Source organism: Aeromonas sp. 96A (genome assembly GCF_051919165.1).
In the GTDB taxonomy this organism is placed as follows: Bacteria; Pseudomonadota; Gammaproteobacteria; order Enterobacterales; family Aeromonadaceae; genus Aeromonas; species Aeromonas veronii.
This window is the reverse complement of the sequence record NZ_JBQBFE010000001.1, coordinates 1,374,369-1,432,039: the sequence shown is the minus strand read 5'-3', so window position 1 is coordinate 1,432,039 and position 57,671 is coordinate 1,374,369. Positions and strand designations below refer to the sequence as shown.

Genomic DNA, 57,671 nt, shown 5'->3' with positions numbered 1-57,671 from the left:
AACGTGGTGGGATTCATAACTCCGTTACTCGTGTCTGCCCTAAACCAACTCATATGATTGGCGGATATGCACATCAGGCTTATGGGTTCAACTATTATGGCACAGTGGGCTCTAACCGTGATGAGTTTGTTGTCGTCCGCCGCATGAATCAGGTTAAATGGCTTGATGACGAAAATAATGACTATACACAGGCTGACAATATGTACAGTAACAAGGCAGGGGAGAAGTAAAAATGAAAATTCGTGCGCAAATTGGAATGGTGCTAAACCTCGATAAATGCATCGGATGTCATACTTGCTCTGTTACTTGTAAGAACGTATGGACAAGTCGCGAGGGAATGGAATACGCCTGGTTTAATAACGTAGAAAGCAAGCCAGGCGTGGGCTATCCAAACGATTGGGAAAACCAGGATAAATGGAAGGGTGGCTGGGTTCGAAATATCAATGGAAAAATCGTTCCAAGAATGGGTAACCGGATTGGCGTTTTAGCCAAGATTTTTAACAACCCTGACATGCCGACTATTGATGACTATTATGAGCCTTTCACCTTTGACTATGAGCATTTACATAATGCTAAACAAGGTGCGCATCAGCCAATAGCACGTCCACGTTCACTGATCACTGGTCAACGTATGGACAAGATCAACAATGGCCCAAACTGGGAAGAAATCTTGGGCGGGGAATTCACTAAGCGTTCACAAGACTACAATTTCAACCACATCCAAAAGGAGATGTATGGACAGTTTGAAAATACGTTCATGATGTATCTCCCTCGGCTTTGTGAGCATTGCTTGAATCCTGCATGTGTGGCTACTTGCCCTAGTGGGGCAATATATAAACGTGAAGAAGATGGCATTGTCCTTATTGACCAAGACAAATGTCGTGGTTGGCGTATGTGTCTTACTGGTTGCCCCTACAAGAAGATTTACTTTAACTGGAAAAGTGGTAAATCTGAAAAATGTATCTTCTGCTACCCCAGAATTGAGTCTGGTCAACCAACCGTCTGCTCTGAAACATGTGTAGGACGAATTAGATATCTGGGAGTAATCCTTTATGATGCAGATCGTATTGAGCAAGCAGCATCAACTGAAAATGACAAGGATTTATACAACAAGCAGTTGGAGATTTTCTTAAATCCACATGATCCTGCTATCATTGAAGAAGCCTTAAAGCAAGGCATCACTCAAAATGTTCTAGATGCTGCTCAGAAGTCACCTGTGTACAAGATGGCGATGGAATGGAAGCTTGCACTCCCATTACACCCAGAGTATCGCACGTTACCGATGGTATGGTATGTACCACCTCTTTCCCCTATCCAATCAGCCAAAGATGCAGGCTATTTAGGTGATGATGGTGTTCTACCAGATATTTCTAGCTTGCGAATTCCTTTACAGTATTTGGCGAATCTGTTGACCGCTGGCGATATAGCACCTGTTAAGAGTGCACTGAATCGTATGTTGGCAATGCGTCATTATAAGCGAGCTGAAACTGTAGATAAAAAGGTGGATACCAGCGCATTAGAGCAGGTTGGTTTAACTGAACACCAAGCGCAGGAAATGTATCGTTATTTGGCTATAGCTAACTATGAAGACCGCTTTGTAGTTCCTTCCAGTCATCGCGAGCTAGCACGAGAAGCATTTCCTGAAGCTAAAGGGTGTGGCTTTAGCTTTGGTGATGGTTGTAAAGGTAGCGACACTAAGTACAACCTGTTTAATAGCCAGAGAATTAATGCCATTAATGTATCTACAAATCCAAGTGAGGATAAAAAATGAAATCTTTAAAGATCATATCAATCCTCTTGGACTACCCAGATATTGATCTGTGGGAAAACAAGGATGAAATCTTTGATTGCATAGCTGAATGTAATGAGCTGACATCGGCACAAAAATCATCAATATGTGATTTTGTAACATATGCGTTTGATCGTTCTCTACTTTCATTCCAAGAAATATATTGTGATATCTTCGACCGTGGCCGTTCCACCTCTCTGCTTCTTTTTGAGCATGTTCATGGTGAGTCGCGTGATCGCGGACAAGCAATGGTAGACCTGCTTAAGCAATATGAAGATGCAGGATTTTCTCTTAACAAAAGAGAATTACCGGATTTTCTTCCTGTTTACTTGGAATACCTTTCAACAAGAGATAACGCTGAAATTATAGAGGGATTGTGTTTTATCACTCCGATCTTGGGGTTGCTTAAAGAGAGGCTACTCAAAAGAGAAAGCAAATATCATGTTCTATTTGGGGTTCTAATTGATCTATCCATGACAGAGTACGATAGCGCTCTTATAAGCACACAAGTTATGAAAGAGGCTGATGATGCAACACCCGCTGCGTTAGATGCTGTTTGGGAGGAAGAGCAGGTGAAGTTTTTAGGAGGAGAATCATGTCCCAGTTCAATTCAATCGATTCATAGCAACCGATTTAAGAATGCAGTCGTACCACAGTACCTTGAAATTGGTGAGGCAAACAAATGAACTATATTCATAGCTTCTTCTTTGATATATACCCATATATTGCAGTTACCATTTTTCTACTTGGTAGTTGGGTTCGTTACGATTATGGGCAGTACACTTGGCGAGCAGGATCAAGCCAGTTACTTGATAACTCGAATATGAGGCTGGCATCTGGACTGTTCCACATTGGCATTCTTGGTATCATCTTCGGCCACTTTTTTGGCTTGCTGACACCTCACTGGGTATATGAGTCATTCTTATCATTGCAAGCAAAACAACTCATAGCGATGTGTGCTGGCGGTATCTTTGGTGCAATGACGTTGTACGGTGGTTATCTGCTCTTAAAGCGGCGTCTGACAAACGTAAGGATCAGAGCAACATCATCGACTGCGGATATTTTGATTTTAGTGCTATTAGTTTCCCAGGCAGCGCTTGGTCTTCTGACAATTCCATTTTCTGCTTTCCATCTTGATGGAAGTGTCATGATGAAGCTCGTAAGTTGGGCACAAGATGTTGTAACGTTCCAAACAGGGGCATCTAAAAATTTAGAAGGGGTATCGTTTATCTACAAAATTCATATGATTTTAGGTATGACTTTGTTTGTTGTCTTTCCATTCTGTCGATTGGTACACGTTTGGAGTGTACCGCTCGAATATTTAACTAGACGCATCCAGATCGTAAGGTCTCGTCGGTAACATGATTAGGGTAGTAGTCGCAGTGTAAACTGCGACTACTATTTATCAGGTGTAGTATGGTATATCACGTATCAAATAAGCAGTTTGTGACTAAGTTAGTCGAACCTTTCTTTGTCGCAATTTTCTGGCCAACTCTGCTGTTGTTGGCATCTGAAGTTACTGGTTTACCAATAACCGAAGAGTTATATCGCAATACAATTTTATTCTCATTGCTAATATTCATTATTACGGCGGCAATAGATATAAGATACATTTATATCGCAAGAAAAGTAAAATTAGAATTGAGTTTCAGTGGCATTGAGTTTCATTGCCATAAAAAACACCTTTTTTTCTCATGGCGCCAAATATCTTTAATTAAGTTAATTGAAAGCAAGCCTGGCTCTAGAGTGCTACATATACTTCCTGATAACGAAACTATTGACTTAATTCTTTTTGAAGACCACGAAAATATATATTCACAAGTCATATTTTATTGTAAACAGTTCAATGTGAATTATGACTAGAGTATTCTGACCATTAAGTATGAGCAATTCACTTGCTCATACTTTTAGTAAATAAGGTTTTTATTGGTCAGCATCATAGTTTTCATTCAGTGCTGTAATACGTGCCACTTGGAAAGTATTTTGAAGCGATTGCAATTCTGTTTTATGCTGCTGTGCCAATTGCTGTAAATATTCTCTCCCTTTATCTGTTAGATGCACATCTACTTTGCGCTTGTCATTTTCATTTTTCCGCCGTTCAACGAGATCCAACTCCTCACATCGCGTAAGTAAAGCTACGGTAGCGTGATGACTCATTTGTAACCTTTCCGCTAGTTCACCCACGCTTGCCCAGTTGCGCCCTGGGTATCCTTGAATGTGCAGGAGGGATAAATACTGTAATGGTGTGAGCCCGAGCTCCTTGGCCGCAGTTTCACTGAAGTGAAGAAAACGCTTTAACTGATAGCGAAACTCAGAAAGTGCCTCAAATTGAGCTTTTGTTAACATAGCTTACTCGGTTGTTGACTTCTTAGGTGAAATACAATAAGTTCAATTATATCACATTGTGATATATAATTTGTAGTGTTTCTGTTACAAAGGAGATGGCAATGCATAAGCAAGTTCACCCAAAATCACTTTATTGGGGAAACACCGTAATTCTACTGAGTACCATCGATGATACTGATACAACTAACATTACACCAATATCATCGAGTTGGTCTCTTTCGAATAATATTGTCATCGGCCTCAGTCTAAATTCAAAGGCTATCGAAAACATTGAGAATTGTCCAGAAGTCGTATTGAATGTTGCATCAGACAACCTTTCGGATAGAATTGAATCTATTGCCAAATTGACCGGAAAGGATCCTGTCCCATCTGAAAAGATAGGTTTCAGTTATTGTGGTAATAAATTTGCTCTTGGTGGATTTACAGAGCTGGCGTCCTGTACCGTTAAACCATCTCGTATCCAAGAATGTTTAATTCAGGTCGAGTGTGTAGTTGAACATATAACAAAGCGCAATAATTTTGCTATCGTTGAATTGCGAGCCACTCATGTGCATGCAGATGCATCTTTACTTAAAAAAGATGACGTTATTGACGCGGATTTGTGGAGCCCTCTGATTTATAATTTCAGGAGTTACCACGGAATTACCAGCGCTATTGGTAGAAACTTTAAATTTGATAATTGATTTCGCAGATGCCCTATTTATTAAGGGCATCTTCATGGGACTATGATTTTTAAAGGATGTTTTATGAGTGAATGTTTACGTTCTTTACCATTGGTTTATTCATGCTCTGGTTGTTCAAGTGCAGCGCAGATGGCAAACTATATGGCTATTCAGCTAGATAAACGAGGTGATGCAGAAATGTCCTGCATTGCAGGTGTTGGTGGAAACGTAAAGCATTTAGTCCGTATAGCAAAGTCTGGTAGATCGATCATTGCTATCGATGGATGTCCTTTACAATGTGTCAAAAGTTGTTTGGCTATTCACAATCTCACTCCTACAAATCATGTCTTATTGAATGAGCATGGAGTCAAAAAACTTCAGAAAACAGATTTTGATTCTGATGAAGCGGATAGGCTTGTTTTTGAAATCGCACAGTTATTAACTCTTCTATAAGAGGTTGCTCCTCAAATTTATCGGTATGTATTATTCATACGTGGCTATAGATATGGGGTACCACCTATCCGATTACCCATGATCTTCCCGATATGGTATCAGATGGATTTCCTCTATCGTGTGGTTCAATTCAACCAGCATGCTCTTGATGCCAAAACGATGCTTAAATCGGAAGCATCATTCCGTCAGATGATTTGGTAGAGGCTTGGTTCCAAGCGTATGGCAACTGCTCCGCAGCGAGTTCTGCACATTCCCTATTATCGTGCTTACCCAGTTGAACGCAAGATGCTCCAGTAAATCCAGGTTGCCTCCAGTGACGACACTCAGGTACTCACAGTTGGCTTCCTTGACTGCCCTGAAACGGGATAACTCATCAGATATCACGGCACTCCCGTTAGCAAGATGTCGTTTAGCCCACTTGCCAATGGTCTTAGTTTTGAACCCATCAACCACCGTCATCCACATTTTGATTGGATTTCTTTCCTTCTTCAGGGACACTGCCGCCACAAAGGTGTCTTGCAAACGGTACCACAACCCCGCTTGCCACCACGGCGTTCACTGCCCCAGTAGACATCATCGAGTTGAATGATACCGCTGATGGGATGCTTGTCGTCAGACTCCTTCATCGCTTGCAGCAGCTTGTGCTTGAGCATCCAGGCGAGATCTCCGTCGCTCGTTGGTAGAGACGGCGATGTCCCGGTTCAAACAGCTGATGGTGGGAAGAATCAGTCAACGAAACTACAACGACCAAGTGGGGGAAGTGATGGCGTATGTGAGTGTGATAAACAAACTGACGACCTTGGCCTGCCGGTCAGAAAGCCCAAGTGTAACGGTCACTTGGGGCTGGGGAAGCTACGTTTTTACGACTGATTTGGGAAGCAACGCCGTTCGGAGTGACTGCTAATCATGGGTAATCAGGAATCGTTGTTAGAGTTATAATTTTAGAAAATGGCTCATACCCTTCATGACCGTTATATTTGCCTGCTCCATTGCAGCTAAAGCAGAAAGTGCCCCATCGTAATCGCCACTATGGAAACGAGCTACCGCATTTCTGGCATTGTCATGTACAGCTTGATGTGGTTTTTCCATCTCGCGATAACCTGATGATTTAGAGAAACTGGCTTTACCTTCACCAGCGTAATACCACTGGCCGAGTCGACACTCAGTGTAATCAGGAAGCTGCTCCGCAGTTAGGTTGGATAATCCCATTAATACTTTATACACTTCTAATTTAAGACTGAGTTCTTCCAGATTGGCTAATTCCGCATTGGAAAGCAGCGAAGCTCCTGTAATTGATTGCTCTAAATTTTGCGAAAGCTCCGTTAATTGCGACATGCCATTAGTTGCAGAAAGACTATCTGCACTGTAACGACGAGCATTGATGGCGCCTTGTTCCATAACGTTTTTGGCCTGTTGGGTATCGGACTGGATTTCGCTCACCAACCCAGCAATTTCTGTTGTCGCTTTGCCGGTCCGCTCCGCCAGACTTCTAACCTCATCAGCCACTACAGCAAATCCGCGCCCTTGTTCGCCAGCGCGGGCGGCTTCAATTGCTGCATTTAACGCTAATAAATTTGTTTGATCGGCAATACCTTTTATTAATTGAACAATACCATTGATTTGACTAGCGCGCTCATGTAGCGAGGCCACATTTTCTGAGGCTGCCGTAATTTGTTCAAACATCGTGTGCAGATTGTTAGCCATTTGCTGAAAAGCAAGACGATTTGTTTCTGATTCCCGAGAGGATGAAATAGCAGTTATTTTTTGTTGATTCAGCTGTACAGCTAGGCCCAAAAAAGAATCACCGAGCCCATGTAGTGATTGCCCAAAATTTGCAATATTGGTAAACATTCCAAGGAAAAATCGCTCTCTAGATTGTGTATTCCTTAGCCTTATCTGAATTTCTTGACTTTCTTCGCATGCTATCTTATAGCTGGATTGTAACTGCTCTATCTCTTCTTTTAGCATCTGATTTTCATCAGATAAGATCTGATATTGTTGTTTAAGCTTTAAGCCAAACATAAGTTACCTCGAAAAAAATAATGCGCATTTAAAAACATTCACGTTGCCAATTAAACTATGGAACGTAGATAAAATGAAGTGATTTATGCGCGTTCTAAACAATAAAAATGGGTTCCAGCCTATCCAGAAGCCGCCCAGGTAGGGTGATTTTTAATACAGCACGGATTCAAATGTGATAAACATATTAGTTGATTAGATATATATTTTTGTTGACAATATAAGCAAGTGTGTTTATGAGCGATACTGATAGATAAAAAAGATGGATCGTAAACATTACCTACTTTATGAACAATAACTACCACAAGAGACCACAAGAGATTCTTGCTGCCAACCTTAATTCTCGTTTCCGATTAAACCTATTTTTAAGTTCGATATTATGGATGAACATGCATTGAACAAATGCTTTCTCTTATTTTCTCACAAAGTCAACATAACCAAAATACGCGACTACCAAATCCACGGGGATATGCAGATATCCCCGAGAATAATAGATGACTGGTCATTAATTGGTGGTGGCGTTTGCGAATAAAATATTATTTTCCAAATGAATATGTTGCATCAGGTCTTCTCGCAATTGTGTCAGGCCGGTATAGAGTGCACGCCATGTCACGCAAGCGTCTACCGGAGGCGTAATGTCATTGGTCAGGTGCATTATTTCGTCCAAACATTCACCATGCTGTTCATGTTCAATACGCATCATAGCAATTGGGCCTTGTACTGAGTTGTTAAGACCCTTTTTCAGCATAGGGAATAGGATCTGCTCTTCTTTCTGCATGTGACCTTCCAGCTCCCGCAGCATATCAACCAGATGAGCCCCCAGACCTAACGGACAGCCTATTTTATCCGCATGGACATGTTCCACTCGATTTGTAAGGCGGATCAGTTCTGGTAATTGAATTCGATGCTGAGCATGGAAGCGTTCCAGGATAAAATCAATTAGCGCAGAAGGTGTTGCAGTACGCCAATCAATTTCGTGGCTTGGTAACTGTTGTACTTGCTCTAATTCAGTAATAACCAGCGTGGCATCGAGGTTACGGTGAGCGATGGCATCTTTTAACGGTTGTTGACCACCGCAGCAAAAATCTAGTTTAAATTTGTGGAATACTCGTGTTGCACCAGGAATTTCACAAGCAATATTGGCAATAGTTTGTTCGAGTAAGACCATGAAAGCGCTCCTTGATAAATAATAGAGTAATTTTATCTCGATAAGTAAAAGCATAAATCATGCCATATCTAACACATTGAAATATATGGATTATATATTTTTGTGGTGTTTTTTACCATCTCCTGATAGGGTTAAAAAAACCATTTCTGGTAATAAATACCATGTTTGAAACATCATTGTTACTTGATCTCACTACTGAACTACCGCGTTCCGTTCGACAGGAGCGGCTGGTTTCCGCGATTCGAACTAATTTTGGTTGTAGTGCAGTTGGTTTATTGAAATTGGATGGTGATTGCCTTTGTCCTGTGGCAGTGGATGGCTTAGTGCATGAAACATTGGGGCGCCGTTTTGTCGTGGCACAGCACCCTCGTCTGGCCACTATTTTATCCAGTCGTTCAGCAGTGCGATTTGAACCGGAAAGTCTGTTACCTGATCCATATGATGGTTTACTGGACTCACAACGTGGGCTGCCATTACCCGTACATGATTGCATGGGGATCAGCCTCTATCTAGGAGGGCAATTGTGGGGCGCATTAACGCTAGATGCTTTTGAGGGTTTTGTTTTTGACGATGAAGCAGTTGATAAATTAACGCACAGTGCTTCTCTGACTGAAGTGGTGATACGTATGAGCCGTTTAGAAGAAGAGATTCTAGCGTTACGAGTTGGTAATCGAGCATCAGAAGCGTTATTGCTGGGTGAACAAAATACTAGTGATGGTGAAATCATTGGGCAAAGTGCGATTATGCTGAAGTTATTGCATGAGCTGGATGTGGTAGCAGATTCCGAACTTCCCGTGTTGTTGCTGGGCGAGACTGGTGTAGGAAAAGAGCTATTTGCTCGCCGCTTACACAGTAAATCACCACGACATATTGCACCGCTGATCCATGTCAATTGTGCGGCATTACCAGAGTCACTCGCGGAAAGTGAACTGTTTGGTCATGTTAAAGGTGCATTTTCTGGTGCGATAAGCGATCGCCCCGGTCGATTTGAAGCAGCACATGGCGGTACGCTTTTTCTCGATGAGGTTGGTGAATTACCACTGACTGTGCAGGCTAAATTGCTACGCACGTTACAGAATGGCGAGATCCAACGACTCGGTACAGATCAGCAGCAGAAAGTCGATGTTCGGATCATTGCGGCAACCAATCGACAGTTGCATGAGCAGGTAAGAGAAGGGCAATTCCGGGCTGATTTGTACCATCGGTTGTCGGTTTATCCAGTGCCGATCCCTCCACTGCGGAAGCGTGATAACGATGTGTTATTACTGGCAGGGAATTTTCTAGAGCTAAACCGTGCCCGTCTTGGTTTTCGTAGCCTGCGATTATCACGCGAAGCAGAACAGGCTTTGTTTACTTATGACTGGCCGGGCAATGTACGCGAACTAGAGCATGTGATCAGCCGGGCTGCTTTGCGTGCACTCAGTCGGGGAGCTGTCAGAACAGAAATTGTCACATTGGAACCAGAGCATCTGGCATTGGATGCCAACGCGATTTGTTCGACAAAAACCGAACATATACTGTTGTCACAGGTTTCGCATGATGAACAGACTGTATCGCTAAAGATTGCCGTGGATGGTTATCAGCGTAAGGTTATAAGTCAGACTTTGGATGCCTGTCAGGGCAATTGGGCTAATGTGGCTCGTCGGTTAGTTCTTGACCCAAGTAATTTGCATAAACTGGCTAAACGGTTAGGCTTAAAATAACGTTGATACCGTTAAATCTGTTCACGCGGCTTTCCCAGAAACCACTTGGTCAGAGACAGTTTGACATTGGCAAAATCGTATATATGACCGTTGTCATCAAAAGTACGAGTCATCAGGATTCTTGCCATCTCTATCCTACCCACAAATGGATCTATGTATAAAAGCACATCAGTTTATTCAGTTAAATTGGATGCTTTAACTACATCAGTAGTTACAACACTTTCATGAAAAATCATACACTTACATTTGATTGTTTTGAACTTCGTCAAGTTCCAATTGGATTTAGATGTATGACCACTCCCCAGGTGAGCTCATTGAGCTTTAGAGGGTGCGTAGGAGCGGGCTGGTAATCAGGGAGGGGGGATGGATGCAGTACGGTGGAAGGCTCTGATATTGATACCAAAGGAAGGGCGCACGAAAGTAGCGTAAACAAGACACCGATTTTAGGTCGGTGTCAGGTGATAACTAGAACTGTATAAATATTCTCTACTGCTTATTATAACGTAAATGAGAAGTCCAGCGTTTCATTGTCAGATACTCTGCGCATCGCTTTAGCTCTATCCTTATCACCGTAGGTCTTAATTATTTGCTCCACGTCATCATTGAGCTTCGCTGCTGCACCAATAAAATCACCAGGATGTTCCTCGAGATGCGTTTCTGCAACAAGGTGTCTTAACGCATGAATGTTGATACCATGTTGTTTATCATGAGGCATCGTCATCAGATAGGCCTGATATGTCAGTGATATGAAATTATCTGACAGTTTTGATGATATTTCTATATATTTACTTCTTATTTTAAGGTTTTCCTCGTTGTTTACTTGGCTTTGTCGAATGCTACGCCAAGGGAAAAAGATATCAATATCGTCAATTGACTGAACGCCCGCAAAGGTCATGAGATCAAACTCAATATAGCTGCGCCTTATGTTCAAATACTCTTTGATCAGCGGGGTAAGCTGTTCTGGTAACTCAACATCAACATCCACGCTATTTTTTGCATTTGCGTTTTTAAGATATCTGTACTTTGTGTTATCGTCACTAACCATCGATGTACCAAAACATGGGATATATAGTTGGAATCGGTTACGCTGACGATGATATGTTATACTTGCATAGTTTTTGTTCTGTGATGTCGCATTAGGGTAAAATTTCAATTCAGTCCAGTTTGCGCTGCGTGGAGATTGATAAAAACTGATTGTTTGTATCAGTCCTGCTCTAAAATACTGCAACGCACGGCCAATCTGAGATGCTGCACTTTTTCTATGCGCCAGCTCTAGTTTTTTATCGTCTGTGTTATTCGAAAGTAAATTTTTTTGCTCAGCATTGGTCTTGTATACTTTTGCTTTATCGAATAACCACTGGCTGGCCCTATAAACCGCATTTCGGCGATCTGACGCAGGTATGTTGAGTAAGAATTGAATGTTCAGTTTCCCTTTCTTGCCCGCTTGGCCGCGACTGTTGATGCCTTTCTCTGCCATCTTAAACCAATTAGGATATTCCTCGATAATAAAATCTAGGTCTTTAAAAAACTCCTCGATTGTTCTGTTACCACGATCGGCACAAAACCTTAGGTAGCCCTTCGAATCCGACCCTCGTTTTACAAAATTTAGCACTCTAGAGAATTGGCTTGTACCCGTTTGCAGTCCTTCCGAATATTCAGCCATAGCCTGCATAATCTCAGGTATTGTCAAGTGATAACTGCTAACAGACATGTAATCAATAGCTAATTCAGTATGACAAAAATGTTGAAATGAAAGTAGCTGACTTTTAAATGCGATAGCAGAGCCGCATTCGCCCTTCGCGTTGATTGTCCATTCATTGTTTCTTCTGTTTTTTTCATTGACTTTTGCTCGTATCTCATAGCGTCGATCTGACCTAAGCTCGTCAGAAATGTTTACTATCGCTGGTTGTTTTTTATTTATTTTATACTCACAATACTCATCATAAACCTTCTGTAGATTTGGATTCAGTGACGAGCTAATGAATGTGCTGCGATTGATAGCCGACAGATCAAGATCTGACCGATTTTTTCCTCTGCGTTGATGGTCAACTTTTCTATGAATTTTATCTAACAACAAGTTTTTTGGTAAATTGAAATAACTTTCAATGAAATTGATGCGAACGTCAGGTACTCGCTCGGCAGGGTGTGATGTACCCATCATATAATCGCGCAAAACTTTTGTTGCGCTGCCAATCGCTTGTGGGCTACTTTTCAGAATTGGCCATGCCTCTGGGCAGTTAGATAATGACGCGTTGATAATTTCACGTGCTACTTCTCTGTATGTAATGAAGCTTTTCTTAATATTATTCTGCGTCTTAGGAGTGACCTCATCGAGCCAGAGACGCTCACCGTATTTCCTCTGAACTGCTGCTGCCAGAGCCTCACAAAAAGTCATTTTGCTGAAATCTATGTTGTTTATTTGAGCGTAGAACTCTGCCAACCGACGCACTCGTGTCAGTGGGCCTCGCGTATCACTCCTGCTCTGACGTGCCAAGGTCATTTTCAGCTTTTCTATTGTTTCACTGAGATTTTCTAACAGTGCAGTTTCCAGCTCATCCTCGGACTGCACAATTGATGTTTTCAGTAACATGTTGAGTGCTGTCTGATGGTGCCTATAACGCGCACTTTCAGTTTTGTCGCTACTCTCAATGCCTTGAATGATCCGTTCTCTCAACTGCCTAATGCTCATAATTGCCACTCCATAAAAATACAACAACTGGTCTTTTTGTTCATTATAGTGCTGCAAACATCAATCGCCACACCAAAACGAAAATTATCGCAAAATAGCTTTTGACTTATTTGAAATTTCTTATATATCAATGTCTTTTTTGGTTTTTTGTGAGTTTTACGAGGGATTTCATGATTTTTAAAATTGGCAATGAAGCAAAGATTGATTAGGTTGCAATCAGCATTAAACAACAATACATGAAGTTTACAACAGTGATGAATAATCAATTAAAATTAGACACTTAGCTATATTCTTTAATTCCTGAATCGGAAAAACCATGACGGTATTTCTCTGATTTGTTGTAATTATGGTGTAAGGGGCTAAGTTGGAAGGACATTTTGTTGTAAAAACAAAAGCATCATAAAAACATATGGTTAGCTAAAAAAATGTCAACAAATCATATAGTAATAAGTTATTGATTTGCATGTGACTTTCTATTTTTACAACAAAATCTCTTAGATTATAGAGAATCACAACGCCTGCTTGCTTGAACCCTCTTTATATCAAGCAAAAAGTGGGCTGTCTGCCCGCGTTGTAAATGGTAAAACGAAGGTGACCGCACAATGTCTCTACCTATGATTGTATCTGACATGAAAATATGTGACCTAGGATGCAAGAGTGCTCCAACGCCGTTTGGCTCTGCGTTGCAGTCCTATCTATTTCAGCCGGTAGGATCGTTCCCCATAGTTATTTGTCGCTGTACTGGTGGCAGAGTAGAAATGAGAACTACGGGGTTGTGTATATGATTAAAACGAAATGTTAGTCAGCCCAGCTTGGCTGCACACTCAGAACTGGCTAACTATGAGCCAGAATACATTTTTTGGTGATATGGATAGGGCTTGAGATGGCAGATTGGATGATGCTGTACGATGCGGTGTAGCGATTCATACCGGTCGAGCTAAATTAATTTCAGCGCTCGATACGCTGTGTAATGCCTGTGCAGTCGAGTCTGAGTACACCAACCTCAGTATCATCGATATTTTCAGAATGCCCCCAAGCTCAGGGTTATTGTTTTCAATGGTTTTGTTGTGGTCAACAATGAGGGGATTGAGAAACCTGCCGGTTTCTAGTTGGCCATCTGGACGATGCTTCTGATGACAACGAATGTGGTTTCGCCTGGCACTGGCTGAAACTGTACCAGACCAGACCAGACCAGACCAGACCAGACCAGACCAGACCAGACCAGACCAGACCAGACTTGGGTGGTTTGTATGCAGTTATAAGGTTAGGTGTTTGGCATGTTCGAGTTTATTGGCAGGCCATTTGGTTAGAGCAACAGCTATGGTTATGGCAGCAATGATGCAGGCGAGACCCCTAGGGCCTTGGCGATCTGATAAACTTTTTCCAGGGTTACCCTAGTTTCCCCACGTTCGATTTTTCCCATATGACCACGGTCTATACCAGCAATTAGTGCTAGTTTTTCCTGTTGCATACCTCGTGCAGACCGCAGCTCTCGTACATTTTTACCGAATGCAGTTGCGAGCATCGCCAGCTCAAACTCGTCAGAATCCATTTTATCTCCTCACTAGAGGATCTATGGTCTACGTTATACGGCGTGCTGTACACGGCTGTGAGTACACGCATATAATGACACTGCATATAAGCATCATTTCGAGGTGGAAAATGTCCAATCAGCAGATCGTTCTGAGCCAGAATCAAAAAAGTGGCACAGTGACACTAACCTTTCAAGATGCGGATTTCCTAGCCGCAGTAGGAGATTCTTTGAGAGTGGAGTCATTCGTACATGTCACTATCAATCAATCCGTATATGATGAATTTGTTAAGAGCATTATGGTTTCGTTTGTTGCCGAATTTATGGATTTTAAGCAGCAATGGCCGATACCTCAGGAGCTAAGAAAGTGAACAAGTCTCTGACATGATGGAGGGCATTCGGGTCTTTCTCGCGGTTTGCTGTATTGGTGGACTTATTTGTAGCTCATCCTCGTAAAGTAATGCCAACGTAGCCTCAGCTTCTTTGGATTATAACCGGCGCCAATTAGCGTTTTTATCGCCTTATGAGTCTCCATAGAGACGGACGTCATTAAGCACCTCTTTAATATCGGTAAACCCAACATAACATCCTAGCCTAGGCGTTCAGTCAGGATCCCATGCTCGATGCGGCTGAGGAGGTCGAGCACAGCCTGAGCGAGTTCGGGCGTATCCTGATGGTTGAACGGACGAACACATCCTAGGTAACGGAATATATGATCCTGTGTTGAGCAACATGTCAGTACTACAGCTTGCAACTCCGGCACCGGTACAGTGATGGGAGCCCGCCAGCACAAGCCTTACTGACAGTATTAGCCATGGATTGGTCTTGTTGCTTTGGGTCAACCCAAGGAGACGAATCCTACTTTGGGGGCCTGTTTTGTGTTGGACATCGCTCAATCACTCTTAGGTGGCTCTTCTTTAAGGGCGCGGATTTTACCGGAATGGTTAACCAAAAACTATACAGCCAGCATGGCAGAACCGAACAATATCTCAGACCAGGCAAGATTGGGCCGCACGAGCAGCCGGTGATGGCGCGCCCTTGGTAGGGCTATTGCCTCTGCCATGCGGGTTGGTTGTGGGGATGCTGCTTTGTTGATTTTTCTGTCAATTTTGACGCTGTGGCGGGGAGAGCGTCAAAGGGAGTCACTATACTTCCATCACGGGGTCCCGTTGGAGAAGGCGATGGAAAGTTCATTTGGCGAAAAAATGCAGAGCGTACATGCCACGCTCAGGCAGCGCTTTGACAAGCTGAGTCGGGTGGCCATCGCGATTTACGATCCCCATACTGATCAGCTCAAGACCTTTGCCCACAGCACCGAGGGGCCCTCGCCACTGGTGCAGTATGAGGTGAAGCTGAGCGATGTCCCCTCCCTGAGTTATCTGGCGGAGCACAAGCAGCCCCGGGTGCTCGGCAATCTGGATGCCCTGCGTGGCTCGGCGTCAGAGCACAGCCGCAAGGTACTGGAGGCGGGTTATGCCTCCAGCTATACCGAGCCGCTGCTGTTCAACAGCAAGCTGTTTGGTTTTCTGTTTTGCGATGCTATGGAGCCGGGATACTTCGAGGAGCCGATCCGAAGCGAGCTGTCGGCCTATGCCCAGGCGCTCTCGGCCATCATTGCGGTAGAGTTTTTCTCCATCCAGACCCTTGGCGGCGCGCTGACCACGGCGCGGGAGTTCAGCCGTTATCGGGATGAGGAGACCGCCAACCATCTGCACCGGATGTCGGCCTACTCCCGGCTGATTGCCAAGACGCTGGCCCCGACTTGCGGGCTGAGCGATGAGGAGGTGGAGTTTATCTACCTCTTCTCCGAGCTGCACGACATCGGCAAGATCGCGGTGCCGGACGCCATTTTACTCAAGCCGGGCAAGCTGACGCCGGAAGAGTTCGAGATCATGAAGATCCACCCCGGCAAGGGGCGGGAGATGATCAGCCTGATGATCAACGAGTTTGGTCTCGATGGCATTCATCATACCGACATGCTGACCAATATCATCGCCAGCCATCACGAACGCTTCGACGGAACCGGCTATCCGCTGGGGCTGGCGGGGGAGGCGATCCCGCTGGCAGCGCGCATCGTTACGGTGGCGGATGTGTTTGATGCCCTGACCAGCGAGCGCCCCTACAAGAAGGCCTGGCCGTTCGAGACGGCGTTTGCTTATCTGGAGGAGCATGCCGGCAGCCAGTTTGATCCCGCCTGTGTCGCCGCAGCCCTGCACAACAAGGCCGAGTTTTATGCCATCTATCAGCAGTATCAGGATCCGGCCTGCACTCCGAGTGCGGCGGCCAGCGGCGCAGAGCCGGGTTGAGCGCCCGTGATGAGCGTAAGGGGGAAAGCGGCGGTTCAAGCATGGCGAGGAGTAAATAGAGAGGGGGCACCAGCAGGTGCCCCCTCTCTTCTATGCGCCTCTCGATTCCACGCGCCCTTATTTTGCCGACCTTCTATCTGCGGCTATGGCGGCTGCGGTCAGGTTACTTTTTGGGCGTCGGCTCGTTGATCTGGTAGAGGTGATCCGCGCAGGTGCTGGAGCAACCACAGGGGCGCACCTCTTTATCTTCCCGTTTCTGGGCAAGCTGATATTGGCGCCACCAGATGATGGTACCCATGGCCAGGATCAGTACGAACGAGGCGAGCAGGCTCAACAACCAGATGGACATGATCTCTTCTCCTTGATGGTGATGACATGCACGGCGATGGCATCAGTGATGATGGCAGCAACCGCCCTGCTGGTTGGCGCCTTCACTGCCGTGGCAACAAGTATGGCCTTGCAGTGGGCTCTCTGCCGGATTGCCACTACTGGTGCAACAGTGATTGGAGCCACTGTTGCAACCACCATGACAATGGCCATGACTCTGGCCTGCGCCGACGGGCTGGATGGCACGGATCGCAGATTTGCTCTGATGACGGCGAGACGGACGCCCCTGACTTGCCTCGGTAAGAGGTTGCAAATTGGTGGGGGCCAGCAGTGCGGGCAGCGGCAGGCGGGCAGAGCGACACTGCAGCACCCGGATATTGGCTGCCAGCAGGCGCCCCAGCATTCGCTCGCCGATATTGCGCACCACCACCTGACCCACCTGATGATGGGCGAGGGCGTCGAGCAGCGCTTGCTTGCCGTGGCAGCCTTCGGCGGCGGCCGGGTTGGCCAGGGTGGCGATGACGTTTCCTTCGGGGTTAAGAATTTGCAACTGCTCGGCACGGGTAAAGTGGCCAGCCAGCAGCCCCTGACTCAGCATCAAGGCGCTGTTGTTGGGGGTGGTGGTCATGGTTGTGACAGCATTCATGTCGGCTCTTCTCCACTGGTTGGGTGGTCGGGATCGGCGGGTTGCATCATCAATGCCTTGCCCAGACTCAGACACTCCACCACCTTGTAGCGCCCTTTTTTCAGGATATTGGCCAGGGTCTGGCGGGAGACCCCCATCACCAGGGCGGCCTCCTGCTGCTGCATTCCTTGAAGGTCGACGAGGCGCAGTGCCTCGAACTCGTCAGGGGCCAGCGTGACCTGTTCCAGCTGATGCATGGGGCGGCCGTTGGGTTTGAAGCAGCTGTTGGCGGGGCGGCCACAGATCTGGCGGGCAATCTTGGGTCTTGGCATGGTGGCTCCTAATTAGCATAAGCCATTTATACGCTCATATGTAGCATATGCCAATAATTTTGTCTGATGCAGAGGGTAGCGCCAGTGCTGTTTACGGCAGCGAGGGGTAAAGAGGGGGAGGCGGACTACGTACAAAAGCAGTCAAGGTGGCATAAACGACGCAGGCCCGAACAGAGGTTCGGGCCTGCAGTTTTTAAAGAGGATGGTCGAGCTATCCCGGCGAGCTTACGCCTGTTCGGCCTCGGCCACAGGAGCTGCGCTCTCGCTGCCATTGGCGAAGCGATCCGCCCACAGGGCAATCACGCCGTCACCGGTGACGTTGCAGGCGGTGCCGAAGCTGTCTTGCGCCAGATAGAGGGCGATCATCAGGGCGATGGAAGCTTCACCAAAGCCGAGCATGGAGGTGAGCAGGCCCAGCGCCGACATCACGCCACCACCCGGCGCGCCCGGGGCGGCTATCATGATCACCCCCAGCATCATGATGAAGGGGAGCATGGTCTCGATACCCGGAATGGCCAGATGCTCGGAGAGGAACATCACCGCGGTGGCACAGGTGACTAGGGTAATGGTGGAGCCACAGAGGTGAATGGTGGCACACAGCGGTACGGTGAAGTTGGCGATACCGTCGCTCACGCCGTTGTTCTTGCTCGATTGCAGGGCTACCGGAATGGTGGCGGCGCTCGACATGGTCCCCAGCGCGGTGAAGTAGGCGGGCAGCATGTTCTTGATAAGCTGGGCCGGTGAGCGGCCAAGGGCCAGACCGGTACCCACGAACAGTACGGAGAGCCAGATCCAGTGCATCAGGATCGCCATCACCAGCACCACGCCGAAAGTTTTCAGGGTGGCGAATACGGTGCCTTCTACCGTCATCTCGACAAAGACGCCGGCGATGTAGAACGGCAGCAGCGGGATGATCACCTTGGCCAGCAGGCGGTCGATGATGTCACGACCCTGATCGGCGACCCGGCGCAGATCGGTGGCCTGGGTGGCGCTGATGCCAATGCCGAACACGAAGGCGGCAGCCAGTGCCGACATCACGCCAAACAGCGGCGGGATCTCCAGATTGACGTAGGAGGCAAGCTTGACCGCCTCGGCGGTAGTGGGCTCGGCGGCGGTGGTGAACTGCGGGATCAGGCGGCTCGCCACGGTAAAGGCGAACAGCCCCGCCAGAATGGTGGAGCAGTAGGAGAGGGCTACGGTTTTGCCCAGCAGCTTGCCGGAGTTTTTCGGCAGGCTGGCGATGCCGCTCATGATAAAGAACAGAATGATGAGCGGAATAGTGAAGGTGATCAGCTGACCTATCACTGTCTTGGCCGTAAACAGCACGCGCGCCACCCACTCAGGGGCGTAGAGACCGAGCAAGAGACCGGCAAGGATGCCAGCAATGAGTTTCAGGACAAGTTTCATAAGGAAATCCGGAGTTGGTTGTATTGTCTGTTTTGTTATTAAATTTTGATATTAATCACACTTTTTAACACGTAAGCCGTGTTATGTCTGCCTTTTCTGCGTTAACGCCGAGTTAAATATTGTCGAAGGTCAAGATCGCCGACTAGCTGTCGGCTTGGCGTTGAACTGGAAAATCCGTGATGAATTAGCCCGTTAGGTGGCCTGATGATCGCCACGCAGCAACATGACGTACTGGCTGGCGTGTTGACTTGTGCATGATGGCGTGTTGGTCGAGGCGGTTTCCATCGGCGCCAGTTGTAGCGCTATCCCGGATGTGGTGACCAGTTGCTGTAGCTGATCGTGACTTATCTTGCCGCTTGGCGGCAGGGGGAAGCAGATCGGAGCGCACGCTTTGAGCAGGGTCGCCAGCTGTTGCAACAGGGGGACAAGGGTGGCCACGTCGCTATCAAGCGGGCGGCTCAGCCAGATGCCATCGTAAGGGAGCACCGAGTGCATCTTCGCCAGCGGGCAGACCCGCACTGCTTGCCCAGATTGCTGCGAGGCAACTCTGGCGTCGGCCAGCACAGCATCACAAGCGGTGACCACATACCCTTCTGCACGCAGCCAGCACAGATCCTCCCCCGTACCGCACTGACCATTAAGTAGGTGAGCACCGGGTTTGAGGCTCGCCACAAAGGCAGCCCGAGCGCGGGCGTGCTGGTCGTTAAATGGCCAGGAAGCGGGGATGGCGTCAGAGTGTGGCACAGGGGTTACCTCAAGCAGGGGGCGCACAGGGTAACAAATCGGGGCCTGACTGCCAAAACGTGCGGTCAGTCCCCGATTTGGATGTGAGGACGTTGCCGGAGCTGATTAGCGGCCGCAGGCAGGCCCGTGGGGCTGGGCCAGCATGGTGAACATGCTCTCTATCATAAAGGCGGATTCGCCCTGCAGGTCGATCCGCCCCGGAAAGTGGAGCCAGTTGATGATGTAGCCATCCAGAGTGCAGTGGAGCAGGGTGGCGGCACGCTGCAAGTTGAGGTTGGCGGGCAGTTGGCCCCGCCGTACCGCATTGGCCAGGGTGGTCTCCAGGTCCCGAAAGAAGTTGGCGGACTGGCTGCGGATATGCTCGCGCAATGAGATGGCTTCCCCCTCCAGCGATTCGAGATTGAACAGGATGGTGAACATCTGCCGCTGGGCCGGATTGTGAATGAAGCTGTGGAGCACCCCTTCGAAAAAGAGGCGCAGTTGCCCCAGCGGATCCGGCTCATCTGGGTTGAGGCAGGCGTCGAGCTGGTGGGCGAGGGGACTGCAGAGCTCCTGCCAGAGCGAAATGAAGAGTTCATCCTTGTTCTTGAAGTGCCAATAGATGGCCCCGCGGGTCAGGTCTGCCGCCCTGGCGATGTCGGTCAGGCTGGTCTTGGCCAGGCCCTGAGAGCAGAACAGATCAAGCGCCGTGCTCATGATGTGGCAGCGGGTTTGCTGCGCCTCTTCTTTGGTTCGTCTGGCCATCGAAATTTGTGCCTCATGCAAGCAAAAAGTCACTTACATACATTTATGAATGTATGTATATTGCCTCATCTTTCGACTATTTACCAACAGGGCCCATGCGGCCCTGATTGTTCATTGACTGGCAAAGGCTCAGGTGTTTCATGCATAAACATATTCTTGCTCGTTCAGTTGGTCTTGCCTTGCTGGCTACAGGCTTGCTGGCAGGTTGTGGTGACAAGGGGGGCGCACCCCAGGGACAGGGCGGCATGCCGCCCGCGGCGGTCAACGTGGTGACCCTGCAGAGCGGTCCGCTGATGTTGACCACCGAGTTGACCGGCCGCAGCGCCCCGTTGCGGGTGGCCGAAGTGCGTCCGCAGGTGAGCGGCATCATCCTCAAGCGCCTCTTTACCGAGGGAAGCGATGTGAAGGCGGGCGATCTGCTCTATCAGATCGACCCGGCTGTCTATCAGGCGGCGGTTGCCAGCGCCAAGGCCAATTTGGCCAAGGCCGAGGCTAACGAGCAGAGTGCCCGCCTCAAGGCGCAGCGCTATCAGGAGTTGCTCAAGGTCAAATCCATCAGCCGTCAGGACTATGACGACGCCGATGCGAGCTGGAAGCAGGCCAAGGCGGAGATCATGGCGAGCAAGGCGGCCCTGCGCACTGCCGAGATCAATCTCGGTTACACCCGCATCACCGCCCCCATCAGTGGTCGTATCGGTAAATCCGCGGTGACCGAGGGGGCGCTGGTGACCGCCCAGCAGGCTGACAGCCTGACCGCCATTCAGCAGCTCGATCCCATGTATGTGGATGTGCGTCAGTCCACCGCCGATCTGCTGCGCCTCAAGCGACTGGTCGCCGAGGGCAAGCTGACCCAGGACGAGCAGAAAGGGGCCAAGGTGACCTTCCAGCTGGAAGATGGCTCCACTTACGGCGAAGAGGGCTCGCTGCAGTTCTCCGATGTGACCGTAGACGAGACCTCCGGCATGGTGACCCTGCGGGTGATTGTGCCCAACCCTCATCAGCTGCTGCTGCCCGGCATGTTTATGCGCGCCACCCTGCAAGAGGGTGAGCGGGCGCAAGGGTTGCTGGTGCCGCAAACTGCCGTGACTCGCACCCCCAATGGCGGCGCCACCGTGATGGTGGTAACCGCTGACAACAAGGTGGAGCTGCGCAACGTGCTGCTGAGCCGTGTCGTCGGCAGCAACTGGGTGGTGGAGTCAGGGCTCACCTCCGGCGAGCGGGTGATCGTGGCTGGCTTGCAGAAAGTACGACCGGGCGCCGTGGTCAATCCCGCCGAGCAGGGTGCTGATGCACCGTCTGCTCAAGCTGCGTCCAACCCCCCGGCCAACAAGTAGGATGGAGTAGTCGCCTCATGGCTCGATTTTTTATAGACAGACCCATTTTTGCCTGGGTGATCGCGCTGGTGATCATGCTGGCGGGCAGCTTGGCCATCATCAAATTGCCGGTCGCCCAGTATCCGAGCATTGCGCCGCCCGCTGTCGGTATTTCTGCCAGCTATCCGGGTGCATCCGCCAAAACGGTGGAAGACTCGGTAACCCAGATCATCGAACAGAACATGACCGGGCTGGATCACCTGCTCTACATGTCCTCCCAGTCTGACTCCGCGGGTCGGGTGTCGGTGACCCTCACCTTCCAGCCGGGGACCGATCCCGATATTGCCCAGGTGCAGGTGCAGAACAAGCTGCAGCAGGCGATGTCGCTGCTGCCGCAAGAGGTGCAGCAGCAGGGGATCAGGGTGCAGAAGACCTCCAGCAGCTTCCTGATGGTCGCGGCCTTCATCTCCAGCGATGGCTCGATGAACAACGACGATCTGGCGGACTATGTGGTCTCCAATATCAAGGAGCCCCTGAGCCGTCTGGACGGGGTAGGGGATATCACCTTGTTCGGCAGCCAGTACTCCATGCGGGTCTGGCTCGATCCCAACAAGCTCAACCGGGTGCAGATGACCCCGGGGGATGTGCAGGCGGCCATCAAGGCGCAGAACGCCCAGGTAGCGTTCGGCAAGCTGGGTGGCACCCCGTCGGTGGAAGATCAGCAGTTCACCGCCACCATCATGGGGCAGACCCGTCTCTCTACCGTGGAGCAGTTCAACGACATCCTGCTGCGGGTGAATCAGGATGGCTCCAAGGTACGGCTGAAAGATGTGGCCCGGGTCGAGCTGGCTGGTGAAAGCTATGACGCCGATGCGCTCTACAACGGCCAGTCCACCGCCGCGGTCGCCATCAAGCTGGCCACCGGCGCCAACGCGCTGGATACCGCCGAGAAGGTGCGTGCCAAGCTCAATGAGCTGTCGGATTACTTCCCGGCCAACATGGAGATCGTCTACCCCTACGACACCACGCCGTTTGTGAAGATCTCCATCGAGGAGGTGGTGCAGACCCTGATCGAGGCGATCTTCCTGGTGTTCTGCGTCATGTATCTGTTCTTGCAGAACTTCCGCGCCACCCTGATCCCGACCATCGCGGTGCCTGTGGTGCTGCTCGGTACCTTTGGGGTGATGGCGGCGTTTGGCTTCTCCATCAACACCCTCACCATGTTCGGTATGGTGCTGGCCATCGGCCTGCTGGTGGATGACGCCATCGTGGTGGTAGAGAACGTGGAGCGGCTGATGAGCGAGGAAGATCTCTCCCCGCTGGAAGCGACCCGCAAGTCGATGACCCAGATCACCGGCGCGCTGGTGGGGATCGCGTTGGTGCTCTCCGCCGTGTTCGTGCCGATGGCTTTCTTCGGCGGCTCGACCGGTGCCATCTATCGCCAGTTCTCATTGACCATCGTCTCGGCCATGGTGCTGTCGGTGCTGGTGGCGTTGATCCTGACCCCGGCGCTCTGTGCCACCCTGCTCAAGCCGATGAAACATGGCGAGTTTGGTGCCAAGCGCGGCTTCTTTGGCTGGTTCAACCGCGCCTTTGATGCGGGTACCAACCGCTATCAGAGCGGCGTGCGCAAGGTGATCAAACAGGGCGTGCGCTACAGCCTGATCTACGGTGCCATGCTGGCGGTACTGGCAGTGCTCTTTATGCGGATGCCCACCTCCTTCCTGCCGGAAGAGGATCAGGGGGTTATCATGTCCATGGTGCAACTGCCGGTGGGGGCCACCAAGCAGCGCACCGAGGTGGTGCTGGCGGATATGCGCGACTACTTCCTGAAAAACGAGAAGGATAATGTTGACTCCGTACTGACCGTATCCGGCTTCAGCTTCGCCGGTAGTGGCCAGAATGCGGGTATGGCCTTTATCAAGCTCAAGGACTGGAGCGAGCGCAAGAGCCCGGATCGTAGCGCCAATGCCATTATCGGTCGTGCCATGGGCTATCTGTTCAGCATCAAGGAGGCGCAAGTGTTCGCCTTCAACCTGCCTCCGATCCCGGAGCTGGGGACGGCGACCGGTTTTGACTTCTTCCTGCAGGATCGCGGCGGTATCGGTCACGACAAGCTGATGGCGGCGCGTAACCAGCTGCTCGGCATGGCGGCGCAGGATCCCACCCTGGTGCGGGTACGCCCGAACGGGATGGAAGATACGCCGCAACTCGACATCAAGATTGACTACGAGAAGGCGCTGGCGCAGGGGCTCTCTATCGCGGATATCAACAACACCTTGGCTACCGCTTGGGGCTCGTCCTACGTCAATGATTTCGTTGACCGTGGCCGGATCAAAAAGGTCTACATGCAGGCGGATGCCCCCTTCCGGATGAACCCGGAAGATCTGAAACTCTGGTATGTGCGCAACAGTGCCGGTCAGATGGTGCCCTTCTCCGCCTTTGCCAGCACCGAGTGGAGCTTCGGCTCGCCGCGTCTGGAGCGTTACAACGGCGTGCCGGCGATGGAGATCGTCGGTGAGGCGGCGCCCGGCAAGAGTACCGGTGATGCGATGGCAGCCATCGAGCAGATGGTGAAACAGCTGCCGGAAGGGGTGGGCATCGAGTGGACCGGGCTCTCCTTCCAGGAGCGTCAGGCCGGTTCACAGGCACCCGCGCTCTACGCCATCTCCTTGTTGGTGGTGTTCCTCTGTCTGGCGGCCCTCTACGAGAGCTGGAGCATTCCGTTCTCGGTGATGCTGGTAGTACCGCTCGGGGTTCTGGGGGCCATTGTGGCTGCCACCCTTCGCGGATTGGAGAACGACGTCTACTTCCAGGTTGGTCTACTCACCACCATCGGCTTGTCGGCGAAAAACGCGATTTTGATCGTGGAATTTGCCAAAGAGCTCTACGACAAAGGGATGGGCTTGGGTGAGGCGGTGGTGGAGGCGGCACGCCTGCGTCTGCGTCCGATCCTGATGACCTCGCTCGCCTTTATCCTCGGGGTGCTGCCGCTGGTGATCAGCTCCGGCGCCGGTGCCAGCAGTCGTAACGCCATCGGTACCGGCGTGATGGGGGGGATGATCAGCGCCACCGTGCTGGCCATCTTCTTCGTGCCGCTCTTCTTTGTGTTGGTGATGCGCTACTTCACCAAACACAGCACCAAAGAAGAGCGCCTGACCCATGCCCATGAGTCAAAACATGACTGATGGCAGTGTTTTTCTCAGTTAACTTGCGCGACCAGAAGATGAAGATAGTGTCAGGCCAAATCTGACCAGCAATACAAATGGGGCAACCATTATGGTTGCCCCATTTTTGTTCCAATCAGTAAGATCAGGTTGATTTTTGAACGCACTTGGGTTGGGGTCATACAGCTCTTCTGGTTTTCTATCGAATCTTGGTTAAAAACGAGATGCTGAAACATTTTTTGGTGTGCAGTCTTGTTGGAATCGAGATAGAATCTGCCGTTCTATCGGGCTGGTACTGTGCGTTTTTTGCCATGAAAAGTTCTGTTTCGTAGTTTTACACGAAATGAAAACATGGTGATACGCCATCAAAACATAACAATGCTGGAGGGCATGATGACCAACAGCAAGCACAATCAGGTTAAAAGCAGCAAACTGGGGGCTGTAACCCAGGGGCGGTAGCCATAGCATTTTTCGCGAACTTGATTGAATAGTACTCATCAAGACACATTCTGGTGATGTTAAAAGACCCTATGCGCGGTCTTGAATTTCTGGATCAGCCCGCAACCGCATCCATATCAACTCCTCGCAAGAGATAACATATCTATGAAAATTCTCGTTACCGGTGGCGCAGGCTTTATCGGCTCTGCTGTTGTGCGCCATATCATCTGTGATACCCAAGATTCCGTTATTAATCTCGATAAACTCACCTATGCCGGCAATTTGGAATCTCTGGCCGATGTATCGACTAGCGAGCGTTATGTGTTTGTGCAGGTGGATATCTGCAACAGAGCAGCGTTGGATCGGGTGTTTGCCCTGCACCAGCCGGATGCCGTGATGCACCTGGCCGCCGAGAGCCATGTTGACCGCTCTATCACAGGACCGGCTGACTTTATCGAGACCAATATCGTCGGCACCTATATGTTGCTGGAAGCGGCTCGCGCCTACTGGAATGGTCTGGAGGAGGTACGCAAGGCGGCCTTCCGCTTCCACCATATCTCCACCGACGAGGTGTATGGTGATCTGCCCCATCCGGATGAAGTAGCCGTCGGTGAACCATTGCCGCTCTTTACCGAGACCACCCCCTACGCCCCCAGCAGTCCCTATTCTGCTTCCAAAGCCTCTAGTGACCATCTGGTGCGCGCCTGGCGCCGTACTTACGGCCTGCCGACCATCGTCACCAACTGCTCCAACAACTACGGCCCTTATCACTTCCCCGAGAAGCTGATCCCGCTGGTCATTCTGAACGCGCTGGATGGCAAGCCGTTACCTGTCTATGGCAAAGGCGACCAGATCCGTGACTGGCTCTATGTAGAAGATCATGCACGCGCGCTCTACAAGGTGGTGACTACTGGCTTGGTCGGGGAGACCTACAACATCGGCGGTCACAACGAGAAGCAGAATCTGGAGGTGGTCCACACCATCTGCGATCTGCTGGACGAGATGGTGCCAAAGGTAGGCTCTTATCGTGAGCAAATCACCTATGTGGCGGATCGCCCTGGCCACGATCGCCGTTATGCCATCGATGCGACCAAGATGAGCAGTGAGCTTGCTTGGCAACCGAAAGAGACCTTTGAATCCGGTATTCGCAAAACCGTGCAGTGGTATCTGGATAACCAGCAGTGGGTGAATAACGTCAAGAGCGGTGCCTACCAATCCTGGATTGAACAGAATTACGGGGAGCGTACCTGATGCATATTCTGCTGTTTGGCAAAAACGGCCAGGTAGGCTGGGAGCTGCAACGCGCACTGGCGCCGCTCGGGCGCATCACTGCCGTTGATTTTGACTCCAGCGACTATTGCGGTGATTTCAGCAACCCGGCAGGGGTGGCCGACACGGTACGTCTGGTCAAGCCTGACGTGATTGTCAACGCCGCAGCCCACACCGCAGTCGACAAGGCCGAAAGCGAGCGGGAGTTTGCCGAGCTGCTCAATGCCACCAGCGTGGCGGCGATTGCCAAAGAAGCGGAAGCATTGGGAGCCTGGCTGGTGCACTACTCCACCGACTATGTGTTCGATGGCAGCGGTGAGCGCCCCTGGGTGGAAACCGATGCAACCGCCCCGCTCAACGTCTATGGCGAAACCAAGCTGGCGGGTGAGCAAGGGGCCGCGCTTTGTTCCCGTCACCTGATCTTCCGCACCAGCTGGGTTTACGCCGCTCGGGGTGCCAACTTTGCCAAGACCATGCTGCGCTTTGGCAAAGAGCGTAGCGAGATGTCAGTGATCAATGACCAGTTCGGTGCTCCGACCGGCGCCGAGTTGCTAGCCGATTGCACCGCCCATGCGATCCGCGTGGCGCGGTGCAAACCCGAAGTCGCCGGGCTGTACCATCTGATTGCCTCCGGTACCACCACCTGGTTTGACTACGCCCAGCTGGTGTTTGCCAAAGCCAGAGAGGCTGGCGTTGAACTGGCGGTGACACAAATGAATGCAGTGCCGACCAGCGCCTTCCCGACACCGGCCAAGCGCCCCCATAACTCCCGCCTTGATACTGGTAAATTCCAGCGTACCTTCGATCTGGTGCTACCGGAGTGGAGCGTCGGTGTGGAGCGGATGTTGTTGGAAATATTCAGCAAGGATCTGCAATGAGTAAACGTAAAGGCATCATTCTGGCTGGTGGCTCAGGTTCCCGTCTCTATCCAGTGACTATGGCGGTGAGCAAGCAGTTATGACAAGCCGATGATCTACTATCCGTTCAGCACACTGATGCTGGCGGGGATTCGCGATATTTTGATCATCAGCACCCCGTAAGATACCCACCGCTTTGAACAGTTGCTGGGTGATGGCACTCAATGGGGGCTGAACTTGCAAGACAAGGTCCAGCCAAGCCCGGACGGGTTGGCACAAGCTTTTATTCTGGGTGAGGAGTTCATCGGTTCAAACTCCTGTGCACTGGTGCTGGGCGACAACATTTTCTACGGCCACGACCTGCAGAAACAGCTGGCCGCGGCCAAAGAGAGCGGCGCTACCGTCTTTGCCTACCACGTGTACGACCCCGAGCGTTATGGGGTGGTGGAATTTGATAAAGAGGGTACCGCTATCTCTCTGGAAGAGAAGCCACTGGAGCCCAAGAGCAACTATGCGGTGACCGGCCTCTATTTCTACGACAACAGTGTGGTAGAAATTGCCAAGAGCCTGAAGCCGTCGCCCCGTGGTGAGCTGGAAATTACCGATGTGAACCGTATCTACCTGGAGCAAGGCAATTTGTCGGTAGCGATGATGGGCCGTGGTTATGCCTGGCTGGATACCGGTACCCATGAAAGCCTGATTGAAGCGAGCAACTTTATTCAGACCATCGAGACCCGTCAGGGGTTGAAAGTGGCTTGTCCGGAAGAGATCGCCTATCGCCAGAAGTTTATCAGTGCCGACCAGATACGTGAGCTTGCTGCGCCATTGGCGAAGAATGCCTATGGACAATATTTGTTAAGAATGGTTGCCAAAGCCTGATGTGATATAGGGGGGAGGGAAGATGCTCCCCCCATCAAAATTGAATCAAATGTGGATAGACAGATGAATGTAATCAAGACATCAATTCCTGATGTGCTTATTTTTGAGCCAAAAGTCTTTGGTGATGAGCGAGGTTTTTTCTTTGAAAGTTTCAACCACAAATTGTTTGAAGAGGCGGTAGGGTATCCGGTGACGTTTGTGCAGGATAATCACTCGAAATCTTCAAAAGGTGTACTGCGTGGATTGCACTATCAGTTGCCGCCCCATGCCCAAGGCAAGCTGGTGCGCTGTGTAGCGGGTGAAGTGTTTGATGTGGCGGTCGATATCCGCAAAAGCTCACCGACCTTCGGGCAATGGGTTGGGGTTCACTTGTCAGGTGAAAACAAGCGGCAGTTATGGATCCCGGAAGGGTTTGCTCATGGCTTTGTAACATTAAGCCAAACAGCTGAATTTCTTTATAAGACTACAAATTATTATGCTCCCTCATTCGAGGCCAGCATCAATTGGGATGACAAAGACATTGCAATTGAATGGCCGATCTCATACTGTCCATTGCTTTCAAATAAAGATTCACAGGGCAGTAATTTTAATAATGCAACATATTTTGAGTAAATGATGGATATTATTGTAAAGGTTCAACCATCCAATATTCAGTTTAATGCAGTTGAGAATGTGACTATTCTTGAGTCTGCTTTAAAGACCGGTGTTATCCTGGAACACAGTTGCAAGAATGGCTCTTGTGGTTTGTGTACATCACAACTGATCTCGGGAGTGGTGACTAATCAAGAAGGTGAGATATTTACTTCTGGCCAAAGCTTTCTGACCTGCCAATGCAAACCTTCTTCAAATGAAATTATTATTGAGGCTGAGTATTACCCTGAGTTAGCCGAAATTGTAAGGAAGGTAACTCCATGTAAGATCTCATCGATAGATAAAAGAGCTCAGTTTGGTGTTTTTAAGTTTAGATTACCTCCAACTGCTGCTTTTAAATATCAGCCAGGTCAGTATATAAATCTTAGTTATCATGGTGTGACGAGAAGTTACTCTATAGCCAACGCTGATAGTAATGACGGTATTGAATTGCATATTAGACGTGTACCTGACGGAGTTATGAGTGAGCTATTATTCTCTGATGTTACAGTCAACTCATTGCTGAGAATGGATGGCCCTATTGGAACATTTTTTGTGAGACCAGATACCAAACCTATTATTTTCTTGGCAGGAGGGACAGGCTTTGCACCAGTAAAAGCAATGGTTGAGTCTTTGATCGCACAAGAAAGTTCCAGAGATATATCCATTTATTGGGGTATGAACTCTAGCAAGGATTTTTATTCTGACTTGCCTATTGAATGGGCCTCTAAATTTAAAAATATCAAATATATCCCTGTGGTGTCTGGTGACGATCATGATTGGAATGGAAGAAAGGGGTTGGTACATAAAGCAGTCATTGAAGATATCCACGATATGTCCAATAGCTGTGTTTATGCCTGTGGCTCACCTCAAATGATTGCTGCAGCGAAACAGGATTTTATGAATATTGGACTTTTAGAGAAAGAGTTTTTTTCTGACGCATTTACCGCATCAAAATAAATGAGGGAAGAAATGAAGGCAGTAATTCTAGCTGGTGGTTTGGGCACTCGCCTGAGTGAAGAAACGGTCGTAAAACCAAAACCTATGGTCGAAATTGGCGGCAAGCCAATACTTTGGCACATCATGAAAATGTATTCGGCACATGGTATCAATGATTTTGTTATCTGCTGTGGTTACAAGGGATATGTTATCAAGGAATATTTTGCTAACTATTTTCTTCATATGTCGGATGTGACTTTCCATATGGCAGAAAATCGGATGGAGGTGCATGAAAAACGTGCCGAGCCATGGAATGTAACTCTTGTGGACACTGGCGATGCATCTATGACCGGTGGCCGCCTCAAGCGTGTTAGTGAATATGTAAAAGATGATGAGGCATTCCTTTTCACTTACGGTGATGGTGTGTCTGATGTTGATATCAAGGCAAGCATCGATTTCCACAAGAGCCACGGAAAGCTGGCAACACTGACTGCTACTTATCCTCCTGGCCGTTTTGGTGCGTTGGATATTCAGAATAATCAAATTCTTTCTTTCAAAGAAAAACCAAGAGGCGATGGTGCTCTGATCAATGGTGGTTTCTTTGTATTAAGTCCCAAGGTCATCGATCTCATCGATAACGATGCAACCACTTGGGAACAAGAACCGCTCATGGCGCTGGCAGAACAGGGTCAATTGATGGCTTATGAGCACGGTGGCTTCTGGCAGCCGATGGATACTTTGCGTGACAAGCACTACCTTGAAGAGCTCTGGCAAAAAGGAAAAGCTCCTTGGAAGGTATGGGAGTGATGACCGTGATAGATCCTGATTTCTGGAAAAACAAGCGGGTCTTTATGACCGGTCATACCGGCTTTAAAGGGGGCTGGTTGGCTCTTTGGCTCGAAGAAATGGGGGCTGAAGTTCGCGGTTATTCTTTGCCCGCACCCACTCAGCCTAGTCTGTTTGAAGAGGCAAAAGTTCGTCAAGGCTTGCTCTCTGAAGAAGGCGATATTCGCGATTTTTTCCATCTGCGTGAAGCCATTGCAGATTTTAAGCCGGAAATTGTCTTTCATATGGCTGCCCAGCCGTTGGTGCGGCTCTCCTACGATGAACCCATCGAGACTTACTCAACTAACGTGATGGGCACCGTCTATCTGCTTGAGGCGGTTAAGCAAGTGGGTGGCGTCAAAGCTGTAGTCAATATCACCAGCGATAAATGTTATGACAATCGCGAGTGGGTGTGGGGCTATCGCGAAGATGAGGCGATGGGGGGATATGATCCTTACTCCAACAGTAAGGGATGCGCAGAACTGGTTGCTTCGGCGTATCGTAATTCCTTTTTCAATTCTAAGGACTATGCCAAACACGGTGTAGCATTGGCATCGGTGCGAGCTGGTAATGTCATTGGTGGTGGTGACTGGGCTAAGGATCGACTAATTCCTGATATCTTGCGTTCATTTCAGGATGAGCAGCCCGTGGTAATTCGTAATCCTCACTCGATCCGCCCTTGGCAGCATGTGTTGGAACCGTTGTCAGGTTACCTGCTGGTTGCTCAGCATCTCTATCTGGATGGTCCCGATTTTGCCGAAGGTTGGAACTTCGGACCTAATGAACAGGATGCCAAACCCGTACAATTCATTGTCGAGAAAATGGTAAAGTTATGGGGCGAACGTGCAAGCTGGCAGCTCGATGGTGCCGATCACCCTCATGAAGCTCATTACCTCAAGCTCGATTGCTCCAAAGCAAAAATGCGTATGGGATGGCATCCTCGTTGGGATCTTGTCACTACCTTGGAGCGAATCATCAAATGGCATAAAGCGTGGTTGGCTGGGCAGGATATGCGTGAGGTTAGTTTGCGCGAGATCCGTGATTATATGTCAGCGAGTTAATGTAGTTTTTATAGCATAAAGGCTTCCTGTCTTTTTGTTGTCAAGGTAGTATCCTTGCCCCTTTATTTGACCCCCAAGTCAGCGATTTGGCTGAAAACCTAATAACAGGAATAGATTAATGAGTGTACAAGCTCTGCGTGAACAGATCTCCCAACTGGTGGCCCAGTATGCCGAACAGGCTATGGCGCCAAAGCCGTTTGTGGCCGGTAATAGTGTGGTCCCTCCTTCTGGGAAGGTGATTGGTGCCCGCGAGCTGCAGTTGATGGTTGAGGCTTCTCTTGATGGTTGGTTGACTACCGGACGATTCAATGATGCTTTCGAGAAGAAGTTGGGTGAATACATTGGTGTTCCTCATGTATTGACCACCACTTCGGGCTCTTCTGCTAACTTGCTGGCGTTGACAGCTCTGACCTCTCACAAGTTGGGCGCTCGTGCTCTAAAGCCTGGTGATGAGGTGATCACTGTAGCTGCCGGTTTCCCGACCACCGTGAACCCCACTATCCAGAATGGTCTCATCCCGGTATTTGTTGATGTTGATATTCCCACTTACAACATTGATGCGTCTTTGATTGAAGCGGCAGTAACCGAAAAAACCAAAGCCATCATGGTCGCCCATACTCTGGGCAATCCGTTCAATCTGGCGGAAGTGCGCCACATTGCTGATAAATACAATCTGTGGCTGATTGAAGACTGCTGCGATGCCTTGGGCACCAAGTATGACGGCAAGATGGTCGGCACCTTTGGCGATATCGGTACGGTCAGTTTCTATCCGGCGCACCACATCACCATGGGTGAGGGTGGCGCAGTATTTACCAAATCTGGTGAACTGAAGAAGATTATCGAATCTTTCCGTGACTGGGGGCGAGATTGCTACTGCGCTCCTGGTTGTGACAATACTTGTGGCAAGCGCTTTAGCCAGCAGCTTGGTTCACTGCCTGACGGTTATGACCACAAGTACACATATTCCCATTTGGGTTACAACCTCAAGATTACCGACATGCAGGCGGCCTGTGGTTTGGCACAGTTAGAGCGTGTGGAGGAACTTGTCGAGAAGCGCAAGGCTAACTTTGCTTATTTGAAAGCGGGTCTTGCCAACTGTGCGGAGTTCCTCGAATTGCCTGAAGCAACGCCTAACTCCGAGCCCTCCTGGTTTGGCTTCCCTATCACGCTGAAAGAAACTGCTGGTGTTAGCCGTCTCGAGCTGATCAAATTCCTTGATGAAGCCAAAGTCGGTACTCGCCTGCTGTTTGCCGGTAACCTGACCCGCCAGCCCTATTTTGCGGGCCGTGAATACCGCGTCGTGGGTGAACTGACCAACACCGACCGCATTATGAACCAGACCTTCTGGATCGGTATCTATCCGGGACTGACCCATGATCATCTGGATTATGTGATCGCCAAGTTCGAAGAATTCTTTGGTGTGAGCTTCTAATCTCTGTAACTTGTTATAATTCTGTGAGCCAACGAATGTTGGCTCTATATTTAATTTTGAGGTTATTGATGAAAGCATCAGATGCGGTGGCTCATGTATTGGCAGCTAATAATGTCACTTATGGTTTTGAGTTGATCGGTGGCATGATCGCCCACTTGGTGGATAGCATCAACCAAGTAGGGAAAACAAAACTGGTTTCTCTTCATCATGAACAAGCAGCTGCATTCGCGGCTGGTGGAATTGCTCGCGCAAGCAATAATAAACAGATTGGCTTGGCTCTGGGTACCAGTGGTCCTGGGGCTACAAATTTAGTAACCGGCATTGCGGATTGTTGGCTAGATAGTTATCCGTGTATTTTTCTGACTGGCCAGGTCAATACCTATGAATTGAAACAGGATAGGGCAATCCGGCAACAAGGGTTTCAAGAGCTGGATATTGTTAGTATTGCCAAAAGCATTACTAAGTATGCATATCAGATTCAAACAGCAGAAGAGCTTATTCCAAAGCTCCAAGAAGCAATCAACATTGCGCAGAGTGGTCGCCCTGGTCCTGTATTATTAGATATCCCGATGGATTTACAGAGGGCAGAATTGCCTGACGATGCAATTGATTTTTTGAAGAACCAAACCAAGGCGATCGAACGTGTAAAGCTAAGCACTGATTTCTCATCAGTTCTGCATCTGTTTGCACAAGCAAAAAAACCACTATTCTTGATTGGTGGCGGCGCAGTTAATTCAGATGGTTTTATTTATTGGCAGAAAAAAATTTCGCAAATGGGCATTCCTCATGTAGCCAGTTTGAAGGGCAGTGAAAAATGCCAATCACTCTCCACGTATTATGGGTTGATCGGAAGCTATGGAACTCGCACGGCCAATTATGCAATCCAAAATTGTGATTTGCTTATTGTTCTGGGTAGTCGGATGGATGTTCGTCAGACGGGATCCGATACGACTGATTTTGCACGCAATGCCAAAATTATTCAGTTCGATATAGACTCGGCACAACTAAATAACAGAATTAAAGCCGATCTGGATATTCACTGTGATTGTGAAACTTTTTTTTCCCAGTTTGATATTGAGCTGCATGCGCATCTTCAGATAGAAGACTCTTGGAAACATGAGTTAGTAAATCATTGGTCTGAGAATTATGTCGATGAATATCAGGATTGGAATGTTAGTCCATTCGAGATATGCAAACTATTTGAAGCAACTTTCAGCAATCAATCCGTGCATTATGTCGCTGATGTGGGTAACAATCAGATGTGGGCGGCTCATTCCATATTATTAAATTCTAATCAGGCTCTTCATCACTCTGGTGGGTTGGGAGCAATGGGTTTTGCCATACCAACGGCTATTGGAGTTGCCTATGCTACACAAGAACCTGTTATTGCCCTGACAGGTGATGGCGGAGCTCAACTTAATATTCAAGAGCTGGATATTATTGCCCGTGAACAGTTACCCATATTAACTATTGTTTTTAATAATGAGTCACTGGGCATGGTGCGTGCTTTTCAGGAGATGTACTTTGATGGCCGCAATGAGTCGACGTATTGGGACGGGTATAGTTCATCTTTTTGTAGCTTGGGGCGTGCCTATAATATCACCTCATTTTCAACATCGAGCATTGATGAGTTAAAGTCATTGCTATCGAAATTCTCATCCCATCCAGAACCCATGTTAATCGAGATATTAATGAGTGATGCCCGGGAGTGTCGACCTAGGCTTGCATTTGGTAATCCTATCGATAGACAATTCCCAATTAAGGATGGTAAATGAGAGTTGCATTTATTGGCGCTACAAGTCAAATAGCTACTGATCTAATTGTGAATATGGACAAGCATACAACATACGATTGTATTTTATATTCACGAAATCCGGATAAACAAGCCGCGTGGGTTTTAGATAACTTATCTCATAACTATAAGACTAGAGATATTTCACTTTTTGAAAATGATATTGATGTGGTTTATGATATTATCATCAACTTTGTAGGAGTTGGTGATCCAGTAAAAGCTAAAGCAATGGGTCGAACAATATTCGATATAACAAAAAAATATGATGACATATGCATCAAGTATATTGAAAAGCATACTGCTTCAAAATATATCTTTCTCAGTAGCGGGGCTGTGTATGGGAATTCATTTTGTAATCAGAATGATGACTTACATGAAGCTAAGTTTTCGATAAATCAGCTAGATACAGAAGATTGGTATGGTCTTGCCAAGTTGAATAGCGAAGCAATTCATCGTTCTCTCTCTGAACTAAATATCTATGATTTGCGTGTGTTTGGTTATTTTAGTCGCACGCAAAATGTATCTGGTCGATTTTTGTTGTCGGATGTTATACGAACTATTATTAATAGCGAAGTGCTGCTCTGCTCGTCAGAAAACATAGTGCGTGATTATATTCACCCAGTGGACTTTTTCCAACTGGTGAACTTGCTTATCGCTAAAAATATCACTAATCGGGCATTTGACTGTTATTCGATGGAACATGTCGATAAGTTAACCCTACTGGCGGCAATAAAGGAAAAATTTGGTTTACAATACAAGTTCACCGAGCAACAGAGAAGCAGTGATAGTCGCAAGGGCAGGCTCTATTACTACCCACGGCATAAAATGGCTGCTGAAATTGGTTATATTCCAGTTCATTCGTCATTAGATTCGGTTCTGGACGAGATGGCATATATTTTGAATAAAGTGGAATTGGCGCCAGATGCGATTATTATTTAAATTATGCGAACTATTAGGTGTTGACCGCGCAGTTTTGTTTACCTTGCTGAATAGGGTTTGGTCCCTGATTTCAGGGTTGTTGAGTGTTGTGTTTATTGTGAAGTTTATTAGCCCTGAAATGCAGGGCTTTTATTATACATTCGGTAGCTTGCTGGCGATACAGATGCTCTTTGAGCTAGGTCTGACGTATAGTCTGACTGTATATTCAGCATACGAAATGAAAAAGTTATCATGGCTAAACGACAATCATCTGGAGGGTGATGAAGTTGCATTGTCTAGGTTATCATCGCTTTTTATAAAAGTAGAAAAATGGTTTATAGCTGCAGCCATTTTGTTTATATCTGTATGTATGATTATTGGTTTTATTATCTTTCCTAAGCACTCCTCTGATATCTCCATATGGCTGTACCCTTGGGTCACTGTAGTTGTATTTACAGCCGCAAAATTACCTATCATTGCGTTTGAGGGTGTTTTGGAAGGGTTGGGTAAAGTATCGTATGTTGCAAGAGTGAGATTATTCTCTACGATTATTGCAACTGCTGGGCTATGGATTGCTTTGTTATTAGGTGGTGGGCTATATGGGCTTTGCATAAGTGCAGGGATCATCGTAGTAGCTAGCTGTGTTATTTATTTTAAAAGTCATGGTGATTTAATATGGCAGTTCATAAAGGTTAACTCAACCAAAGTTTGTGATTTTGATTTAAAAGCTGAGTTGTGGAGCTTTCAATGGCGAATATCGCTAAGCTGGATTTCAGGTTTTTTTATTTTTCAGATTTTCAATCCGGTGGTGTTTTATTTTCTTGGCCCAGTGTCAGCGGGGCAGTTGGGTCTGGGCTTTGCAATTGTGAACGCAATATCTTCGGTGACAAGTGCATGGATTTCAGCCAATAACCCGAAGATTGCTGCGCTGACGGCAACACATGATGATCTAGGCGTGAGGAAATTCTATTTTCTCACGCTCACTCGAGTGTTGTTTATCAGTGTGGCGGCGTCATTTTTCGCTCTCTTTATTTTAACTATTTTGTTGCAATTCATTCCCTCTTTATATAATCGCATTCCTGATAATCTAGTTTTATGTTTCTTGATGCTTGCAACGGTATTAAACCAGGTTATATTCCTATCTGCCGCGTTCGTCCGGGCTCGGAAGGAGGAACCATATATGGTTCCTTCGGTGTTGAGTGCGTTATTTACTGTGCTGTTATTGTACCCCATGATTACGCATTTTGGAGAAATTGGCGCCGCAATTTCATATTTATTGCCAATACTGTTAATTGTTGTGCCCTTTACATTTCATATAGTAAAAAAGCGGATTATAAATCATGAAGCCTGCATCATATAAGCTTTCCATTGCCATACCTACATACAACCGAGCTTCAATACTTGATAGAGCACTAGAAAATATTGCCAGGCAGATAAGTTCTGCAGATGACATTCAAGTTGTTATTAGTGATAATGGGTCAACAGATCACACTCGGAGTATTGTAGAAAAGTATATATCAATATTGAATATTAAATATGTGTGTTTACCCAGTAATCAAGGGTTTGACAGGAATTTTATCAATGCCATTTGTGAATCTGATGGTGAGTATGTATGGGTTAAAGGAGATGATGATCTTATCGCTCCAAGCATGATTAATGCTGCTAAGCACATCATTGACAATAATTATGATGTTGCAATTCTTAATGGTGGCGATTATAAAAGTGGTACTTTGGTACCTCGCCTTAGAATCGAGCCTGATTTTTCTTCTTTTGATTCCTTATTCAGTTCAATAGGTTGGCATTTAACTTGGATAGGGACTGTGATTATTAGGAAGAGTATACTAAAGATCGATGAGTTGACCAGTTATGAATATAATAACTTTGTTCATATGCCATTATATATAAACTCGATAAATCATGAGCATCTGATTTCATTCTCACGTGACATATTTATTCATACGACAGTTAACAACTCAGAGTATTTTTCTACACCTGAGAAATTGGTCTCTTTGTTTGGTGGTTGTCTATATAACAGCATTGAAAGATATATCGGGGTTAAGCTTTCAAAATCTACGGTGTCGAGTATTATTTCAGGATTTAGAATTAACATTGGAATGTTTACTTTTAAGTATTTTTTAATGAGTAGGATTGTGAATGACTATTCATTTCGTCGTCATTATATTCTATTGAATAGTTATTGCAGGTTAAATAAATGGGCATCTATATGGCTACTGTCATTTATTTTTCCCAATGTCCTGATGGTAAAGGCATATCACAAATATAAAAAATTTCGCGAGAGTTGATATGAAAATATTGATCGCAATTCCTAATTATAATAATGCTCACTATATCTGTGAAACGCTTGATTCTGTTATAAATCAAGAAATAAAAGATGCATCTATTGATATAGTTGTGTTCGATAATAAATCGACAGATCACAGTGTAGATAAAATTCGGCAGGCTTATGGAAATTTGGTTAAAGTGATCGTAAATCAGAGTAATGTTGGGGCTGTTCAAAATCATAATTTATGCCTCGACTATGCAGAAAAAAACGGTTATGATTTTTTGAAGCTGCTTTCATCTGATGACGTATTATTTCCAAATATCATTAATACGCAATATCAAATATTAAAAAATATCAAACGAGCGTCGTTAATATCATGTGGCATGATATTAACTGATGAGTATTTAAACCCTTTAAGTGAATATTCATTTTTTCCTTCAAATAAGACACAAGAACGCTTTGTTAAAGTCGATGGGAATGTTGCCATTAAAAAATGTGCATCTAGGGGGGTTAACTATATTGGTAATCCTAGTAGTTTTTTGATCAGGGTAAGTCTAATTAATGGTGTAAGATTCAATACTTCTTTCAGATGGGTATCAGATCTTTTATTTGCTAGCGAGCTGTTGGTTAATAGGACGTTTTTGTATGTTCCTCATGCCGGATTTTATTACAGAAGACACAATGATACAGATTCGCACAATATAAGAAAGATAAGTGGTCTTCAGTTTAGAGAACATCAACTCTACTGTAATCTATTTAATGGTGGGGTTATTGGTTACTTGGCAAATGTCAAACATTACCTTAAGTCCAGGTGGACATCCTTTTGATATTGTTATAGGCATGATTTCATATGCGTGAACGAGTGTTGTTTATTTTTACATCTGAAATCTTGGGTGGTCATGAATTGATGACCTTGAATTTAATTAAAAATTCGCTACGTGATAAAAAAGTCGAAATTTCTGTTCCAAGTAAAAATTTTGATTTAATGTCAGAACTGGATAATCGATGTATATCATTTTTCACTCATGATGTAAATCATAAAAAGCTTGAGATTTTTCATACTTTTTTTAACCCTATGCATATGTTATCCTGTATTTTTTTCTTAATTAAGATAAGGAAAAAATATTCCGAGATCGTGATTGTACAAGGAGATATAGAGTTAGGTTCTGTTTTTATTATTATGTCAAAGTTAATCGGGCTACGTGTCAAATCCTATATTCCATATGCCCACTCATTTAAAACGATGGGGGCGCACTTTGCCAGAGCAAAAGACTTCTTATCTCAATTTGTTTACCGATCATGCAATGAATATATCACAATCTCAGAGTGTTTTTGTCGTGACCTGTTGACGTTTAACCCTAAAGCCCGCTGTAGTGTAATTAAGAACTATGTGGCGTCACCCGAGCTAGTTCCTCATCGAGAGTGCACGGATGATGAACCTTTTCGGTTATTTCTTATAGGCCGAGTATCATTCAGGCAAAAAGGCCATGATTTATTAATTGCCGCGCTAAAGTTAATTCAAAAAGACGAAATTCAAACCGGAATTGAAGTCCATTTTATTGGGGATGGACCAGACTTGCCGTTGTTGAAGAGTTTGTGCCTCGAATTGCCCGTATTTGTAAAGCCAATATTTCATGGTTGGCAGAGTGACTGTTGGTCAATTGCCTATATGGCTAATCTGATTGTGATACCGTCACGTTATGAAGGCGTTCCCTTAGTCATGCTTGAAGCTATAGCTCGAAAAGTCCCAGTGATTGCATCAAATAGAGATGGGATGGTGGACTATTTAGATTCTAGGCAACTCTTCGAACCAAATCCTATTTCTTTGAAGTGTTTAATCAATGATGCAATTATTGAAACTAAGAAAAATTGATTTTCTTATCATCTTATTTGTCATTGCATGTCAAACTACAGATGTGACTATTGGGCCGCTTAAGTTATGGGAGCTTATCGCGATTACTGTTTTTACTTTTCATGTTAAGACGCTAGATAAGAAGGTTCTTATTTTTTTGTCTTTTTTCACATATATTCTTATATCTTCAATAGTTGTTACTGCAATTAATGATGTCTCATATTCTTATTATGGCCCTTTAAAAAGTAAATATATGATTGTCATTGTTAGATATGTTGAACTATTGCTGTGTTTAATTTCTCTTAGTGCTCTCGTGAATATAATAAAAAACTCCAGATCTGGTTTTGTTGGTGGAGCAAAGAAATTTATTGATTATAACTTTCTCTTTGTCTTGTTTTGTCTTTTATTGTATTTCTTAGGTAGATTGTTTTCAATTCATATTTTCTCTTATGGTGATCAGTATCGATTAAACTGCTTTTATGTCGAAGGAGGTCCATACGGATTATTTATTTCTACAGTGTTGGTTTTTGAATTTTTTCTTTTCAGACGGCCATCTCGACTTTTGGTGTTCTCCTTGGCTTTAGCCTTTTCTTATTCAAAAGCTGGGTATGTATTGTTTTGTGTTTGTTTCTTTATCTGGATTTTCTTTAGAGTTAAACAGTTAAAGTTATTCCTTGAACCTAGGAATCGAATGCGATTTCTGCTTTTTTTAACTGTTATATTATCTCTGTCATTATGTTTGATTGCATTAATTGCTAGGAATTATGTTGAAAACATTAGCAATATTGATGAGCAGTTAAGTGTTAGAAGCAGTGATCCATCTTTGGTTATGGGGCGCATTGCCGCATCTTATATAGGTAGTAATATTATTTCAGAAAATCCATTGCTGGGCGTTGGTTTGGGGAATTATTCTCTAGTTAGAAACTCCGATATATACAGGGGAGTGTTTCCTGTTGTTGATGATTGGGACCTAAGTGGGCTTGGTGGTATATTGACCATTTTATTGGAAAATGGGGTGGTGGGGTTGCTTTTGTTTTTTACGGCTGTAGTCTTTTATTTTAAATTCACTCGTGATTCATTTGTTTTTGTGTTGTTGTTCATTCTTCCCATGCTTCTTGGTGCTCAGTTATATATGATCTACCCTTGGTTGTTTCTAGGGTTTTATCGCCTGTACAGGCAAAGCGAGGCTTAGTAATTATGATTATTTATTCTGATTTTAGATGGTTAAACTCAGGGGGGATTGGTACTTTCTTGCGTGCAATTAGCAAGAGGATCGAGTTGGTTGATTTAAATGTTGGTGGAAAAATGGCGTCTTTTTCTTCTCCATTTGGTCTTTTGGTTTCTATAAATAAGATAGATGCAGGTGTTGTTTTTCTGGCTGGCTATATACCACCGCTATACTCTAGAGTTCCCTATGTGTTTACATTGCATGATTTAAATCATATTGATAGAGCTGAAAATTCAAGTTTTTTTAAAAAGCTGTTTTATCATGTATTCATCCGTATTGGTTGTTATACATCAAGTTCTATATTGACAGTTTCTGATTTTTCAAAGCATAGGATAGTTGAATGGAGCGGTGTCTCGCCAGATAAAGTTATCAATGTTGGTAATGGCGTAGATCCTTCGTATTCATATGCGGTCACACCATATCAGCCAGGTTATCGGTATCTACTCTGTGTTGGAAATAGAAAGAAACATAAAAATGAATTAAGGGTTATTCAGGCTTTTTCTCAAGTGATCGTCCCTGCAGATGTAAAATTAGTGTTTACCGGTGAGGCAACACAGGAGTTGTTGGATGCGATAGTGCATGGCAACTTGAACGGTAAGGTCATTTTCCTGGGCAAGGTACCTGAAGATGAACTTCCTTCCGTTTATCGTGGGGCACTTGGTTTAGTTTTCCCGTCACTTTATGAGGGTTTCGGCCTACCTGTTGTCGAGGCTATGGCCTGTGGTGTCCCGGTGTTGACCTCTAATAGCACCTCATTACCCGAGGTCGCCGGCGATGCAGCCTTGTTGGTTAACCCTGAATCAGTTGATGAGATACGTGTCGGCATTGAACGATTGGTACATGATGAGGCTTTACGCACTGAGCTGATTGCTAAAGGCTTAGAGCGTGCCAAGTTATTTAGCTGGGATGCGGTGGCTGCGCGGGTACAAGCCGTGTTGGATGAGGTGACAAGTCAATATGGAAAATAAAAAAATCAGTGTTGTGCATGAATGGTTGCTTAGCTATGCAGGATCTGAGCAGGTAACTGCTCGTATTCTGGATTTATATCCGCACGCTAAGTTATTCTCTATTGTCGATTTCCTTACCGATAAACAACGTGATTTTTTTGGTGGACGTCAGGCTCACACTTCGTTTGTACAAAACCTGCCAGGGGCACACAAGCATTATCAAAAGTATCTCCCCTTGATGCCCTTTGCTATCGAACAGTTGGATCTTTCAGAAGCAGATATTGTGATTTCCAGTGCTCATGCAGTTGCAAAAGGCGTATTGACTGGTCCGGACCAATTACATATCAGTTATGTACATTCTCCAATGCGCTATGCATGGGACTTACAGCATCAATATCTTCGCGAGTCAGGTCTAAACCAAGGCATAAAAGGTTTTATTACTAAGTGGATTTTACATAAGTTGCGTCTTTGGGACTATCGCACAGCTAATGGCGTAGATCATTTTGTAGCTAACTCTCACTTCATTGCTCGGCGAATAAAGAAAGTGTATGGACGTGATGCTACAGTTATCTATCCTCCTGTTGCTGTAGACGATTTTCCATGTGTGGAGCAGAAAGAAGATTTTTACTTCACAGCGTCACGGATGGTACCATACAAAAAAATGGATTTAATCGTAGAAGCTTTTACCAAGATGCCAGATAAACGTCTAGTCGTGATTGGTGATGGTAGCGAGTATAAAAAGATAGCGGCATTAGCTTTCGGTAGAGAAAATATAACTTTGTTGGGCTATCAACCTTTTGACGTGTTAAAATCTCATATGCAACGTGCGAAAGCGTTTGTTTTTGCAGCTGAAGAGGATTTTGGTATTACCCCTGTTGAGGCCCAAGCTAGTGGTACGCCGGTTATTGCTTTTGGCAAAGGTGGGTCTCTGGAAACAGTTCGACCTTTGGGTTGTGATGCACCGACAGGTGTGTTCTTTAATGAGCAATCAGTGACTAGCCTGTGTAGTGCCATCAACGAATTTGAAACTAATTCATATCTATTCACTGCTGTATCTTGTCGTAAAAATGCCGAGCGTTTTTCAGAAGCTCGTTTTATCCGAGAGCTAGGTTGTTTCGTTGATGAGAAATGGCGACAATTCCAGCAACAGAAAAAAATAACTTATTAAGTCGAGATGTAGCGATGTCCCGTTTGATTCCCGTGATTATGGCCGGTGGTTCCGGCAGTCGTTTATGGCCGCTGTCGCGCGAGCTCTATCCCAAGCAGTTTTTGCAACTTGATGGTGAGGCAACCATGTTGCAGGCGACGGTCAACCGTTTAAATAAGCTTGCCTGCGCTCAACCATTGGTTATTTGTAACGAAGATCACCGTTTTCTTGTTGCGGAGCAACTTCGGCATTTAAATAAGTTGGCACATAACATCATTCTGGAACCAGCCGGGCGTAACACTGCGCCCGCGATTGCGCTTGCGGCACTGACGGCGCTGCAAACCGCGGGTGATAGTGAGGATCCTTTGCTGTTGGTGTTAGCAGCCGATCATGTCATTCGTGACGAGGAGGGATTTATTACCTCCGTGCGGCAGGCTATTTCCCATGCAGAGGCTGGCAAGTTGGTGACTTTTGGCATTGTTCCGACTCACCCTGAGACGGGTTATGGTTATATTCGCCGTGGTGCCGAGCAGAGCGGAGCCTTTGCGGTTGCGCAGTTTGTTGAAAAGCCTGATGTGGCAACCGCCAACGAATATCTGGCTTGTGGGGAATATTACTGGAACAGTGGTATGTTCCTGTTCCGTGCCAGCCGCTTTCTGGCAGAACTTAAGGCGTTTCGACCTGATATCTATGCCGCTTGTGTCCAAGCGGTGGGAACTATAAATCCCGACTTGGATTTTGTGCGCGTCGATAAGAGTGCTTTTGTCGCTTGTCCTAGTGATTCTATTGACTACGCGGTGATGGAAAAGACCACCGATGCTGTTGTCGTGCCGATGGATGCCGGTTGGTCTGATGTTGGTTCTTGGTCCTCTTTGTGGGATATTTCGGATAAAGATGAGGTTGGCAATGTGTTCCGCGGTGATGTGATACAGCATGGCTGCGCTAATAATTATGTGTTTGCTGAAAGTGGTCTGGTCAGTCTGGTTGGCGTTGATAATTTGGTGGTGGTTCAAACCAAGGATGCACTGCTGGTCGTCGATAAGCAGAAAGTGCAGGATGTGAAGAAAATAGTTGAATACCTTAAGGCATCAGGACGTACTGAGCATCAGGTTCATCGTGAAGTCTATCGGCCGTGGGGAAAATATGATTCTATCGATAACGGTCAGCGCTATCAGGTTAAACATATTAGTGTCAAGCCAGGGGAAAAACTGTCACTGCAGATGCACCACCACAGAGCCGAGCATTGGATTGTAGTTTCGGGCACTGCGAAAGTGACCAATGGCGAGCGGACTTTTTTGGTTACCGAGAATGAGTCAACTTTTATTCCGGTTGGTTCCGTTCACTCTCTGGAGAATCCGGGTAAGGTAACTCTGGAGGTGATCGAGGTACAGTCAGGCTCCTACCTGGATGAGGAAGACATTGTGCGCTTGGAGGATAGATATGGGCGCATTTAATACAGAACTCTTGGTTGTTGTCACACTCGATTTAGACGTATTAATGGAGCACGATTAATGACAATTTATTTAAATAGCTCAACGCTCATCGCTGAAGGTGGCGTGGTATTCGGTACCAGTGGTGCACGCGGTTTGGTTGTCGATTTTACCCCTGAGCTGTGTGCGGCGTTTACTCATGCCTTTATTGCGGTAATGCGGCGTGAATTTAATGTAACGAAGATGGCGTTAGCCATAGACAACAGACCTAGTAGCCCAGAGATGGCTCAGGCCTGTGCGGCAGCGATGGTCCAGGTTGGTATCGAGCCCGTTTATTATGGGGTGATACCGACACCCGCTCTGGCTTATAAGGCAATGCAAGATAAGATGCCGTGCATCATGGTGACGGGTAGCCATATTCCGTTTGATCGAAACGGGCTTAAGTTTTATCGACCTGATGGCGAAATTACCAAAGCAGATGAACAGGCTATTCTGGCTGCGGATACTGATTTTCCTCCCTTGCCAAGCTTACCGAAATTACAAAGTTGCCCTGATGCTGCTCAAGCATATTGTCATCGTTACAGTTCTTTGTTTTCAGCGGATTTGCTAGCTGGTAAGCGTATTGGTATCTATGAGCATTCAAGTGCTGGACGTGATCTCTATGCGCCCTTGTTACGTCAACTCGGTGCCGAGGTGGTATCCTTGGAGCGCAGTGATGAGTTTGTGCCGATCGATACCGAAGCTGTTGGGGAAGCCGACAAGGCCAAGGCTCGTCATTGGTCCGCTGAATATCAGCTTGATGCTATCTTCTCCACTGATGGCGACGGTGATCGACCGCTGGTGGCAGATGAACGCGGCGAGTGGTTGCGCGGTGACATTTTGGGGCTGTTGTGCGCGGATGTGCTACAGATGGAGGCGCTGGCAATCCCGGTCAGTTGCAACACTGCGGTGGCCACGTGCGGTCGTTTTGCCAAGGTTGCTATGACCAAGATTGGTTCACCATATGTGATTGCCGAGTTTGTTGAGCTTGCAAAACACTATCAACGAATAGCTGGCTTCGAGGCTAATGGCGGTTTTTTACTTGGTAGTGATATCGAATTTGATGGCAAGCCACTTGCTGCATTGCCAACTCGCGATGCCGTATTACCATTCTTAATGTTGTTAGCTTTAGCTGGTACAGGCAGTATTTCGTCATTGGTTCAGTCGTTGCCTAAACGATTTACGGCTTCCGATCGTATCAAGAATTTCCCCACAGAGGTCAGCCGGAGTATACTCGCCGCTGCCATATCAGACCCGCAAGGTTTGCTGATGCGCTTGGGGATTCAAGGTGTCGCTATTGAAGATGTCGATAACACGGATGGGTTGCGGATTACTTTATCGGACGACCGAATTGTTCATCTGCGTCCTTCAGGAAACGCTCCTGAGTTACGTTGTTATGTTGAAGCCGATAGTGTAGTGACTGCCCGTGATATGGTCAGTAGTGTTCTTGCTGTGCTTGAGATGCAAAAATAATAATTTTTTAATTATCGAGATCTATATGGACCACAAAGAGCTCAACTGTTTGCTCAGTTCAGAAAAAGATAAATACTCTCAAACAATTAATCGTTGGTCATTAGTTGGAAGTGATGTTTTTTCAATATTAATAGCCTTTATGACTTCATGGTGGATTGAAAGTCTAAGAACACATGTTGCATTGGTTAATGTTTTCAACTCTGGGTCTGACACGGCGAGAGTATGGAGTTTTTCTTTATATGCTCTAGCCATAATATTTTTCTCTTGGATTTACTCAAGGCATTATACTTATCGTAAGCCATTTTGGAATGAGTTAAAAGAGATCATGCGGATGCTGTTGTTTTTTGCTGTCATAGATCTCGCTGTTATCGCTGTATCGAAATGGGATTTCTCTCGCTATCAGTGGTTTTTTTTCTGGTCTCTACTCTTGCTTATATTGCCAACTTGTCGCTGGTTGATAAAGAGGGAATTAATAAGGCATGGTTGTTGGCAAATGCCAAGCCTTATTATTGGTTGTGAAAATAACGCCAAGGAGGCATTGTTAGCGATTAATAGTGATAAGCTGCTAGGGTTCCATGTGGCGGCATTCGTATCCCCTAGTGATACATGCTCTTCTTCCCCAGTTACCTCTATCCCCCTTATCGTGGAAACGCCAAAGGGAGTGATCGAGAAACTTTCTCATTACAAAGTTTTCATCGCTTTGGAGTATGGACAAAGTGATCTAAGGGATGAATGGCTAAGATATTTATCATCTCATGGGATGAGAAACATATCTGTTATCCCCGCCATGCGTGGTGTACCGCTTTACGGCACAGATGTATCGCATTTTTTTAGTCATGAGCTCATGATGTTACGCGTTAATAACAATTTGGCTAGACTATCTTCGCGTATAATAAAAAGATTATTCGATATTTTGGTGTCATCAATTCTTTTGTGCTTGCTATCACCATTTTTGCTATATATTGGTTGGAAGGTGTCTCGTGATGGTGCATCCCCACTTTATGGGCATGAACGTGTTGGGCAGTATGGTAGAAAGTTTAAATGCCTTAAGTTTCGTTCAATGATTATAAATTCAAAGGAAGTTCTTGAACATCTTTTATCAACAGATGCAAATGCAAAAGCGGAGTGGGATAAAGACTTTAAGTTGAAAAATGATCCACGTATTACCTCCGTGGGGCATTTTTTGAGAAAAACTAGTCTTGATGAGCTCCCCCAACTGTTCAATGTCTTGCGAGGTGAGATGAGTCTTGTTGGACCAAGGCCAGTTGTTGAAGAGGAGCTTGAGCGTTACGGTGATGACAAATCGTATTATTTAATGGCAAAGCCTGGAATGACAGGCCTTTGGCAGGTGAGTGGTCGAAATGATGTTGATTATTCCACGCGTGTCTATTTTGATAGTTGGTATGTTAAAAATTGGGGGTTGTGGAATGATATTGCTATTTTGTTTAAAACCGTCAGTGTAGTGTTTAATCGAGAGGGAGCTTACTGATTTTTATTATTAAAAATAAATGGATTTTATTAAGCGGGTTTATAATATTATGGGACAGTTTTTGATGCGTGGATTAGGTTGTTCTTCATTATTCATGATCATGTCGTCAGTTGCATTCTGTGCTCCACAGATAACACCGGATATGATGGCTAAATTTAAACAGTTGTCTCCTGCCCAGCAGCAGGCATTGGCTGCACAGTATGGTGTCGATACCTCTCAGCTGGGGGGGGCAGGACAAAAAAGTAGCGTTACACCGGTTAATACTGCGCCGGTAGCAGCTCCTCGGGAGGTTGATTATAGCCAAGTTTCCCAGCGGCCTTTGGTTGCAGGTGTTGCGCAAGAGGGAACGTTGCAGCCTTTTGGCTACAATGTTTTTGCCGGTGAACCTCTAACCGATGCTCCCGTGGTCGATATGCCGGTAGCAGATGATTATGTTATGGGGCCTGGTGATGAAATTCGGGTTCAGCTTTATGGCAAGGAAAATGTGACCTATACCCTCGCAATAGGGCGGGAAGGGTTTATCGATTTCCCCTCGCTGGGACCAATAGCAGCTTCCGGGCAATCATTCCAGCAATTGCGTAGTGAGCTTGAGAGCCGAATTAAAGAGCAGAAAATTGGGGTTGAAGCCTTTATCAGCTTCGGTGCTCTGCGTACCATGCAAGTATTTGTCATGGGCGATGCTTATCGCCCCGGGGCTTATAATGTTAATGGTATGGCGACTGTGACTCAGGCTCTGCAGGCTGCAGGTGGTATTGATACCGTTGGCTCATTGCGCAAGATCCAGGTCAAGCGTGCTGGTAATAAAGTCATTGATGTTGATCTTTACAAGATGTTGGTTTGGGGGGACACCAGCCAGGATATTCGGTTGCGCTCTGGCGATACAGTTTTTATCCCTGCCAAAGGCAATGAGGTGAGTATTGATGGTCTTGTCAAACGCCCTGCTATTTACGAACTGAGTGGCCCTGCCGCTCTGAGTAATGTCTTGGGGTTGGCGGGCGGAATGAAAGCCTCGGCACTGAATGAGGTGTCAGTCACTCGCTATGGTGAGAGTGGCATGCGGGTTTTTAACCTGAACTTGTCAAATCAGCATGACCGCCAGTTTGTCGTTCGTGATGGCGACAAAATTAATGTCAAGCCAAGCACCACAGAATACAGTCAGGCTGTTGTAGTGAAAGGTGCAGTAGTTCGTGATGGTGTCTTTAGTTTTGAGCCTGGCATGCGGATTAGTCGTGTGCTGCAAAGCGCTGAACGCGACTTGACTTCGGTGACAGATCTCAACTATGCCTTGGTTGTGCGTGAAATGGATGTTCAGCGAAATATTGAGGTGCTGCAATTTAATTTGGGGCGTGCATTGCAAATGCCTGGTGGAGAGGATGATATCCGCTTACAGCCGCGTGATCAGGTGTTGATTTTTAGTAATGATGCAACAGATAGATTGAAGCAAGTGGCTAATAGTCACTCATCTTCCGAGGGGCTTAACCAGCAGACTCAGCAACGTATTCAGCTGCAAGCTGACGCCGTGGAAAATAGTACGGGTGCGGTGGTTAAGGCTGTAGAGCTTAACAAGCAAGATAAAATGACTCTCGCCAAGGCATCTGATTCTACAGAGACGGAGGCAATGGTTGGGGCATCTCGTCAAGCCCTGCTCGCGCCGGTTATTGAGCGTTTGAAAGCTCAGGCTGCACAGGGTAAGCCGGTACAGATTGCTGAGGTTCGCGGTGAGGTGAAATATCCAGGTGTGTATCCTCTGACGCCTTATAGTCGCACTCATGATTTGATCTTGGCTGCTGGTGGTTTTAATGAAAAGGCAAACATAATTGAGTTATCCCGTGTAAACGAGCGCGGCAATGATATCTCGATTGAAAATCAGCGGCTTGATTTGGCTACTGCAAATCGGGTGAATGGTTCGCCACTGGTTCAATCCAAAGATAGCTTGAATGTATTACCGCATCCTCAATGGCGTGAGGAAGCAACTGTTCAAGTCTTTGGCGAAGTAAAATTTCCGGGGACTTATACTGTTCGCCGTGGCGAGAGTTTGCGTGATTTGATTCAGCGGGTCGGTGGTATTACGCCCTATGCCAATCCAAATGGGACAGTATTTGCTCGTGAAGCGCTGCGCAAGCAGGAAGCTGAACGTCTTGAGTTGTTGCGCGATGAATTGAAACAAGAAATTGCAACAATGACGTTGCGTCGGCAATCCAGCATTGCAAACTACAATAGCTCTCCTGCTGAGGCTATGACAGTTGTTAATCAGCTGGAAAATACCAAAGCAATTGGTCGTATGACGATTAATATGCCTGCTATTTTAAGTGGTGAAAAGAATGCGGATGTTATGTTACAAGATGGCGACAAGGTGTATGTTCCTGCGTTGCAAAATGTGGTGTCTATTCAAGGTATGGTGCAGTTTCCCTCTTCTCACGTTTATGATGGCGAGTTGAGTGTCAGCGATTATCTGAGCCGTGCCGGTGGCACCAAGAAACAAGCGGATACTGACCGAATTTATGTTATTAAAGCCAACGGCAGTGTCATGTTGCCTGGTGATAGCTGGTTTGGTGGTCGGAAAGGGTTGGAACCTGGCGACACAATCGTGGTTCCGGTGGATACAGATTATCTGGATAACCTGAGTATCATGACCTCTGCAACCCAGATCCTCTATCAACTGGGTGTTGCTTGGAGTGCAGTCAAGTAATATTGACTCCTTTTTGATAGCTACCTGGCCAGGTGACGACCACAATGCTTGGCCTCTTTAACATCCGGTTTTATATGACAAACATAAAAAAACAGCCTTCATTTTCACTGGCTATGCCCCCTGTGGCAGATGATGAGATAGATTTGCGTGAATTGTTCATGGCACTGTGGCGGGGAAAGTTATGGCTATTTATGACCACTTTGCTCGGCGCTGCAATATCTATTGTTATTGCCATATCACTCCCTAATGTTTATCGAGCAGAAGCATTACTTGCTCCGTCATCAGAACAACAGGGGAACGGGCTTTCTGCAATGGCTGCCCAATTCGGCGGGCTAGCCAATTTGGCTGGTATCAATTTGAAGAGTGATAAGGCTGATAAAACGGCGATTACTGTTGAAATAGGTAAATCACGTCAGTTTTTAAGCCATTTTATCCGGGAGCATCAACTGGAAGTGCCATTGATTGCAGCCTCAAGGGCAGACAAAGTAACTGGTGAGCTCATTATTGATGAAGATATTTATGACTTAACTCACAAAAAGTGGGTCCGCGAAGTGCCAAATGGAAAGTCTGTGGAGCCTACGGATTGGGAGCTGGTCGAGGCATTTCGCAAGCTGGCGAGTGTCAGCCAGGATAGCAAGTCCGGGTTGGTGACTGTTGTGGTTGATTTCTACTCCCCACAACTTGCTAAGCAGTGGGTTGACTGGTTGGTTTCAGATCTCAACGCGACCATGAAAACGCGCGATCAAAATGATGCTATCCGTAACATTACTTACCTTAAGTCCCAGCTTGAGAAGACGCCAGTAGCTGATATGCAGAAGGTTTTTTATCAACTGATTGAAGATCAAACCAAAACGCTGATGCTGGCTGAAGTCAACCAGGAGTATGTGTTCAAAACCCTGGACCCTGCGGTTGTAGCTGAAGAGAAATTAAAGCCCAAGCGCGCGCTGATCGTGGTACTTGGTACTGTACTTGGTACTATGTTCGGTATTGTTCTGCTGCTGGTTCGCCACGCTATGCGTCGCAAGGTGGCATAATTGTGGCTTGTGTGGTAGCTATATGAAGCGAGAGTTTGACTCAAACGTATCACGTGATGGCTGGTCAAATTCTCAATTTGGGATTATCCTATATTCTCTTAACTCACTCATGATAAGGAATGTTTGCATGAAAAAGTCTGCTATAACTTTAGCCGCTTTGATGGCTCTGTCAACTAATGCGTTTGCTGCTGAAGAAGTTGCTGCTACTACTGCTACCACTGGTGGTACTGCTGGTGGTGTTGCTGCTACCGGCGCTGCCATTGGCACTACCACTGCCGTTGCCATTGGTGTCGGTGTTGCTGCGTTGACCGCACTGGTCGTTTCTGAAGCTGGTAAAGATAATACCGGCACTGCTACCATCAATACTGCTACCAAGTAATGGTGGCTATTAATTCTTAATATATAGGCTACCTTTGGTAGCCTTATTTTTTAGCATTCTTCTTTTCAAACCGAGCTCTGTTGATATGGTTTTCAATCGTCAATTGATATTTTTAGGATTATTTTTATTAAGTGGATGCTCGACCACTGGGTCAGATACATTTGCAACACTACGATATGCCGCTTGGGGTAATCCAGATGTTGAGCTGACTGCCGAACAAGTGAACAAGATCCCCTACGCTAGCGCCTATCTGCAAGTAGGTGATAACCCACAAGCATTTGTAGTATTAGCATTTGCTGATCCAGATAACTCACTTACCTGGATTGGAGCAGACAAAAATATTTTTGTGACCAAGTATGGACGTATTATCAAGACGGCTGGTCTGGATAATGACCTCTATAGTATTCGTGAGATTGGGGCCAGTTCTGATCCTTTGCGTCTGACGAAGGTATTTTTAACTAATGAGAAAAGCCAGCAAGTCTACCAGTCTTGGTCGTATCGAGGTGAATGGACTAAAGACTACGTAAGCGGCTATCAGGTGCGTGCAAGTGTTAAACCTCCTCAAGCTGACACGCTTGTGATCCTCGGGAAATCTTATCAAGCCTTGCTCTTTGAAGAATTGATTGAGATTCCATCACTCAATCAACAGTGGTTAAACAAATTTTGGGTTGATCAACATAATGGCGAAGTGCTAAGAACAGAACAGCAGCTGGGACCTGATATGCCAGTTATCAAAATGACCATTTTGAAACCATATTTATCATGAAATTGAGAACTCTTTTAGCTTTGTTATTGCCTGCTCTCACGGTGTATAGTGCGGAATCTGGTAGTCAAGTAGATGTGGTTTATTCCAATCATTCAGTTGCCACAGTAAAGTTATTATCTGGGGCTAGACTTGCTGATCTTTTACTATCCTCACAATTACCCTCTGAAACATATTGGCGCAGTGCGCAGATAAGTCATCCTCAGTCTCATGCTAAAATAATAGCAGATAAAATGAATCTGTTGAGTGACCTGAAGGCGTTGCAAGTACACTGGATGCGTGATGGTAACATGGGGGCATGGGTACAATCTTTACAGCAACTTATTATTGAGATTGACCGTCTCAATGTTACAGGGCGATTACCCATAGCTATCGATCCTGTTATCAATCGTGCTCATGAAGATAAAAATCCGCTGTTATCTGGTGATTACACACTGTTTATATCTCCTCGTAGTCAGTTTATCTATTTTACTGGCCTAATTAATGGAACCGCTAGACAACTTTTACGCGAAGGTGCTGGTTTGGCAGATTACTGGCAAGCATATTCGTTGTTAGCGGGGGCCGACTTGGCTCAAGCATATTTGATTCAACCAACAGGCGAGGTTTCGCTGGTGCCTGTTGCTGTCTGGAATCAATTGCATCGTGAGCCGATGGCTGGAGCAACATTATTTGTCGGTTTTGATACAGACTTGTTACCTGCCAAGTATAAGAATCTAAATCTGCGTATTGCTAATCTGCTTGCCAACCGGATACCTGAATGATGATGCCAAGAGTAACGTTTATTGCGCTTTTCGTAAGTGGTGTTGTGCATGCAACAAGCCCCGCTAATGACCCGTATGGCCCATCGCAGAGTGATTTTGGTGGTGTGGGACTGATGCAGATGCCGACTGCAAGAATGGCAAAAGAGGGGGAGTTCAGCGCCAACTATTTTGATAACGATCAATATCGTCGTTGGTCTATTTCTGTTCAACCCTTTGATTGGTTTGAAGCTACTCTGCGTTATACTGATGTGAGAACACAACTTTATAGTCAAAACGAAGATTTCAGTGGTGATCAAACATATAAAGATAAAGGGATAGACTTCAAATTCAGGCTGATGCGGGAGTCTCAATGGACCCCTCAAGTTGCTCTTGGTTTCAGAGATTTGATGGGCACCGGGTTGTTTGACAGTGAGTATATTACTGGCAGTAAGCGCTATGGGCCTTTTGATTTTACTCTTGGCATGGGGTGGGGAAATATGGCCGAAGGAGGCAATATCAAAAATCCATTCTGTGTATATAAAGAGAGTTGGTGCAAAAGAAATGAAGCATTATCATCAGGTAGGACGGGTAAGTTTGAAATAGACAGTCTTTTTCATGGGGATGTTGCATTTTTTGGTGGTGTCGAATATCAGACTTCCTGGGAACCACTCAGACTTAAAATTGAGTATGATAGTAATGATTATAGCCATGAGTTTGCGGGCGATTTTGTGCAAAAAAGTCCTTGGAACTTTGGTGTTGTATATAGAGTTTTAGATAATGTTGATACTCATTTAAATTGGCAGCGAGGAAATACCTTGATGTGGGGGATTACCATGCGAACCAATTTCAATGAACTTAAACCAACATATATTGATGACTCTCGCCAAAAATATCAGGCTGAAAATGTGCCTGATACGGTAGCACATGTAGACTGGAAGCAATTTGCCAGTGACCTGAATAGTAATGCCGGTTGGAAAGATACTGCTATATATCAAGAGGATGCTGCGGTAACGATTATTGCCGAGCAGGTTAAATACAGAAATAGAACTGAATCTACACTCCGAACTGGTTTGCTGGCGGCAAATTATTTACCCGAATCAGTACGTAAGGTGCATGTCCTCGATAGCAAGGATGATTTCAAGCTACAAGAAACGATTATCGATCTGCCATCGGTGCGAGCCGCTAATGTGACCCAGACTTTGGGGCAGGAGCATGAAGCACAGTTTTATACTAGCGCTATCAATAAAAACTATGAGAGTAGCAAGAAAGTATTTCAAGAGGAAAAGGATAGAGTATCATACTCGATCGATCCTGACTTGAATCAATCCTTTGGGGGGCCTGAGTCTTTTTATATGTATCAGTTCGGAATAAATGGTAATGCCAGTTGGCACCTGTCTGAACAGGTATCATTGGATAGCACTGTTTTTCTTAATGTTGTTAATAATTACGATAAGTTTAATTACAAAACTCCGCCTGCTGATGGTGAGGCATTACCACGAGTCAGAACATGGATCCGTGAGTATGTAGATTCATCAAATGTTTTATTAAACAATTTGCAGTTGACTAATATACAACAGTTATCTACAGACTGGTATGGTCAAGTGTATGGTGGTTATCTTGAGATGATGTATGCAGGTGTGGGAGGAGAAGCATTATATCGTCCTTATGGAAAGTCATGGGCGGTTGGTATTGATACCAACTGGGTAAAACAGAGGAACTGGTATAACACCCTCAAGATGGCAGATTACGATGTGGTTACTGGGCACCTGACTGGTTACTGGCAATTGCCCTATTTTGACAACATCACGGCTAAAATTGCTGTAGGGAGATATTTGGCTGGTGATAAGGGGGCGACGTTTGATTTTGCAAAACGGTTTGACTCAGGGGTTATGCTTGGTGCTTATGCCACACTGACAGACGTATCTTCTGAAGAGTATGGTGAAGGTAGTTTCACCAAAGGCATTTATGTTGCAATTCCCTTCGATCTGATGCTGATCCACCCGACAACAACTAAAGGTTCTATTGGTTGGGTCCCGCTCACTCGTGATGGTGGACAGATGTTGTCACGCAAGACTGCGCTTTATGGTCTGACCTCATTGGATTGAGGTCTTAATTGTTTTCTAGCCGACTTATTGTGGTATATTGTTAGAAATTATATTCACATATGGTGATAAAATGCCATCAAGACATGCCTTACCAACGCCTTTGAATGCAACTAGTGATGAGATAAATCTTCGTGAGCTGATTTCTCTTCTCTGGCATAATAAGGGAGCTATATTTTCATTATCTTTTTTATTTTTTTGCATTTCTTCTCTCTATGCTTTATCCGCACGCCAAGTGTGGACAAGTCAAGCGTTGATCAGTCTACCATTGGCTCAACAGGTTGAGTCTCTTGAGTTAAGTATTGCAAAGCTCAAAGCTAGTATTCCTTACTCATTGGTTGAACAACTCGACTTTTCGAGCTTAACACGTGCTGAAATATATAAGAGTTACGTGGTTTCATTTAACAGCATGGACAACAAGAAAGCATTCCTTATAAAAGAAGGTTTTTTTGCTGAGGAAGTTAAACGTGCTGGGATTGAGGATAAAAGTAGTGAGCGAGAATTAATGAATGAGCTTGGTAAACAGATCTCAGCAGTGCCATTGGATAAGACTAGCAGCGATATAAATCTTATTTTTTCTGCAGAAAGTGCTGAGCTAGCTAATGCAAGGTTATTAAAATATATTAATTTTATTCAGTCACAGCAGATAGTAGAAAAAAATAATGAGTTAAGAAGTCTTCTTAGGAATGCAATAAATACGCTATCTACTCAATATGATAATAAAAAGTCTGATGCCCTTAAAACGCTTCAGGATGAGATTGTTAAGACTAAATATGCTCTGATGATTAGTGAGGTAGCCGGTGTTGATAGACCCTTGGAACGTGTGAATTCAGGGGCGATTTTTAATATTGACTTAGGTAGCAAAGGGTTGGCAGAAAAGTTGCGTATTCTTGATGGAATAAAAGAGCCTGATGTATTAAACCCTGAGCTTGCTAAATTTCGTCAGCAGCTAAATAGCCTGAAAGCCTTGACGTTGATAGATGCTGATTTCACATCATTTCATATGATTGACTCCCCCGAGGTGCCTTTTACTAGAGATAAGCCTAAGCGACCGTTGATAGTTATATTAGGCACTTTACTCGGAGGTATGCTGGGTGTTGCGATTGTGTTGGTTCGGCATGCTTTTCGTCGACCAGAGCAGGAATAATTTTTGTGGTTGAGTAGAGGGGGCCATTAGCCTCCTCTTTTTATATATTTCTTCAGTGCTCTTTCAATGTGGGGTTATCCTAAGGAGTCTGGATGTGAACTTAACGCGAATCATGATGGCTATTGGCATGCTTTATTGGTTGCTAGGTATGCATTTTTTCATGCACAACCCGGGTGGTGCTGGGCTGTATCTGCCATTTAACGCATGGGGATGGCTGTGTGCCTCATTCGCTATTGGATTGGGATTGTGGCAGGTGACCTTACGCCAGCGTCTGGTCTTTTCTTCATTACAAGCTGGCCTATGGGTAGGTGCTCTTTTGCTGCTGCTCCCGGTGCTCTATCCAGGTTTTGTATTCAAGGATTATGCTATTCCCCGATTGCTGGGACTTTTTGCTGGTCTGCTGTTTTTGTTTGGTCTCTATCAATGGGGCTTTAATCGGCCGAAGCGTGAGCGCTTGCTCTATCTCATCCTGATTGCGATCGCGATGGAGGCAGTGCTCGGTCTGGTTCAGTTCTATCTGTTGACGCCGGGTAACTGGATTGGCTACGACACTAAAATCAATC

General features: G+C 46.2%; 49 protein-coding genes and 4 pseudogenes (2 of these 53 cut by a window edge). 40 read left to right on the top strand and 13 right to left on the bottom strand.

Going from position 1 to position 57,671, the window contains the following annotated elements; all coding sequences use genetic code 11:
- The 4 genes in view from ACTG2W_RS06450 to narI are tightly spaced (at most 2 nt apart) and all read left to right on the top strand, a layout consistent with a single transcriptional unit that may run on beyond the window.
- Positions 1-230: the 3' end of a nitrate reductase subunit alpha gene (locus ACTG2W_RS06450; protein ID WP_042024866.1), read on the top strand. 3,535 nt of this gene lie to the left of the window's left edge; 230 of the gene's 3,765 nt are visible here — the last part of the coding sequence; the start codon falls outside the window, past its left edge; it ends in the stop codon at positions 228-230.
- Between the two features lie 2 nt (positions 231-232).
- Positions 233-1,771: a nitrate reductase subunit beta gene (gene narH, locus ACTG2W_RS06445; RefSeq protein WP_042084597.1), complete on the top strand. Its 1,539-nt coding sequence runs from the start codon at positions 233-235 to the stop codon at positions 1,769-1,771.
- Positions 1,768-2,475 carry a nitrate reductase molybdenum cofactor assembly chaperone gene (gene narJ, locus ACTG2W_RS06440; protein WP_429043315.1) on the top strand — a complete coding sequence of 236 codons (708 nt, stop codon included), beginning with the start codon at positions 1,768-1,770 and terminating at the stop codon, positions 2,473-2,475. The genes narH and narJ overlap by 4 nt, the downstream gene beginning before the upstream one ends.
- Complete coding sequence (gene narI / locus ACTG2W_RS06435) at positions 2,472-3,149, top strand: respiratory nitrate reductase subunit gamma (RefSeq protein ID WP_042655830.1); 678 nt, start codon at positions 2,472-2,474, stop codon at positions 3,147-3,149. The genes narJ and narI overlap by 4 nt, the downstream gene beginning before the upstream one ends.
- Positions 3,150-3,712: 563 nt before the next feature.
- On the opposite strand, the gene ACTG2W_RS06430 is transcribed toward narI, so the two are convergent.
- Complete coding sequence (locus ACTG2W_RS06430) at positions 3,713-4,135, bottom strand: MarR family winged helix-turn-helix transcriptional regulator (RefSeq protein WP_050555279.1); 423 nt, start codon at positions 4,133-4,135, stop codon at positions 3,713-3,715.
- Positions 4,136-4,236: 101 nt separating this feature from the next.
- Here ACTG2W_RS06430 and ACTG2W_RS06425 point away from each other — a divergent pair, with 101 nt between their 5' ends.
- Positions 4,237-4,818, top strand: coding sequence for a flavin reductase family protein (locus ACTG2W_RS06425; protein ID WP_160320685.1), 582 nt, complete (start codon positions 4,237-4,239; stop codon positions 4,816-4,818).
- Between the two features lie 63 nt (positions 4,819-4,881).
- Positions 4,882-5,250, top strand: coding sequence for a putative zinc-binding protein (locus tag ACTG2W_RS06420; RefSeq protein WP_050555278.1), 369 nt, complete (start codon positions 4,882-4,884; stop codon positions 5,248-5,250).
- Positions 5,251-5,322: 72 nt separating this feature from the next.
- Here ACTG2W_RS06420 and ACTG2W_RS06415 read toward each other — a convergent pair.
- Positions 5,323-5,915: pseudogene (locus tag ACTG2W_RS06415) on the bottom strand (IS1595 family transposase); the annotation flags it as partial.
- Between the two features lie 2 nt (positions 5,916-5,917).
- On the opposite strand from ACTG2W_RS06415, the pseudogene ACTG2W_RS06410 reads away from it, so the two are divergent.
- A pseudogene (locus tag ACTG2W_RS06410) lies at positions 5,918-6,120 on the top strand (hypothetical protein); the annotation flags it as partial.
- Positions 6,121-6,183: 63 nt separating this feature from the next.
- Here ACTG2W_RS06410 and ACTG2W_RS06405 read toward each other — a convergent pair.
- The 3 genes and pseudogenes from ACTG2W_RS06405 to ytfE form a co-directional block, all read right to left on the bottom strand.
- On the bottom strand, positions 6,184-6,585 hold the full coding sequence (locus ACTG2W_RS06405; RefSeq protein WP_371317204.1) for a CZB domain-containing protein: 402 nt from the start codon (positions 6,583-6,585) through the stop codon (positions 6,184-6,186).
- A pseudogene (locus ACTG2W_RS06400) lies at positions 6,586-6,933 on the bottom strand (methyl-accepting chemotaxis protein); the annotation flags it as partial.
- Between the two features lie 841 nt (positions 6,934-7,774).
- Positions 7,775-8,437, bottom strand: coding sequence for an iron-sulfur cluster repair protein YtfE (ytfE, locus tag ACTG2W_RS06395; protein WP_017408664.1), 663 nt, complete (start codon positions 8,435-8,437; stop codon positions 7,775-7,777).
- A gap of 161 nt (positions 8,438-8,598) precedes the next feature.
- Between ytfE and norR the strand changes: the two genes are divergently transcribed.
- A complete protein-coding gene (norR, locus tag ACTG2W_RS06390; protein WP_257724781.1) occupies positions 8,599-10,140 on the top strand; it encodes a nitric oxide reductase transcriptional regulator NorR in 1,542 nt (513 codons plus the stop codon).
- Positions 10,141-10,636: 496 nt separating this feature from the next.
- On the opposite strand, the gene ACTG2W_RS06385 is transcribed toward norR, so the two are convergent.
- Complete coding sequence (locus ACTG2W_RS06385; RefSeq protein WP_042024870.1) at positions 10,637-12,829, bottom strand: hypothetical protein; 2,193 nt, start codon at positions 12,827-12,829, stop codon at positions 10,637-10,639.
- Positions 12,830-14,153: 1,324 nt separating this feature from the next.
- Complete coding sequence (locus ACTG2W_RS06380; protein ID WP_080768707.1) at positions 14,154-14,381, bottom strand: helix-turn-helix domain-containing protein; 228 nt, start codon at positions 14,379-14,381, stop codon at positions 14,154-14,156.
- Between the two features lie 110 nt (positions 14,382-14,491).
- Between ACTG2W_RS06380 and ACTG2W_RS06375 the strand changes: the two genes are divergently transcribed.
- Positions 14,492-14,731 carry a hypothetical protein gene (locus ACTG2W_RS06375; RefSeq protein WP_042024897.1) on the top strand — a complete coding sequence of 80 codons (240 nt, stop codon included), beginning with the start codon at positions 14,492-14,494 and terminating at the stop codon, positions 14,729-14,731.
- Positions 14,732-15,541: 810 nt separating this feature from the next.
- Positions 15,542-16,666, top strand: a complete 1,125-nt coding sequence (locus ACTG2W_RS06370) for an HD-GYP domain-containing protein (RefSeq protein ID WP_106842517.1) — start codon at positions 15,542-15,544, stop codon at positions 16,664-16,666.
- A gap of 163 nt (positions 16,667-16,829) precedes the next feature.
- On the opposite strand, the gene ACTG2W_RS06365 is transcribed toward ACTG2W_RS06370, so the two are convergent.
- The 6 genes from ACTG2W_RS06365 to ACTG2W_RS06340 all read right to left on the bottom strand — a co-directional run bounded on the left by ACTG2W_RS06365 (position 16,830) and on the right by ACTG2W_RS06340 (position 20,845).
- Positions 16,830-17,015: a hypothetical protein gene (locus tag ACTG2W_RS06365; RefSeq protein WP_106842518.1), complete on the bottom strand. Its 186-nt coding sequence runs from the start codon at positions 17,013-17,015 to the stop codon at positions 16,830-16,832.
- Between the two features lie 42 nt (positions 17,016-17,057).
- Complete coding sequence (locus tag ACTG2W_RS06360) at positions 17,058-17,639, bottom strand: NifB/NifX family molybdenum-iron cluster-binding protein (protein ID WP_106842519.1); 582 nt, start codon at positions 17,637-17,639, stop codon at positions 17,058-17,060.
- Entirely contained in the window at positions 17,636-17,950 is a 315-nt protein-coding gene (locus tag ACTG2W_RS06355; protein WP_042052985.1) for a DUF134 domain-containing protein, read from the bottom strand. Before ACTG2W_RS06355 ends, ACTG2W_RS06360 begins: the two co-directional genes overlap by 4 nt.
- Positions 17,951-18,175: 225 nt before the next feature.
- A complete protein-coding gene (locus ACTG2W_RS06350) occupies positions 18,176-19,357 on the bottom strand; it encodes a dicarboxylate/amino acid:cation symporter (RefSeq protein WP_106842520.1) in 1,182 nt (393 codons plus the stop codon).
- Between the two features lie 192 nt (positions 19,358-19,549).
- Positions 19,550-20,101, bottom strand: coding sequence for a hypothetical protein (locus ACTG2W_RS06345; protein WP_106842521.1), 552 nt, complete (start codon positions 20,099-20,101; stop codon positions 19,550-19,552).
- A gap of 105 nt (positions 20,102-20,206) precedes the next feature.
- The gene (locus ACTG2W_RS06340; RefSeq protein WP_005359187.1) at positions 20,207-20,845 is read right to left on the bottom strand and encodes a TetR family transcriptional regulator; all 639 of its coding nucleotides are present in this window, start codon (positions 20,843-20,845) and stop codon (positions 20,207-20,209) included.
- A 140-nt stretch (positions 20,846-20,985) separates the two neighbouring features.
- On the opposite strand from ACTG2W_RS06340, the gene ACTG2W_RS06335 reads away from it, so the two are divergent.
- From ACTG2W_RS06335 to ACTG2W_RS06190, 30 genes and pseudogenes are all read left to right on the top strand, one after another.
- Positions 20,986-22,179 (top strand): efflux RND transporter periplasmic adaptor subunit, encoded by a 1,194-nt coding sequence (locus tag ACTG2W_RS06335; protein ID WP_106842522.1) that lies wholly within the window; start codon positions 20,986-20,988, stop codon positions 22,177-22,179.
- A gap of 17 nt (positions 22,180-22,196) precedes the next feature.
- Positions 22,197-25,346, top strand: coding sequence for an efflux RND transporter permease subunit (locus ACTG2W_RS06330; RefSeq protein WP_106842523.1), 3,150 nt, complete (start codon positions 22,197-22,199; stop codon positions 25,344-25,346).
- Positions 25,347-25,928: 582 nt separating this feature from the next.
- Positions 25,929-27,014: a dTDP-glucose 4,6-dehydratase gene (gene rfbB, locus ACTG2W_RS06325; RefSeq protein WP_440016119.1), complete on the top strand. Its 1,086-nt coding sequence runs from the start codon at positions 25,929-25,931 to the stop codon at positions 27,012-27,014.
- Positions 27,014-27,910 carry a dTDP-4-dehydrorhamnose reductase gene (gene rfbD, locus ACTG2W_RS06320; RefSeq protein WP_440016118.1) on the top strand — a complete coding sequence of 299 codons (897 nt, stop codon included), beginning with the start codon at positions 27,014-27,016 and terminating at the stop codon, positions 27,908-27,910. Before rfbB ends, rfbD begins: the two co-directional genes overlap by 1 nt.
- Positions 27,907-28,768, top strand: a pseudogene (gene rfbA / locus ACTG2W_RS06315) (glucose-1-phosphate thymidylyltransferase RfbA). The gene rfbD and the pseudogene rfbA overlap by 4 nt, the downstream one beginning before the upstream one ends.
- A gap of 63 nt (positions 28,769-28,831) precedes the next feature.
- Positions 28,832-29,380, top strand: a complete 549-nt coding sequence (gene rfbC / locus ACTG2W_RS06310) for a dTDP-4-dehydrorhamnose 3,5-epimerase (RefSeq protein WP_440016117.1) — start codon at positions 28,832-28,834, stop codon at positions 29,378-29,380.
- Positions 29,381-29,383: 3 nt separating this feature from the next.
- Positions 29,384-30,358 carry an FAD-binding oxidoreductase gene (locus ACTG2W_RS06305; protein WP_159144546.1) on the top strand — a complete coding sequence of 325 codons (975 nt, stop codon included), beginning with the start codon at positions 29,384-29,386 and terminating at the stop codon, positions 30,356-30,358.
- Between the two features lie 12 nt (positions 30,359-30,370).
- A complete protein-coding gene (gene rfbF / locus ACTG2W_RS06300; RefSeq protein WP_159143399.1) occupies positions 30,371-31,144 on the top strand; it encodes a glucose-1-phosphate cytidylyltransferase in 774 nt (257 codons plus the stop codon).
- The gene (gene rfbG, locus ACTG2W_RS06295) at positions 31,135-32,223 is read left to right on the top strand and encodes a CDP-glucose 4,6-dehydratase (RefSeq protein ID WP_234888424.1); all 1,089 of its coding nucleotides are present in this window, start codon (positions 31,135-31,137) and stop codon (positions 32,221-32,223) included. The genes rfbF and rfbG overlap by 10 nt, the downstream gene beginning before the upstream one ends.
- Before the next feature lie 118 nt (positions 32,224-32,341).
- Positions 32,342-33,655 carry a lipopolysaccharide biosynthesis protein RfbH gene (gene rfbH / locus ACTG2W_RS06290; protein WP_440016116.1) on the top strand — a complete coding sequence of 438 codons (1,314 nt, stop codon included), beginning with the start codon at positions 32,342-32,344 and terminating at the stop codon, positions 33,653-33,655.
- Positions 33,656-33,723: 68 nt separating this feature from the next.
- Complete coding sequence (locus tag ACTG2W_RS06285; RefSeq protein ID WP_440016115.1) at positions 33,724-35,430, top strand: thiamine pyrophosphate-binding protein; 1,707 nt, start codon at positions 33,724-33,726, stop codon at positions 35,428-35,430.
- On the top strand, positions 35,427-36,386 hold the full coding sequence (locus ACTG2W_RS06280; RefSeq protein ID WP_440016114.1) for an NAD-dependent epimerase/dehydratase family protein: 960 nt from the start codon (positions 35,427-35,429) through the stop codon (positions 36,384-36,386). The genes ACTG2W_RS06285 and ACTG2W_RS06280 overlap by 4 nt, the downstream gene beginning before the upstream one ends.
- Complete coding sequence (locus tag ACTG2W_RS06275; protein WP_440016113.1) at positions 36,370-37,725, top strand: lipopolysaccharide biosynthesis protein; 1,356 nt, start codon at positions 36,370-36,372, stop codon at positions 37,723-37,725. Before ACTG2W_RS06280 ends, ACTG2W_RS06275 begins: the two co-directional genes overlap by 17 nt.
- Positions 37,706-38,668, top strand: a complete 963-nt coding sequence (locus tag ACTG2W_RS06270) for a glycosyltransferase family 2 protein (RefSeq protein ID WP_440016112.1) — start codon at positions 37,706-37,708, stop codon at positions 38,666-38,668. The genes ACTG2W_RS06275 and ACTG2W_RS06270 overlap by 20 nt, the downstream gene beginning before the upstream one ends.
- 1 nt (position 38,669) lies before the next feature.
- Entirely contained in the window at positions 38,670-39,476 is an 807-nt protein-coding gene (locus ACTG2W_RS06265) for a glycosyltransferase family 2 protein (protein WP_440016111.1), read from the top strand.
- A 23-nt stretch (positions 39,477-39,499) separates the two neighbouring features.
- Positions 39,500-40,522 carry a glycosyltransferase gene (locus ACTG2W_RS06260; RefSeq protein WP_440016110.1) on the top strand — a complete coding sequence of 341 codons (1,023 nt, stop codon included), beginning with the start codon at positions 39,500-39,502 and terminating at the stop codon, positions 40,520-40,522.
- Entirely contained in the window at positions 40,491-41,693 is a 1,203-nt protein-coding gene (locus ACTG2W_RS06255; RefSeq protein WP_440016109.1) for an O-antigen ligase family protein, read from the top strand. Before ACTG2W_RS06260 ends, ACTG2W_RS06255 begins: the two co-directional genes overlap by 32 nt.
- A 5-nt stretch (positions 41,694-41,698) precedes the next feature.
- On the top strand, positions 41,699-42,697 hold the full coding sequence (locus tag ACTG2W_RS06250; RefSeq protein ID WP_440016108.1) for a glycosyltransferase family 4 protein: 999 nt from the start codon (positions 41,699-41,701) through the stop codon (positions 42,695-42,697).
- The gene (locus tag ACTG2W_RS06245) at positions 42,687-43,844 is read left to right on the top strand and encodes a glycosyltransferase family 4 protein (RefSeq protein ID WP_159143409.1); all 1,158 of its coding nucleotides are present in this window, start codon (positions 42,687-42,689) and stop codon (positions 43,842-43,844) included. Before ACTG2W_RS06250 ends, ACTG2W_RS06245 begins: the two co-directional genes overlap by 11 nt.
- Positions 43,845-43,858: 14 nt before the next feature.
- Positions 43,859-45,277, top strand: a complete 1,419-nt coding sequence (locus tag ACTG2W_RS06240) for a mannose-1-phosphate guanylyltransferase/mannose-6-phosphate isomerase (protein ID WP_159144549.1) — start codon at positions 43,859-43,861, stop codon at positions 45,275-45,277.
- Between the two features lie 57 nt (positions 45,278-45,334).
- Positions 45,335-46,765, top strand: coding sequence for a phosphomannomutase (locus ACTG2W_RS06235; protein ID WP_159143410.1), 1,431 nt, complete (start codon positions 45,335-45,337; stop codon positions 46,763-46,765).
- A gap of 25 nt (positions 46,766-46,790) precedes the next feature.
- Positions 46,791-48,254 carry an undecaprenyl-phosphate galactose phosphotransferase WbaP gene (wbaP, locus tag ACTG2W_RS06230; RefSeq protein WP_159143411.1) on the top strand — a complete coding sequence of 488 codons (1,464 nt, stop codon included), beginning with the start codon at positions 46,791-46,793 and terminating at the stop codon, positions 48,252-48,254.
- A gap of 19 nt (positions 48,255-48,273) precedes the next feature.
- On the top strand, positions 48,274-50,943 hold the full coding sequence (locus tag ACTG2W_RS06225; RefSeq protein WP_440016107.1) for an SLBB domain-containing protein: 2,670 nt from the start codon (positions 48,274-48,276) through the stop codon (positions 50,941-50,943).
- Between the two features lie 44 nt (positions 50,944-50,987).
- Positions 50,988-51,977 carry a Wzz/FepE/Etk N-terminal domain-containing protein gene (locus tag ACTG2W_RS06220; protein ID WP_440016106.1) on the top strand — a complete coding sequence of 330 codons (990 nt, stop codon included), beginning with the start codon at positions 50,988-50,990 and terminating at the stop codon, positions 51,975-51,977.
- Positions 51,978-52,104: 127 nt separating this feature from the next.
- Positions 52,105-52,356, top strand: a complete 252-nt coding sequence (locus tag ACTG2W_RS06215) for a hypothetical protein (protein ID WP_106842539.1) — start codon at positions 52,105-52,107, stop codon at positions 52,354-52,356.
- Positions 52,357-52,441: 85 nt separating this feature from the next.
- On the top strand, positions 52,442-53,122 hold the full coding sequence (locus ACTG2W_RS06210; RefSeq protein WP_128836157.1) for a YjbF family lipoprotein: 681 nt from the start codon (positions 52,442-52,444) through the stop codon (positions 53,120-53,122).
- Positions 53,119-53,880, top strand: a complete 762-nt coding sequence (locus ACTG2W_RS06205) for a capsule biosynthesis GfcC family protein (protein WP_106842541.1) — start codon at positions 53,119-53,121, stop codon at positions 53,878-53,880. Before ACTG2W_RS06210 ends, ACTG2W_RS06205 begins: the two co-directional genes overlap by 4 nt.
- Positions 53,877-55,964 (top strand): YjbH domain-containing protein, encoded by a 2,088-nt coding sequence (locus ACTG2W_RS06200; protein ID WP_106842542.1) that lies wholly within the window; start codon positions 53,877-53,879, stop codon positions 55,962-55,964. Before ACTG2W_RS06205 ends, ACTG2W_RS06200 begins: the two co-directional genes overlap by 4 nt.
- A gap of 70 nt (positions 55,965-56,034) precedes the next feature.
- Positions 56,035-57,108, top strand: coding sequence for a Wzz/FepE/Etk N-terminal domain-containing protein (locus ACTG2W_RS06195; protein WP_106842543.1), 1,074 nt, complete (start codon positions 56,035-56,037; stop codon positions 57,106-57,108).
- 112 nt (positions 57,109-57,220) lie between these two features.
- A protein-coding gene (locus ACTG2W_RS06190) for a PglL family O-oligosaccharyltransferase (protein ID WP_106842588.1) crosses the window boundary here: on the top strand, positions 57,221-57,671 show its start. The gene runs 1,265 nt beyond the window's last position; only the first 451 of its 1,716 coding nucleotides appear in the window; the start codon lies at positions 57,221-57,223; its stop codon lies beyond the right edge, outside the window.

Bases quoted from the DNA above. Each gene is read 5' to 3' on its own strand.
- rfbC (WP_440016117.1), top strand. From the start codon at position 28,832: ATGAATGTAATCAAGACATCAATTCCTGATGTGCTTATTTTTGAGCCA.
- ACTG2W_RS06255 (WP_440016109.1), top strand. From the start codon at position 40,491: ATGATGCAATTATTGAAACTAAGAAAAATTGATTTTCTTATCATCTTA.
- ACTG2W_RS06375 (WP_042024897.1), top strand. From the start codon at position 14,492: ATGTCCAATCAGCAGATCGTTCTGAGCCAGAATCAAAAAAGTGGCACA.
- ACTG2W_RS06360 (WP_106842519.1), bottom strand. From the start codon at position 17,639: ATGAATGCTGTCACAACCATGACCACCACCCCCAACAACAGCGCCTTG.
- ACTG2W_RS06430 (WP_050555279.1), bottom strand. From the start codon at position 4,135: ATGTTAACAAAAGCTCAATTTGAGGCACTTTCTGAGTTTCGCTATCAG.
- ACTG2W_RS06380 (WP_080768707.1), bottom strand. From the start codon at position 14,381: ATGGATTCTGACGAGTTTGAGCTGGCGATGCTCGCAACTGCATTCGGT.
- wbaP (WP_159143411.1), top strand. From the start codon at position 46,791: ATGGACCACAAAGAGCTCAACTGTTTGCTCAGTTCAGAAAAAGATAAA.
- rfbD (WP_440016118.1), top strand. From the start codon at position 27,014: ATGCATATTCTGCTGTTTGGCAAAAACGGCCAGGTAGGCTGGGAGCTG.
- ACTG2W_RS06205 (WP_106842541.1), top strand. From the start codon at position 53,119: ATGAAATTGAGAACTCTTTTAGCTTTGTTATTGCCTGCTCTCACGGTG.
- ACTG2W_RS06220 (WP_440016106.1), top strand. From the start codon at position 50,988: ATGCTTGGCCTCTTTAACATCCGGTTTTATATGACAAACATAAAAAAA.
- ACTG2W_RS06285 (WP_440016115.1), top strand. From the start codon at position 33,724: ATGAAAGCATCAGATGCGGTGGCTCATGTATTGGCAGCTAATAATGTC.
- rfbB (WP_440016119.1), top strand. From the start codon at position 25,929: ATGAAAATTCTCGTTACCGGTGGCGCAGGCTTTATCGGCTCTGCTGTT.
- ACTG2W_RS06405 (WP_371317204.1), bottom strand. From the start codon at position 6,585: ATGTCGCAATTAACGGAGCTTTCGCAAAATTTAGAGCAATCAATTACA.
- ACTG2W_RS06265 (WP_440016111.1), top strand. From the start codon at position 38,670: ATGAAAATATTGATCGCAATTCCTAATTATAATAATGCTCACTATATC.
- narJ (WP_429043315.1), top strand. From the start codon at position 1,768: ATGAAATCTTTAAAGATCATATCAATCCTCTTGGACTACCCAGATATT.
- narI (WP_042655830.1), top strand. From the start codon at position 2,472: ATGAACTATATTCATAGCTTCTTCTTTGATATATACCCATATATTGCA.
- narH (WP_042084597.1), top strand. From the start codon at position 233: ATGAAAATTCGTGCGCAAATTGGAATGGTGCTAAACCTCGATAAATGC.
- norR (WP_257724781.1), top strand. From the start codon at position 8,599: ATGTTTGAAACATCATTGTTACTTGATCTCACTACTGAACTACCGCGT.
- ACTG2W_RS06280 (WP_440016114.1), top strand. From the start codon at position 35,427: ATGAGAGTTGCATTTATTGGCGCTACAAGTCAAATAGCTACTGATCTA.
- ACTG2W_RS06235 (WP_159143410.1), top strand. From the start codon at position 45,335: ATGACAATTTATTTAAATAGCTCAACGCTCATCGCTGAAGGTGGCGTG.
- ACTG2W_RS06370 (WP_106842517.1), top strand. From the start codon at position 15,542: ATGGAAAGTTCATTTGGCGAAAAAATGCAGAGCGTACATGCCACGCTC.
- ACTG2W_RS06240 (WP_159144549.1), top strand. From the start codon at position 43,859: ATGTCCCGTTTGATTCCCGTGATTATGGCCGGTGGTTCCGGCAGTCGT.
- ACTG2W_RS06270 (WP_440016112.1), top strand. From the start codon at position 37,706: ATGAAGCCTGCATCATATAAGCTTTCCATTGCCATACCTACATACAAC.
- rfbF (WP_159143399.1), top strand. From the start codon at position 30,371: ATGAAGGCAGTAATTCTAGCTGGTGGTTTGGGCACTCGCCTGAGTGAA.
- ACTG2W_RS06260 (WP_440016110.1), top strand. From the start codon at position 39,500: ATGCGTGAACGAGTGTTGTTTATTTTTACATCTGAAATCTTGGGTGGT.
- rfbH (WP_440016116.1), top strand. From the start codon at position 32,342: ATGAGTGTACAAGCTCTGCGTGAACAGATCTCCCAACTGGTGGCCCAG.
- ACTG2W_RS06385 (WP_042024870.1), bottom strand. From the start codon at position 12,829: ATGAGCATTAGGCAGTTGAGAGAACGGATCATTCAAGGCATTGAGAGT.
- ACTG2W_RS06305 (WP_159144546.1), top strand. From the start codon at position 29,384: ATGGATATTATTGTAAAGGTTCAACCATCCAATATTCAGTTTAATGCA.
- ACTG2W_RS06420 (WP_050555278.1), top strand. From the start codon at position 4,882: ATGAGTGAATGTTTACGTTCTTTACCATTGGTTTATTCATGCTCTGGT.
- ACTG2W_RS06365 (WP_106842518.1), bottom strand. From the start codon at position 17,015: ATGTCCATCTGGTTGTTGAGCCTGCTCGCCTCGTTCGTACTGATCCTG.
- ACTG2W_RS06195 (WP_106842543.1), top strand. From the start codon at position 56,035: ATGCCATCAAGACATGCCTTACCAACGCCTTTGAATGCAACTAGTGAT.
- ACTG2W_RS06200 (WP_106842542.1), top strand. From the start codon at position 53,877: ATGATGATGCCAAGAGTAACGTTTATTGCGCTTTTCGTAAGTGGTGTT.
- ACTG2W_RS06210 (WP_128836157.1), top strand. From the start codon at position 52,442: ATGGTTTTCAATCGTCAATTGATATTTTTAGGATTATTTTTATTAAGT.
- ACTG2W_RS06355 (WP_042052985.1), bottom strand. From the start codon at position 17,950: ATGCCAAGACCCAAGATTGCCCGCCAGATCTGTGGCCGCCCCGCCAAC.
- ytfE (WP_017408664.1), bottom strand. From the start codon at position 8,437: ATGGTCTTACTCGAACAAACTATTGCCAATATTGCTTGTGAAATTCCT.
- ACTG2W_RS06350 (WP_106842520.1), bottom strand. From the start codon at position 19,357: ATGAAACTTGTCCTGAAACTCATTGCTGGCATCCTTGCCGGTCTCTTG.
- ACTG2W_RS06245 (WP_159143409.1), top strand. From the start codon at position 42,687: ATGGAAAATAAAAAAATCAGTGTTGTGCATGAATGGTTGCTTAGCTAT.
- ACTG2W_RS06335 (WP_106842522.1), top strand. From the start codon at position 20,986: ATGCATAAACATATTCTTGCTCGTTCAGTTGGTCTTGCCTTGCTGGCT.
- ACTG2W_RS06215 (WP_106842539.1), top strand. From the start codon at position 52,105: ATGAAAAAGTCTGCTATAACTTTAGCCGCTTTGATGGCTCTGTCAACT.
- ACTG2W_RS06330 (WP_106842523.1), top strand. From the start codon at position 22,197: ATGGCTCGATTTTTTATAGACAGACCCATTTTTGCCTGGGTGATCGCG.
- ACTG2W_RS06425 (WP_160320685.1), top strand. From the start codon at position 4,237: ATGCATAAGCAAGTTCACCCAAAATCACTTTATTGGGGAAACACCGTA.
- ACTG2W_RS06275 (WP_440016113.1), top strand. From the start codon at position 36,370: ATGCGATTATTATTTAAATTATGCGAACTATTAGGTGTTGACCGCGCA.
- ACTG2W_RS06250 (WP_440016108.1), top strand. From the start codon at position 41,699: ATGATTATTTATTCTGATTTTAGATGGTTAAACTCAGGGGGGATTGGT.
- rfbG (WP_234888424.1), top strand. From the start codon at position 31,135: ATGGGAGTGATGACCGTGATAGATCCTGATTTCTGGAAAAACAAGCGG.
- ACTG2W_RS06340 (WP_005359187.1), bottom strand. From the start codon at position 20,845: ATGGCCAGACGAACCAAAGAAGAGGCGCAGCAAACCCGCTGCCACATC.
- ACTG2W_RS06225 (WP_440016107.1), top strand. From the start codon at position 48,274: ATGGATTTTATTAAGCGGGTTTATAATATTATGGGACAGTTTTTGATG.